Origin of the sequence: Acinetobacter sp. AND/436 (assembly GCF_049546925.1) — a bacterium.
GTDB lineage: Bacteria > Pseudomonadota > Gammaproteobacteria > Pseudomonadales > Moraxellaceae > Acinetobacter > Acinetobacter indicus.
Map to the genome: position 1 here is coordinate 1 of NZ_JBMXBO010000005.1, position 57671 is coordinate 57671.

Here is a 57671-nt window from a genome sequence, read left to right on the forward strand (position 1 = left end):
GGCTCAGGCCTCTTTTTTATGAAATACAGGAAAGCTTAATAATAAGTCTTGGAATTCGAAGCATGTAAAAAGGCTGGAATCAAACCGGTTAAGGCCGCACGAATATCCGGGCGTTCATTAATCAGTTGATGTGACCCTTCTTCCAGCATCAGCAAGGTTTGCAGGCGGAATTTACGCCGGATAAACTCGATGTTATAGCGCCAGTCCACAGTCTGATCCTGCGCGCCCTGGGCCAGCCACACCGGAATCCGGCACGCTGGTCGCTGCTCCATTTCCAGCATCCATTTGGACATGGCCAGAATCCAGTCCATGCCCATCATCCGTGGTTGTAACGGATCTTTTAAGCGCACAAAACGCAAAAATTCCGGGTTATGGTTATTGCGTCTGAAATGGCGTGGCACTTCGCGTTTAATCCGGCGGATAATCCCAAGGCCCACTGAATTATGCCACCAGGCACTTTTGGCCGGACGGATGAGAGGTGATAATAACAACACCCGCTCGACAAACGGATTTTCCCGGCGCTCAGCAAATTCCAGTAAATGATGCATCCAGATCGCACCACCGGTACTTTGCCCTACCCCTAGCCAAGGCTTAGGCAATTGATCGGCATTGCGCACATATTGGTAAATGGCGTGTAGCACCTGCTGGTAATGATCAAAATTCTGGATACTGGCGGGCGAGCCATTACTTAAACCATGGCCGGGCAAATCATAAGTCAAGACACTAAAGCCCTGCTCCAGAATTTCTTTGACAATCGGCTGATAAATGCCGCTGTGCTCCAGATAGCCATGCAGTAAAAACACCGTACCTTTGCTTTTTTCCAGCTTGCCCGCTTCAAGTTTAGGCTGAAACACCTGCACATGCAGTTTAAACAGCGGCATTTGCACATAACCCTGCCAATGCTCGCACTCTAAGCTGTCAAAACCGTAAAGCTGGCGATAGGCCTGAATATCCACCGTGGGCGCATAAGGCCGGTTCAGGTTTAAAGGCTCCAGCACCTGCGGCGTGGTATCGCGGCTAGGAACCGGTAAATCCAGCTGTTTCAGCACACTCGGATTTAAAAACGGGATATTCGGCATTATGGCACCTCCCGGCAGTCGCTCGAACCAAACAGCATATCGCGGATGGTGGCCAGCATTTCATAATTGGCACGGCGGCTATGATCATAGTTCTGCTCACTAGGCTGCCATTGGGTCAACTCGGTTGGAATTGGCGCGACCACCGGCACGGTTTCAATGCCGTTTAAGGCAAACAAACGGCGTGTGCGCGGCATGTGATATTGATCGGTGATTAAAATCACCGTTGGTGCGCCGCCTTTTTTCTGTAGCAGCAAGGAACTAAAACGCGAGTTTTCACAGGTGTTCATACTGCGATCTTCCAGCAAGTTGGCTTCAACCCCGCGTTCTGCCAGCCATTTCTGCATATAAGGTGCTTCAACACCGCTCAGCACAATGGGTAATTTATACTGTTTTTCAATTTCTAAGGTTTTTTCTAAACGTAGTCGTGTGTAGTTATTCACAATAATATCTTTTTGATTTTCATGTAAGGTCAGACCGCCGCCCAGAACCACAATTGCATACGGCTGGGAAGTTATTTGCGGCTTCTGGCTATTTTGTTGTTGAATCAGTGCGATATCCTGAAAAATTTCTTCATCAACCGGTACGGTTTCAACCGCTGCCACTTCATGGGTTCTTAAAAATTTCAGATACTGTTCCATTAGGGCCTGATTTTCAGAGCTGTCTAACTCCAATAAATCCTGTAACTGCTGTGAAGGCTGTGCAAGTTGCGCCTCAGATGCGGAAACATCGGCCAGCAATGGAATTTGCGGTGTGCTGTCCTGCTCTTGTTCCTGCTGACTGCGCTGCTCATCCTGAATTAAAGCCTGCAAGGCTTTATAGCGTGCCTGAATGGTGGTGAGATTCTGTGAATTTTTAGCCTGAATCTCTTCTTCCATCACTTTTAAATAAGCTTGCCGGGCAATCCACAAATTCGAGCCAGGTTCCAGATTTTCCTGATCGGTCAGTGCCCCCATCTGCTGGCTTTGTGCAGCCACTTCATTGACCTCCACCGGCACAATGGTATTCAGCACTTTTATCACAAACTTGGAATAAAACGGCGAATAGATAAAAACCACCAGACAGCCCATCAGCACAAATAGCACAGCCGCCATTTGTACGATACGCACCATCCAGTGAGTTCTATTCATAAATGCCTAACCTGATTAAAAGGTATTGTGGGGAATAATCAGCCCGGCGTCATTAAACAGCACCGGTTCTGGTTCTAAGTGTATCCCAAATTTTTGGTACACGTCCTGCTGTACTGCCTGATATGTTGCCTGAACATCGGCCAGGGTCGCATTGGCATAATTGACAAGCACCAGCGCCTGCTTGTGAAACATACCAACCATGCCCAGCTGTTTCCCTTTCCAGCCGGCCTGATCAATAAGCCAGCCAGCCGCAATTTTGACCTGGCCTTCGGGCTGCGGATAATGCGGCATGTTCGGGAATTGAGTCGCCAGCTGTTCATAGACCGCGGCAGTCACCACCGGATTTTTAAAGAAGCTGCCGACATTTGGAAATTGCTGCGGATCTGGCAGTTTACTTTGACGGATCTGGATCACTTGGCGTTGCAGGTTTTCAGCGGTTTGCTCATCACCCACAGCGGTTTTTAAATCGCCATAATTCAGTTTCAAGTCCGGCTGTTTCCGCAGCTTGAACGTGACATGGGTGATGATATAGCGGTTTGGATTTTCTTTGAAAATACTGTGACGGTAGGCAAAATGGCAGTCACTGGCCAGAATCGAATTAAACTGACCGTTATAGCGGTCATAAACCTGTACCGATTCAATAAATTCACCGACCTCAACCCCATAGGCACCAATATTCTGTACCGGTGATGCACCGACCAGACCGGGAATTAAGGCCAGATTTTGCAGGCCAAATAACTGCTGCGTGGTGGTCCAGAGCACAAAATCATGCCAGACCTGACCCGCACCGACGCGAATGGTGCTGAAATTGTCATCTTCATTCAGGAATTCAATGCCCTGAATATCCATATGTAATACCAGTGCCTGAATCTGCTCTGGCAGCAGCATATTACTGCCGCCCGATAAAATCAGCACATTCAGCTGCTGCAACTTGGCATAATTTAAGGCCGCAATTAAATCATCGGTGGAATGTACCTTAATATAATGAGACGCATTTGCAGCCAGATTTAAGGTATTAAAAGGCTTAAGCTGGACCTGATGTTGAATGTTCATATTCTTAAACCTGATTTAAGCCAATTCTGTTTTTAAAATATTGATCCAGGCCTGTGCACTGGATTCACACTGATCCAGCACGCGTTCAAAGCCATCGGCTTCGCCATAATAAGGATCAGGCACTTCATGACGTGGATATTGTGGATCATGTTCGCTCATTAGCGCCACTTTGGCACGTAGCAACTCTGCGCCATATTCTTCGGCTGCATGACGTTTTAGATGCTGAATATTTTGCAGGTTTTCCTGATCCATCGCCAGAATCAGATCAAAATCCAGAAAATCGCGCGTGGTTAACTGACGGGCACGCAAGGCAGATAAATCATAGCCACGCTGCAAAGCATGTTGCTGGCTGCGCGCATCGGGTGCTTTGCCCGGATGATAATTACTGGTGCCGGCAGAATCGACCCAGATATTCAGTTGCTGTGCATCACAATAATGTCTGAACACCACTTCCGCGGTAGGTGAACGGCAGATATTGCCCAAACAGACACATAACACCTTGTATGGCGTTCTGGATGACATAACAACCTCAAAACTGCTTTCTTTTAAAGTGTCTTATGTTAAGTTATTTGCAGGATGAATCCTATATTGTCACTATAGATAAATGTTGATTTAAGTATAAAAATTAAGGATAAAGCGTATGAGCCCATTTCAATTCCAGACTGTGCCCAACATTATTGCCGGACTGGGCAGCATCCAACAGCTCATAGCCCTCCTGACTGAACAGAACAATCAACGTGTGCTGCTGGTGACCGATCCGGGGATGGTGCAATTACAATTGCATGCGCCTGTTTTGGAAATTCTCGAAGCTGCCGAATGTGATTACCGCATTTATGCCAGCGTACAGGCCGATCCACCGGAACATATTGTGCTGGAAGCCGCCGAATTCGCCCGGCAAAACCAGATAGATACAGTCATTGGTTTTGGGGGTGGCAGCTCGCTGGATGTGGCCAAAATTATTGCCCTGCTGGCCCATCCTGAACAAAAACAGCAACTGCATGACATGTATGGCGTCAATCAGGCGCAAAAACCGCGTTTGCCTCTTATTCTGATTCCAACCACGGCCGGCACCGGCTCGGAAGTCACGCCCATTTCCATTGTCACCACCGGCGAAACCACCAAAACCGGCATTGTATCTGCTGCCCTATATGCCGATGTCACCATTTTAGATGCCAACTTTACCCAAAACCTGCCGGCGCACATTACGGCCGCCACCGGTATTGATGCAATGGTACATGCCATTGAAGCCTATACCTCCAAACACAAAAAGAACTTTTATGCCGATATGCTGGCGATTCAGGCACTTAAACTGCTGAACCAGAATCTGCATCTGGTGCTAAAAGATGGTAACAACATGGAAGCCCGTCAGAATATGCTGGTCGGCTCGATGCTGGCCGGACAGGCCTTTGCCAATGCACCGGTGGCAGCAGTCCATGCACTGGCCTATCCGCTGGGTGGACATTTTCATCTGTCGCATGGACACAGCAATGCGCTGGTCTTAACCGAAGTGCTGAAATTTAATGCACCAGCCGCCAAGCAGCAGTATGCCGAACTGATGACCCTGCTCGACCCATCCAGCAAAGGCTGTGTAGATGGCTTGTGTGATCTGTTTATTGACCACATGCAAAACTATCTGGACCGCAGTGGTCTGACCTTAAAACTGAATGCCCTGAATGTACCTGAAAACATGCTGGAACAGCTGGCCGAGGATGCCATGTTACAAACCCGCCTGCTGCAAAATAATCCACGCGACATGGAAAAACAGGATGCGCTGGCCATCTATCAGGCGATTTATCAATAAGGCTGAAGCTATTTAAAGTTGTGGTAAATCAAAAATATAAATTTTCGATCTATTCAGGGATGACGTCTTTTTATGAAACCGGTAGCCAAAACCCGCGATCAATATACCTTCTTTTTACCGATTCAAACCCGCTGGTCAGACAACGACATGTATGGTCATGTCAATAATGTCATGTATTACAGCTACTTCGATACCGCTGCCAATGCGCTGCTGATTGAGAAAGCCGGACTGAATATTCATCAGGCCGAGATTATGGGGCTGGTGGTAGACTCTGGCTGCAGCTTTTTAGCCGAGCTGAGTTATCCGGAAGTGATTGAGGTCGGTGTGGCGATTGCAGCGCTGGGCAACAGTTCACTAAAATATGATCTGGCGATTTTCAAGCAGCATCAGCAGCAGGCTTCAGCTCAAGGACATATGGTGCATGTTTTTGTCGATGCGCAGCAACGTAAAAGCACCCCGATTCCAAGCGAAATGCGGGATGCCCTGTTACCTTATCTGCGTTCTCAGTAAACGGTTGAAATGGTCTGACGGTGGTTATTTCAGCTGGATATTCTGCAATTCGCCATCAAAACTTTCGAGCAGCGATTTAACCTGCGGCTCCTGATGCAGCAGCTCACTGGCGCGTTGATAAGCACGTACTTTACGTTCCTGCTGCAAGCTATACGGCGTCACCTCTGTGACCTGTCCATATTGCACTTTCAGGAAGCTGTTTGGCCACTGCTGTTTCAGCGCTGCTTCTAAATGCTGTAACTGCGAATTTAACAATTGCTGATACTGCTCCGGAATATGGAAAACCGACTCAGCTTCAATCTGTCCGGTCATCAGGCCGTGTTGGGCCAGTTCCTGAACCGCCGGTGATAAATCACTATTACGGAACCAGTATTCCCATTTTTCCACACTCCATTCGCCCTCTAAGGACTGCACCGGCAGTTGCAGAATATCTTGCGGCATCAGGCGTTGATCAGCACGTGGAATAGCGGTATTGTCTACAGCAGCAACGACAGGCTGATTGGTGGATGGCATCGGCGCTGGCTCCGCAAATAAACTGTCTTGCGGACTGGAGTCCTGCGGATGCGTCAGCTCAGGCTGTGCGACAGACGAAACCGGTGCTGCAAGTTCAGCAGGCTGTTGAGTTGGCTGCGCAGGAGTGGTTTCTGGTAAAGGGGCAATTTCATCAAACAGGAAATCATCACTGCTGGCCTCATCCTGCGTTTCCGGCTGATCAGCACGATCATCTTCATCTAAATCAAACAGCACTTCATCTGCCGCCGGATCAAAAATCATCTGCGCAGATGCCGCTTCTGCCGGTGTAGTCACCGGATGGTCTGGTTCGGATGGAGATGCAACTTCAGCAACCTCTAACGCTTCATCCTGCAGAAAATCATCTGATGATGGTTCAGCAACGGGTGGGTTTATAGCAGCAGTTTCAGCTTCTAATTCATCCTCAGCTGAAACAACGGGATGCACCGGTTCAGGCTGCGCGGTAGCTGACTCAGCGGCCGGTGCTACAGCAACTGCGTTGCTTTGTGCGCTGACCTGCGTCAAGGGCACTTCATTTGGCTGTAAGGGACGGAAAGCCAGCAGACGCAGCACGCACATCTCAAAGCCCTGCTCCTGGGTAACCGCCAGCTGTAAATCTGCGCGACCTTTGCTGGCAATCTGGTAATACAGCTGTAAATCCTGAGCCGAAATGCGCTGCGACAGCTGGGTAATTTTCTGGTTAATTTCGGCGCTATATTTCAGGCTTAAATCCGGCAGATATTGCAATAAGGCCAGCTCATGCAAAGTCGAAATCAGCTGATCCAGCACCAGTGATACATCCAGTGCCTGCTGACGGAACTGCATTAACAGTGCGCTCACGCGCGCAGTCTGGTTCTGATGAATCGCCAGAATCAGGTCATAAATAATGGTGCGGTCAATCAGCCCCAGCATGTCTTTGACATCCTGATGATGAATTTCACCCTGACCATAGGCAATGGCCTGATCGGTTAAGGACAAGGCATCCCGTAATGAACCTTGTGCCGATTCAGCAATTTGCCAGATTGCATCCTGCTCGGCCTGAATCTGCTCTTTGCTGAGAATTGAAGATAGGTGCTCGGTAATTTCATCTACTGCCAAAGGACGCAAGGTAAATTGCAGGCAGCGTGAAATGACCGTAATCGGAAGCTTCTGCGGATCGGTGGTGGCAAACAGGAATTTAACATGCTCTGGCGGTTCTTCCAGCGTTTTTAGCAAGGCATTGAAAGAGTGCGTCGAGAGCATATGCACTTCGTCAATCAAGTAGACTTTAAAGCGGCCTTGTGTCGGTGCATACGGTACGTTATCGAGCAGTTCGCGGGTATCTTCCACTTTGGTACGTGATGCCGCATCAATCTCGATTAAATCAATAAAACGGCCTTCATTGACCGCTTTACAGGTCGGACAAACTTCACACGGTGTGGAGGTCACCCCTGTTTCACAGTTCAGGCATTTGGCCAAAATACGCGCAATGGTGGTTTTCCCGACCCCACGAGTCCCGGTAAACAGATAGGCATGGTGTAAACGGCCACGCTCTAAGGCACTGGTCAGTGCACGAGAAACATGATTTTGTCCCACCAGCTCATTAAAATTACGTGGACGATATTTACGCGCAAGTACCTGATACATGTATGCTCCTTTTTACAGGTCTAAGCATACTGTTTTTTTAGTAAATAGTGAAATAAATGACGGGCGCATCCAAAGAAAAATCCCTTGTTCGCGCCAGCAAAAAAGGGATTAAAAATCAGTATATTTAGCAGATGATTAGCCAGTATTTAAACAGACTTGGCCAGAATAAAATCACTTTGCATTTGATAGCGTTTGCCTGTTTGATCTACACGAATCTCGAGCAATTGTTTTTCAAGATCGATATACAGCAAATTTCGGGTGTTGACTTGCAGCAGTTCAAGCTGCTGACGCGATGCATCTGCAAAGCGAATCCGCCCTTGAATCACTTCCGGTGCATTGTGCCGGCTCATACTTTCACGCACCAAGGTATAGGTTTCATCCTGATGAAGTTCTAAAGATACTGCCATTCCCGGACAATCATCACAACGCGATAAACAGCCCATACAAGGCGTGGTGCCTTTGAACTCACCGACCCACGCAGGAATTGCGGTCTTAGATTCCACCACGGTTTGGGATTAAGTTGAATTTTGATCCTGACATCCGAGTAAAACTGAACTGGCGACCAGCGGAATCAAAATGACTTTTTTCATCTTTGCACAACATCAAATTGACTAGTGCCAGAACATAGCACAAGCTACAGCTAAAAATCATCTCAAACTGTTTAAAACCAGCCCTTTCGGCCTTTTAAAACACCATCGGCACAGCGTAAGGTTTCCTGGGTTAATCCCCACAAGCGATAATCGCCGGTGATGGAACCGGTCGGAAAATTATGGGTATAAGCAAAACTTAAATTCCGCTCTGGATCACACCAGGCACCTGAGCCATTAAAACCAATATGACCAAAGCCTGACGATGCCGACTTGCCCAGGCTCAGAATGCGGTGATAGCCCAAACGCCAATGCATCGGCAGCGGCATCACCCGGTCACGGGCGGTATATTGCACCTGACTTAAGGCCTGAAACACCTGTGGTGAAATCAGTCGTTGCCCCTGCCATTGGCCACCCTGCGCTAGCATGGCATAGATTTTGGCCAGACTTTGCGCGGTAAATACCCCGGAGGCTGCCGGCACAATCGCCTGTAAACCGGCATCACTAAAGAATGAAAATTTCTTCATGCCTTTGGGAATCATGGCATCCTGAAAATCTTGCGGATGTTGCCCACTGAAGGCCAGCAGCTTTTCTAAAGGCGATGCGGTACGTGCAGGTTTAGCAGCAGCCTGTTTTTTGGGAGGCTGGGCAGATTGGGCGGGCTGAGATGTGGCAAACGGTCGCGCCACCCGCGCTAATTCCTCTACCGGCACGCCAAAATAAGCTCCGTTTAATTCCAATGGCTCGCTTAAATGACGCTGCATCAATACAGCCAAGCTTTCATTACAGGCTTTTTCCAAGACACCACCGACCTGCCAGCCAAAGGTCAGGGGCTGATAGGCTGCATCACTGTTCGGCAGAAAACGCGGTTTGGCCGCGGCAATGACCTCCAGCATATGCGACCAGTCGGCCATTTCCGAGGCATCGGCAATCAGGTTACGGATATCGTATAAACCACTGCGATGGCACAGCATCTCTCTTAAAGTCAGCTGCTGTTTGCCCTGCGCTGCAAATTCTGGCCAATATTCAGCCACCGGCACATCATAATCCAGCCGCCCCTGACTCACCAGAATATGTGCCAGCGTGGCCAGCACGCCTTTTCCGGTAGAATAGCAGACCGACAGACTATCCGGCTGCCAGGCCTCATTGGCAGATTTTTGACCGGTATAAATATCAACGACTTTATGACCCTGAAAATAAACCACCAGCGCAGCGCCGCCTTGCGTTGAGCGGGCATCCTGAAAACGGCTAAATAGATGGGCCAAATCTTTAAATGGTTCTTCCACTGAACCACGATAATTCTGAATATCTGCACGCAGATAATCTTTTATGCTGTTCATGCATCCTTTCCAGCAACAAGGTGAACAATTAAAAAGCTCAAATCCGGTTTGGACCTAGGCTCGATGACTTAAAGCGCGCGAATGCTACCGCTGACATGCGGTTTCTGGTTCTTCTTGCTACGAATCAGGAAGTCGGTATTTTGCGCCTGCTGCGCCGTCAAGAATTCCACCTGAGATGGCAGATACATTGGCAATTTAAACCAGACATCAGCTTCATACGCATCTGGCAACTGGATATTGGCCAGCGCTTTGGCTTTACTCCACATGCCGTGTGCAATGGCCTGTTTAAAACCAAAGGCTTTGGCGGTTAACGCATGAATATGGATCAGGTTAAAATCTCCCGATGTCAGCGCATAACGGCGACCGGTATTTTCCGACACATCCCATTGTCCTGCCGGTACATAATCCGGTACGGCACTTTCTGCTGCTTTGGCCGCGGGCTTGTTGCCACTTTTCTGACGTGACAAATAGGTGGTTAAACCTTCCATCACCACTTCATTACCAACTTTAGCAGTGGTGATAAAATCAAACTGTACGCCTTTGTCATGTGGCTGCAATTCACCAAACTTGCAGGATAAAGTCAGCTGCTCATTCACGCCAACTTTACGGTATTGCTTGAGCTGATTGCGGATATGCACCAGACCTAAAATCGGAAATGGGAAAGCTTCCGCAGTCATCATGTGCATTTGCAGGCTTTGCGATAACACCGCCAGATAAATGGCCGGAATATAGCCGTTATTTTTAAAACCACAGACTTCGTTATAGGCTTTCAGATGTTTCTGGTCGACCTTGAATGAATCCACCACATATTCAACTTGCGGCAGAACTTTTTCACCCTTCGGCTTTTTAAAAATTAAGCCCTGAATCACTTTTGGATAGGCTAAATACGGCTTGGGAAGTTGACTAAAATGGCGAGTATTCATACTGAACCTTTGGAATATTTATCTTTTAAATCACCCTTTCTTTAATAAGAATTGGGTTTTCTATTTTAATTCCCTCAAATCCCTCCCGACCTCCCTTCAAAAAGGGAGGAGAAGTCCCCCTTTATTAAAGAGGGATTTTAGGGGGGATTCCGAGTGAGGGATATATTAAGCCCCTAACAGACTCTGACCACAAACACGCACCACGTTACCATTTAAACCGGTAGATGCAGTTGAGGCAAAGAAGGCAATGGTTTCTGCGACATCAACCGGTAAACCGCCCTGACTCATCGAGTTCATACGGCGGCCCGCTTCACGAATGGCAAACGGAATGGCCGCAGTCATTTGGGTTTCAATAAAGCCCGGAGCCACAGCGTTAATAGTCACACCATTTTTCAGCACCGGTGCCGTATATTTCACCACTCCAATCACGCCTGCTTTTGATGCTGCATAGTTGGTTTGGCCCAGGTTACCGGCAATCCCTGAAATCGAGGATACGCAGATGATACGGCCATTGGCATTCAGACCGTCATTTTCCAGCAGATAGTCGTTCACGCGTTCAATAGCAGCCAGGTTAATGTTAATCACCAGATCCCACAGTTCAGGCTTCATATTGGCCAGTGTCTTGTCACGGGTAATACCGGCATTGTGCACGATAATATCCAGACCGCCCTGTGCAGCAGCTGCCGCTTTAATCTGCTCGCCCGCATCAGCGGCGGTAATATCAATTGCCAAGGTTGAACCCCCAATTTCAGAGGCAACACGGTCCAAGTCAGCTTGTTGCTGTGGTACGTCCAGACAAATCACATGCGCGCCATCACGTGCCAATACATGCGCAATCGCTTCACCAATACCACGGCTGGCACCAGTCACAACCGCGGTTTTACCTGCCAGTGGTTTAGCCCAATCCACATCGACCGTGTCTGCTTTAGAAACACGAATCACCTGACCCGATACATAAGCCGAACGCGGTGACAAGGCAAAACGTAAGCTCGATTCCAGGTTCGCTTCAGCGCCGTCATCAACATAAATCAGATTGGCGGCAATGCCTTTTTTAAACTCCTTCCCGACCGATTTAACAAAGCCTTCCAGCGCACGCTGTGCAATTGCATGTTTTACCGTTTTGGCGGTTTCTGGCGTGGTGCCAATGACCACTACACGGCCAGAGGCCTGAATCTGGCGCGCCACCGGATTAAAAAAGTTATAGAGCACATTTAACTGCTCAGAGTTCTGAATACCTGAGGCATCAAAGACCACCGCTTTAAATTTAGATTCTTTATCGCCCGCGTTAAAAGCACACAGGTTTAAACCGGCTTGTGCAGCAGCCTGCTGTAATTCTGCATTATTGCCGGCATAGCTGTTGGCATGGATATTGGCCAGGACCTGGGCAATTGCACCCGATAATGTGCTTTCCGGCGCTGCGCCCAGCAATACTGCACCCTTGACCACAGGCGTGGCGCTGTCAAAACGCTCAAGGAAAGTTGGGGATGGCAGGCCTAAATTTTTAATGACAAATTTACCAATTGGAGATTTTGCAAAAGCTTGGTATTGGTCAGTCATGATTATTATCTCTCAGACAAAATGAATTTGTGATTAATCTAAAGTTATCCTTTAGCTTCAATATGATGTCAGATACTTTGTATTTCAATAGATCGATCAGTTTGTTATGAATAATACTTGAGATCATATACAGATGACTTGACCTGAAAGCATTCTGCAATGTCATTGTAGTCAATTCAGGCTATTCTAGATTATGCTAATGTAACCCCTAAGAAGATCATCAACATGCTTGGAAAAGCCTTATGAGCAAAACAACTCAAGAAAATCCGGCGGTCGAAAATTCTGCTACAGAAACTGTGTCAAATACATCAAAAAGTACAACGCGTACAACCAAAAGTTCTGGCACGGCAAATTCGTCAGCAAACCCTGCGGCTAAACCTGCACGCACCCGTGCGGCATCTACCCGTAAAAAAAGTACAACCCCTCCTCCTTCTGAAACTACAACTGAAACATCTGGTCAACAGGATAATACCATGAGCCAAAACACTGTCCGTCGCGTTGCGATTATCGGTGGTAACCGCATTCCATTTGCACGTTCAAATGGCGCTTACTTCACTGCCTCAAACATCGATATGTTCACCGCCGCTTTAAATGGTCTGGTAGAACGTTATCGTTTAGAAGGCCAACGCCTCGGTGAAGTCGTTGCCGGTGCCGTACTCAAACACAGCCGTGATTTTAACATGACTCGTGAGTGTGTACTGAACACTCAATTGGCTCCTGAAACACCTGCTTACGATATTCAGCAAGCGTGTGGAACCGGTTTGCAGGCAGCTTTTTTAGTGGCCAATAAAATTGCTCTGGGCCAAATTGAAGTCGGTATTGCTGGTGGTGTCGATACCACTTCCGATGCCCCGATTGCTTTTGGTGACGGTTTACGTAAAGCCCTGCTGGAGCTGAATATTGCCAAAACCGGTAAAGACCGCTTAAAAGCGCTGACCAAAATCAATATCAAAGACCTGATGGATGCACCGAAAAATGGTGAACCACGTACCGGTCTGTCAATGGGTGACCATCAGGCGATTACTGCGCTGGAATGGGGCATCTCGCGTGAAGCGCAGGATGAACTTGCTGCATCTTCACACCAGAAAATGGCAGCCGCCTATGAAGCAGGTTTCTTTGATGACCTGATCACACCATTCTTAGGTTTAGAGCGTGACAACAACTTGCGCCCGGATTCTTCAGTAGAGAAACTGGCTAAACTGAAACCAGCCTTTGGTAAAGGTGATGCGCGTACCATGACCGCAGGCAACTCAACCCCACTGACCGATGGTGCATCTTGTGTTCTGCTTGCTTCTGAAGAATGGGCCAAAGCCAATGGTCATGACGTACTGGCTTACTTAACCTTCCAGGAAACGGCTGCAGTTGATTTTGTCGAGAAGAAAGAAGGCCTGCTTATGGCGCCAGCCTATGCCGTACCACGGATGCTGGAACGTGCCGGTCTGACTCTACAAGACTTTGACTACTATGAAATTCACGAAGCTTTTGCTTCACAAGTGCTGTCGACCTTAAAAGCCTGGGAAGATCCAAAATTCTGTAAAGATCGCTTAGGTCTAGAAGCACCATTGGGTTCAATTGATCGTAACAAGCTGAACGTAAAAGGTTCTTCTCTGGCTGCTGGTCACCCATTTGCTGCAACCGGCGGACGTATTCTGGCGACTGCTGCCAAACTGCTGAATGAAAAAGGTTCAGGTCGTGTGCTGATTTCAATCTGTGCTGCAGGCGGTCAAGGTGTAACAGCGATTGTCGAGAAGTAATTTCCCCTGCCTTCACTGAAAAAGCCACTGCCTGGTGCAGTGGCTTTTTTTATGGACGTTTTATTACCTTTTTATTGTCTGCTCTTAAATTCATCAGACGTATTTTAAACAGACTCACGATAGGCCGGTGCATAGCCCAAACGTACCTCAATCGCGTCATAACCCCACTGGAAGATAAAGGTATAGACCAAAATACATAAGGTCAGGCTTAAATCCAGCAAAAAGGCCTCGGGCAGACTCATCTGCATGGCATAGGCCACCATTGGAATGGTGGCTAACATTAAGCCCCCTTCAAAACCAATGGCATGTAAAATCCGTACTTTCACCGTACGCTGGAGCTGTCTGTGTGCTTCAAATTTTTCAAAAAAATAATTAAACAGCATATTCCACAAGACCGAGGTTACTGCCATGGCCACACCCAGGCTACCGGTCACTTCCAGCGGCATCTTGAAAATCAGGCATAAAGCCAGGGCAATAATCACCAGTAAAATCAGTTCATAACTCAAGGCATGAATTAATCTTCTTTTCGACAGCAACATGTTAAACCGTATCTATTTCATCAATTGCTGCCATCTTATTTTTAAATTATCGACAAATTGAGTTAGAATCTTTCAATATTATTGACAGGTTGCTGCCCATGAATGTGAACCAGGAACAGCTGATCATCTTTAAAACCGTGATTGAATGCGGTTCTTTTTCCGCAGCGGCGCGGCAACTGGGAAAAGTGCCATCTGCAGTAAGTATGTCAATTGCCAATCTGGAAATTGACCTGAACTTGAATCTATTTCAACGCATCGGGCGTGAACCGGTGCCGACCGCACAGGCATTAACCCTGTATGAAAAGACCGAGCAACTGCTGGTTGAAATGAACCAGTGGAAACAGCATGCCGCAGCGTTAAGTGAAGGGCTGGAATCAGAACTGAATATTGTGGTGGTTTCCGAGCTGATTCATAGCGACTGGACCCAGTACATTGCCCTGCTGCAGCAGGAATTTCCAACGCTACAGATCAATATATTTTCAGCGCCACAGGAAGATGCCATGCACATGCTGGTCGAACAGTCGGCGCAACTGGCAGTGATGTTTGAACGTGAACAGCTCGACAGTGGCGAGCAGTTTGTAGAACTGAAACGCGAAGCCTTGGTGCCGGTGGCGGCCCGAGATTTTGCCTTAGCTCAACAGGCACCGGTCAGCTTTGAAGCTATTTTGCACAGCCGGCAAATTGTGGTGGCCAGCCGTGACCGTCGTATTCAGCCGGAACTGTTATTTTCCAAACAGTACTGGCGCACTGATAATCATCATACTGCCTGCTCGTTAATTTTACAGGGTCTGGGCTGGGGTGTGTTGCCGCTGCAAATGCTGAATGAAAACCCGAACTTAAAGCAGCAACTACAGGTTTTGGACTTTCTGGATTTCTCGCCCAAGTTTGAATATTTTGTCGATCTGGTCTGGAGCCGTGAAAGCAAACTGGGGCTGGCTGCTCGTTTTTTGATTAATCACTTGCGCAATCAACGAAAAAGCACAAATTAGACACTGATCTGTAACGCTTTTCACTTGGGTTAAATCCAGTTTGTGTTATAAATAATTGCATAAGCAATAACCGAACAACTAGAGAAGCGGATTCAATGACACAGAACGCCTTAAACCAATTAAAACGCTTAACAACTATTGTGGCCGACAGCAGTGACTTAACTGCCATTGAAAAGTTTCGTCCTTTAGATGCAACAACCAACCCGTCTTTAATTACCGCGGCGGCTGAACAGGCCGACAGTAAACCGCTTTTAACCGAAGCCTTTGATCAGGCCAAAGTAGAAGGTTATCAGCAAGACGAACTGATTGAACGCACCATTGATATTTTAACCGTCAAGTTCGGGGTAGAAATTCTTAAACTGATTGATGGCCGTGTATCGACTGAGGTAGATGCCTCGCTGTCTTATGATACAGATGCCACTATTGCCAAAGCCAAAGAACTGCTGGCGCTATATAAAGAATATGGTATTGATCAGAAACGCATCCTGATTAAAATTGCTTCAACTTGGGAAGGCATTCAGGCCGCAAAACAGCTGGAAGCAGAAGGCATTCATACCAATTTAACCTTGCTATTCGGTCTGCATCAGGCACATGCCTGCGCTGATGCCAACGTCACGCTGATTTCCCCTTTTGTCGGGCGTATTCTGGACTGGTACAAAAAAGCCGAAAATGTCATGTACTACCCAATTGAAAAAGATCCGGGTGTGCTGTCCGTGAAAAAGATTTACCAGTTCTACAAACAGCATGCGGTGAAGACTGAAATCATGGGTGCCAGCTTCCGCAGTATTGATCAGGTCTTGGCGCTGGCCGGTTGTGACCTGTTAACCGTTTCACCCAACCTGCTGGCCGAACTGGAACAGGATGAGCGTGAAGTCACAGCACAACTCTCAAGTGACACGATTGAAGCTCAAGGCGAGCTGGAGCCGATCACAAAAGAGAAATTTAAACAGCAGCTGGAACATGACTTAATGGCCTTCCAGTTACTGCAAAGCGGTATTGATGGCTTTATTAAAGCGCGTGAACAGTTAAGCCAGTTATTGCGCCAAGGCTTTGGTATTGATGCCGAAATTAAAGCTTAATTTTTCTGTTTAGCCGCGCCGCTGTGCGCGTATTCCAGGCCGATGTTGCTATATAATGCTGCATCGGCCTTTTTAGTTCTCTGGATTTCCTGTGTTTGGTATCACTGACGTAATGACGTTCATTATTGGAACCATTTTAATTGTGATCCTGCCCGGCCCCAACTCTTTATATGTGATGTCAATTGCCTCACGCTTTGGCATTAAAGCCGGCTATCTGGGCGCTTTAGGCGTTTATACCGGTGACCTGATTTTAATCCTGTGTACCGCCTTTGGCGCAGCCTCCGTGCTACACAGTTTTCCATGGCTGTTTATAGCGCTGAAAATGATTGGCGCGCTGTATTTAAGTTATTTGGGCATACGTCTGATGATTGCCGCCTATCGCACCTGGCAGCCCGAGAAAAGCCGCTCGACTCAAACCAAGAATAGCAGCAGTACGCCAGAACAGGTTCATCCTTTTCGCACCGCATTAACCATTAGTATTTTAAATCCGAAAGCGATTCTGTTTTATCTGTCTTTTTTTGTGCAATTTGTTGATCCGGCCTATCCTTATCCGGCGCTGACCTTTACCCTGCTGGCCATTATTCTGCAAATCATCAGCATGAGTTATCTGTCAATTCTGATTTTTTCCGGAATGAAACTGGCAACCTATTTCAACCGGAATTACCGCCTTACCGCGACCGGTGTGGCCGCAGTTGGCCTGCTGTTTTGTGGTTTTGGCTTAAAACTGGCCAGCTCGACCCTATAAAAATCAAGCAAAATTTTTAACTTCTGATAAAGATTTGAGCGTTTAGATGGCCATTGAAAGGCGTATGATTTATCGGCTTTCTCTCCCATTTTTATTGTGCAACGGATTATGCAAAAGCTTATACATGATTTTTCTATTCCGGCTGTTTTTGCTGGATTTATCACTTTTTTAATTGGTATTAGTGTTTCTGCCGTACTGGTGATTCAGGCGGCGCAAACTTTAGGGGCCACAGCCGAACAGATTACCTCCTGGTTCTGGGCTTTGGGTCTGGGCATTGGCCTGTCGGGCTTGCTGCTCTCATGGAAATTCAAATATCCGGTGTCGACGTCCTGGTCAACCGCCGGGCTGGCCCTGATTATTGCCACGGGCAGTGGTTATAGTCTGAATCAGGCTATTGGGGCTTTTCTGGTGTGTGGCGTGCTGACTGCACTGTTGGGCTTTTTCGGTATTTTTGAACGTCTGTTTCGTTATATTCCACAAAGCCTGACCAGCGCCATGCTGGCCGGCGTGCTGCTGAAATTTGGTATTGCCTTGTTCGCCAGTATTCAACATGAATGGGCATTTATTCTGTCTTTACTGGCAGCCTATGTACTGTCAAAACGCTTCTGGCCACGCTATAGCATTGTACTGACCGTAATCGCGGCGATGCTGCTGTGCCCACTGGTACTGGATTTCCATTTTCCTGTGGTGAGCTGGTCATTGGCACAACCAGTGTGGATCAGTCCGGAATTTAGCCTGCCCGCGATTTTGGGTCTGGCTTTACCGTTGCTGGTGATTAATCTGGCCTCTCAATATTTGCCCGGCATCGCCATTATTAAAAGCTACGGCTATTAGCCGCATGTTAATCAGTTGCTCGGCTGGACCGGTACCGCGCAGGCCGTGTTATCGCCTTTTGGCTGTTATAGCGTGAATATTGCAGCGATTAGTGCCGCCGTTAGTCTGGATCATCAGGTGCATCCGGACCCATCAAAACGCTATATTGCCGGCATGAGCTGTGGCCTGTTTTATATCCTGATGGGCTTGTTTGCCGCCACCTTAACCAGCCTGCTGATGTCTTTTCCGGCAGTGCTGATTACTGCATTGGCCGGTATCGCCCTGTTTGGCACCATTGGCCATAACGCCTTTATTGCCTTTAAAGAGGTCGATGACCGGGAAGCCGCATTAATGACCTTTTTACTAAGCGCTTCAGGCATCCAGTTCTGGGGCATTGGCTCGGCCTTCTGGGGACTGGTTTGCGGTGTGGTGGTGTTACTGGTGATGAAATTTCCCTGGAAAGCCAAATCCTAAAGACTAACATGATGACCAGCAGATTTTAGGGCGCGGATCTATCTGTCTGATCCGCTTTACTATAATCGGCCAGAAATGACAGGGTCTGCTCAAAAGTCTGCTGGCTTTCGGGCAGATGCATTAAGAACTGATATTCATGAATCAGCCAGCGTTTAGAGTCGGGATAAAATACTGCTTTTACTGGCACCTGCTGCTGCTTTAACACCTCTAACAGCGGTAAAGATTGAGTATCAGTCAGAAAATCCTTATTGCCGCCACTTAAAAATACCGGTGGAAACGCGGGAGTAATATGCTGAATCGGTGAAATCTGCTGCAGAAATTCCGCATCCTGTTTGCGGTCGCCGGTATAGGCCTGCACCATGTTATAAATGCCCCACTCGACAATTTTGATTTCATCCGGCGCGGTTTTAATAAAATACGGTAAATCATAAATCCCGCAGTGCAAAATCACCCCTTTCAGCTGTGTTAAGGCCAGAACCGGCACAAATTCCGAATGCGCGGCAAATTCCGGATTACTCAACAAAGCTGCATAATGGCTGGCCAGATTGGCACCGGCAGAATCTCCAGCCAGAAATAGTTGCTCGGCATCAACACCAAACAGCGCGCCATGTTCCTGAATATAGGCCAGTGCCTGATTAATCTGGTGTAACTGGGTGGGATAAGTCGCCGCTGGCGCCAGTTGATATTGCAGTGAAAACACCGGATAACCGGCATCTGCCAGCCGTTTAAAATAACCGCGCGCATGGGCTTTGGAACCGGAAATCCAGCCACCGCCATGAATCCAGACCACGGCCGGGCGTAATCCGGTATCATCAGGTGTCTGTGCTGGCAAATAGACATCCAGGCTTAAATCCGGATCTTGCTGATACTGGATATTTTCCAGCACCCGCACCTGCTGCGGTGCATCCCGATCCATCAGTTTCTGTTGCAATTGGGTGGTCAGATTAAATGCGCCGGCAATAATACGGCTATTACCGGCTGTGCTTTGGCAGCCACTCAGCACCAGCAGCAAGCTCATGCACAGACTTAACATCAGATACTTCATTTCACCCATCTTCCTGTTTATACAGCTGTTTTATTTTTCTTCACTATAAAGCAGCCGCCGCGCAGATGGAACCCGGTTTTTCACGACAATGCGATCTGACAATGTAGAGTATTCCAGTCAGAATTATTTGTTAAATCAAAGACCTACTTAAGTGGTATTGTGATTGAAAATCTGTATCTTTTTTGCAGGCAGAACACCGGAATAAATTGAATGCCCCCCGGTGATGTGCTATCTATAGAGTATAGCTAAACATTAAGTTCATTATATCAATAAGGAGTTTCTCCATGGCGTATCAGCATATTCTCGTTCCGGTCGATGGTTCTCAAATTTCCTATTCTGCGGTGCAACATGCAGCTGAAATTGCCCGTGCCTTTAACAGTCAGCTGAGTCTGGTGAGTCTGGTGGCGGAAGACCCGTTCACTGATGCCGATTTCTATTATTCCTCTGCCATCATGAAAGAATATTTTGTGCAGGCACACGGTAATGCACAAAAAGCCCTGAAAGAAGGCCAGCAAATTGCCGAAGCTGCAGGCGTTACTGTAAGTACTAAAATTGTGGAAGGTGAAGTATCGGCCAAGCATGTGGTTGAAGCTGCACAAGAAATGGGCGTTGACCTGATTGTGATGGGTTCACACGGTCGTAAAGGCTTCCAGAAATTCCTGCTCGGTAGTTTTGCTCAGGATGTACTGCGCAGTTCTGAATTGCCGGTGCTGGTCATTAAGGCCTAATTGCCCTACTACAGTTCAGAATCCTGAATGCTTTTGATGTACTTTCATTCACTGTCAGTTTCAATAAAGCCCGCGATATTCATATGTAAAAATAAGGAAAACTGTCATGACCAGCTATAAACATATTCTTGTTCCAGTGGATGAATCCCCGATTTCTTATGCTGCTGTAGAACAGGCTTTAAGTCTGGCCAAAGATTTAGGCTGCCAGGTCACGGTAATGAGCGTGATTGCGGTTGACCCATTTGTCGGCGTCGATTTTTATAAAGTTGCTCCGGCCATTACCGACTATTTCATGCAGGCCGAAAAAAATGCCAAACTGCGCTTGCAGGAAATTCTTGATTCTTTCCAGCGTGAAGGCGTGCAGGTCGATCAGAAACTGGCGCACGGCGTTTCACCCTCAGATGGCATTATGCAGATTGCCGATGAAGTCGGTGCCGATCTGATTATTATGGGCTCACATGGCCGGACCGGTTTCAAGAAAATGATGCTGGGTAGCGTAGCGCAAAACGTGCTGACCCAATCGCCTATTCCGGTGCTAATTGTAAAAGTCTAAAGTAAATCTAAAGCTGCCATAAAAAAACTCCTCAACGTGAGGAGTTTTTTTTAAATCTGCTGAACAGCGGTCAGGGTTTGGAAATTTCCTGATGCAATGCCTGTAAAAACAGTTCTGCTTCAATTTTATTCGGAAAGATGCGCTGATACAGCCCCTTGTCCTGCATCGAGTGTGGTGTATATTCAATAGACACCATAAAACGCTCTTCATTCAATATTCTGTTCACTCTTAACGCAATAATATGTCGTGAATTCAAGTAAAAACCATCTTCAATTTTAACCAGCATCACTCAACCTCTTGTTCACGCCAGAACCCGGCTTTTTCACCTGAACCTTTCCAGGCTAAAAATAAAAAAGCCCACCACAATGATGAGCTTTTTTATTTAAATTATCTAAACACGTTTCAGCCTTAATTTAGCATACTCCCCGCGAATATGCGGGAAAGTTCACATAAAGTTACAGCTAAATACCGAGAAAATAAAATAAATCTTCATTATTCTATTTTTTCGAGCGAAAGCTGCACCGGTTTAGACATTCAGCATACTGTTTAAAGTTTCAACCACGTTTTTCGATTTCACCAAGGGCTTCAAGGTTTCCAGGGCCACCTGTACCTGACTGCGCTGTGGTTCATCCAGCGTATACCAGCGTGACAGCACCTGCAGCAAACGTGAACCTAAAATCGGGTTCTTTTCATCGAGGTATTTGGCCAGATGGATATAATGCTGCACCCCAAAACTCCAGGTATTTACCGGATTCATATTCAGACCACCACTGACCGAACGAATGCGGTTTGGCGTACCCAGATCATAGTCCGGATGCTGGGTTAAGGTATGAATGGTTTCAGCTGTTGCATTTGGATGGGAGGCCTGTACAGTAAACCACTGGTCTAAAGACAGCGCTTCATCTTTAAAGCGGTCATAGAAATCCTGCAGGCAGGATTCGGCTTGCGGTGCATCATTCCAGACCAGTACACGTAGCGCGCCTAAACGTTCTGACATATTGCCAGTATTCTGATACTGCTGATGCGCCAGATCAAAGGCTTCGGTATCGCCCTGACGTGCCATCAGACTGAGCATAATATTCTTCAGCGCACGCACGCCCATGGCCTGTGAAAACTCTTTTTGCAGGTCCGGGTCCAGACTTAAGTAAGTTTCCTTACAGAAAGCACCCAATTCACGCGCCAGCGTATTTAACAAGGCTTCACGTTTTTCCTGAATGTCCACCGGACTATAGTGCTGATCAATCCGGCTGCCCAAATAACCTTCACTTGGTACATCAAAAATTCGTGAGGCCAGTAACGGGTCCTGATTGACCAGTGCCGGCACCGTGTTTTTCATGGCCTGAAGATAACTTTCTACCGCATGACCATTTAGCAAAATGCGCTCCAGCAAGGTCTGGGTCGCCTGCCACTGGTTAAAGCCGTTGGTTTCATACTGCATCAGGAAGGCCAACTCGGCATCACTGGCATCAAATTCCAGATTTACCGGCGCCGAGAAATTACGTAACAGCGACACCACCGGTTTGGCATTAATGCCGCTAAATTCGATGGTTGCCTCATCCTGATCAAACAGATACACGCCATCTTTTACGCCATTTTCAAACAGGGCCTCAGATTGCAGCGCATATTGCTCGCCGGTTTCAGCATTAAACAGCGCCAAAGCCACCGGAATTGGCACGGCTTTCAGGTCTGGATATTTCGGATGCGCTTTCAGGCTCTGTTTAAAGCTTAAACGATAGGTTTGAGTCGAAGCATCATACTCGCCATGTGCCTGCAGTTTTGGAGTACCCGGCTGGTTATACCAAGTTAAAAATGCCGATAAATCAACGCCTGAACCCGCAGTCAGTGCCGCAACCCAGTCTTCGACCGTCACCGCCTGACCATCATGACGGCGGAAATACTCATCGGTACCCGCGCGGAATTTTTCCTTGCCGAGCAAGGTCGACATCATGCGGTTAATTTCCGCCCCTTTTTCATACACCGTGGCGGTATAAAAGTTATTAATTTCAACAAAATGATCTGGACGTGGCGGATGCGACAATGGGCCAGAATCTTCCGGGAACTGATGCGCTTTTAATACAGCGACATCATCAATCCGTTGTACTGCGGCCGATTGTAAATCTTCTGAAAACGACTGGTCACGGAAAACGGTCAAGCCTTCTTTTAGACACAGCTGGAACCAGTCACGACAGGTAATCCGGTTACCGGTCCAGTTATGGAAATATTCGTGTGCGATGACCGACTGAACCCGCATAATTGCCGCATCGGTGGTGTATTCTTCATCGGCCAGCACGCAAGAGGTGTTAAAGATGTTCAGGCCCTTGTTTTCCATCGCGCCCATATTGAACTGGCTAACCGCCACAATCATATAGTTGTCGAGGTCATACGGCAGACCATAATGTTCTTCATCCCAGCGCATGGAATGTTTTAACGCTTCCATGGCGATGTGACATTTAGGAATATCTTTTTCTACCGCATAAATTTCCAGTGCCACATTACGGCCTTCAGAAGTCACATAGCTGTCTTTCAGCACCGCTAAATCGCCAACCACACAGGCAAACAGATAACTTGGCTTTTTGGTCGGGTCCTGCCAGATCGCATAATGACGCTGGGCATCGACCTCGCCTTTTTCAATCAGGTTACCATTGGCCAGCAGCACCGGATATTTTTTATCGGCTTCCACCCGGGTAGTAAATACCGACAGCACATCCGGACGGTCCGGATAGAAGGTAATTTTACGGAAACCTTCCGGCTCATTCTGGGTCACAAACAGATCACCAGCCTGATACAGACCTTCCAGCATGGTATTGCTTTCCGGATGAATCACCACCTGGGTTTCAATACGTGCACGATCTGGCGCATTCTGAATTACCAGCTGTTCAGCATCAAGCTGATAGTCATTTTCGGTCAGTTGCTGACTGTTCAGATGAATAGATTTCAGCTCCAGGTCACGGCCCAACAGCACCAGGTCGCCTTCGGTCTGGCGCTGCATCTCCAAAATAGCATTGACGATGGTGTGGTCTGCATACACCTGAATATCCAGATTAATTGAATCCACCAGAAATGCAGGTTTTTGATAATCTTTTAAATAAATAGTTTGGTCTGCTTCAACCACTGGATTTGCTGCGATATTCATATCATGTCCTAATTGTTTATACGCCGGGGCATTATGCGGATGATGTCTTGATCATACGCCAACTTTTTCAGTCTGTCTGCTGAATGCGCTTCTGTTCTAATATGGGCATCCGGCCACAACTTTTCAATTCATCATTCAACTAAATCTGTTTAAAAATACAGAGATGCTGAATTATGCAGCGAATCCAACAGCTTAATCTGCCCGCTAAAATCTTCTCGCGCTGGTGTTGCGCCATGCTGGTGCTGTTCTGCCCATCTGACCTGAAATTCTGCGCTATTGAGATACAAGTTCCTACATAAACCTGCCACTTGACTACATTCTGTAATCAAAGACCTGTGATCTGTGCAGCTAAAAATATACTGCGAGATAAAACCGGATAATTTCCCAAGTCTAAACAGAGGCTTATTTAGACTTCGTCAAGATAAATCCGGTGACAATTCGCCAGCATTTGCGAAGGGAGATTTATTCAAATTTAGCTTTTCAATTTCGCTTCTAGAGTCAAACAGTTATCGGCTAAATGACGCTTTCAGTTGGATGGATCGCCATTTCAGCGTAGGTCATTACATTATTTTCAAATCGGCTACATTTTGTGCACGCTTCTTGCTTGTATTTAAAGGCGCCGAGCGCATGATAACAATGATGAAAAAACGAGAAGAGGTGTGAGATGTATTTAAAAGAGCATATCGTCCGTGTAGAAAATATTAAAACCCTGCAAACCCTCGATCAGGCCAACATCGACCATAAAGTGATTGCCCTCTTTATGAGCTGTGAAGGCATTCCCATGCAGACCAATGAAGTTACCTCTATTTTGAATACCTATGATGCCCTGGGCAGCAAGAAAATCCCAAGCAAAAAAGTACAGGCGCTGATTCAGGCCAAGCAACTTGGTGAGGAGGATGATTCGCTACCGTGTCCGGTATAATCTTCTCTCCTCTAACTTCCATTTAAAATACGGCGTCCTGCCGTATTTTTTATGAAAAAGAGCTGTTCAAGTCAGGGCGTTTAAATTCAGCATAGTGTCCAAGTTTTCTGCTTTATGTTTTTTTGAGCAAACCAATGCGGCCCAGCCATGTATAATCCAGACATCCTATTTCTAAAATGATGACCGCACCTGAATATGCTCCAGATTCTGCAAAAACAGTTAGATGAAAGCACCTCGTGTCCGCTGTGCCGCGCTGCCATGTATTGGGTGGAAGCCGAACAGTACGATCAGGAGCTGAGCTATCACGAGTGCAGTTACTGCGAACATAAAGTGTATCCGGGCAATTTGCACAGTTGTCATTGCCCGGCCTGTGAAAAAAAACGCAAACAGCTGATTAAAGAAGCGCTGGTACAGGAAAACCGCAAGCTCAAAAATAAAGGCAAAGATAAAGACATGATTGAGCACAAGCTGAATCAGTTAAGCTTTATCCAGAAACTGTTTTTATTGTCGATGCTGGACGATCAGGTACATGAAAATACCCAGCATGATGAATATATTTACTGGGAGCGAATTAAATTCCAGCCTTTTTCACCCAACTATTTATATCAGAAACAGCTGATCAAACAGCTGCTTGACCAGCAGATTCTGGTGGCCAAGGAATTTGCCGATGAAGCCGGCCAGTATTATGTGAATGTGCGGCTGGACGGTTATTCGGAGCCGAGCCTGTTCAGTATTACCCATCAGCTTCGACAATGGTTTTACCAGAATTTGAGTCAGGGCGTGCCCTTTCACAGTTCAGATGAAGTCAAAGATGCCATCTATGAACTGATGTATGAAAAAGTGGTGCAGTTCATGCAGTTTTATTGCCGCATCTGGCAGGTGCAAATTTCTGGCAATAACAGTTTTAAAAGCCTGTGTTTTCGCCTGCTGGACAGCCTGGCAGCGGGTCAGATTTTTTATCTGGTACAAACCGCGCTGGATTATCTGCATGGCCAGAAATTATTACAGCCGCGCAATGAAAAATTCATTAATACCAATCTGCTGAAAAAAACCGTAGAACAGTACCGTGAACGTGGCCTGCAAGAAAAATGGATGACCACCACGCTGCCACATCCACCACAACTACCGATGAGCAAAATGGTGGAAATTCTATTTTTCCGTTTTCTCAATTATGATGAAATGATCTTTGTACAACCGATCTGGAAAATCTGGGAAAAGATTGAACCGCGCTTAAAATTTTATGCCTTAAAACGCTGTATGCACTGCGGCTCGGATGAACTGGATGTCGATTATGATGCCCAGCATTATGTGTCCTTGTTCTGCCGTCGCTGTAAACAGCAAGACCACTACTTTACCCAATAAAGGGGTAACTGATGAATTATCCAGAACAGCTTTCCACTCTTGACAGCAGCCTGCCCGATGAAACCGCGGCAATGATTGAAAAAATTATTGAAGCCTGGAGCCTGCTTAAAACCCGGCAACCACTGGTGCAATGTATCACCAACAGTGTCGCCACCAATTACACCGCCAATATTCTGCTGGCTGCCGGTGCATCACCGGCCATGATTGATAATCCTTTTGAAGCAGAAAGCTTTAGCAGTATTTGCAGCGCCTTAAGTATTAATTTGGGCACACCGACCAGCGAACAGATGCAGGCCATGCAGATTTCGGCAGAAACGGCCCAGCGTCTTGCCAAACCGTGGGTGCTGGACCCGGTCGGTTATGGGCCCGTCTTAAAATGGCGCTCAGATATGGTTGATGCGCTATTGGCCTTTCAACCGAGTGTGATTCGCGGCAATGCGTCGGAAATTGGCGGCTTGGCCGGCGCACAGGTAGAATCCAAAGGTGTTGATTCGACCCTGGACAGCACCGCGGTATATGCACAGGCCAAAAGCCTCTTGGCGCATGCCGAATGTATTGCCATTTCCGGTGAATCCGATTTTATTCTGTCCAGACAGCTGGAACAGGTGGTGCAGGTGAATGGTGGCTCGGAATTACAGCCCAAAGTCACCGCAACCGGCTGTGCCCTAGGCGCTTTAATTGCGGCGTATGCCGCGGTCAGTCCGGTGACCATTGCCACCATTGCCGCGCATGTCCATTTTGCCATTGCCGGAAAACTGGCCCACGCGCAAAGTTCACAGGTTGGCAGTTTTAATGTGGCGTTTATAGATGCAATTTTCAGTCTGGATGCGGACACCATCCGTGAACATGCCGATTTAAAATTTCTGGCGCCTTAAGACACCTTCCGGTCCAAAGCAAAGTTGAGTGCCGTTTCGGTCAGGGTTTTACTGTCTAAACGGCAAATACACATCAGGCCGATGCCATCAAAATAGTCCGGTGCGTGTTGCAGAAAAAAATCGCAATGCGGATTGGCATGCACTCTTAACTGTTGCAGCTCCTCTTCACTGCGCAGCGGCACACAGGTCTGATGCACATAAATATCTTCATCACGCTTCTGGATGTCGTGTTGCCGGCTGGCCATCACCTGCAACACGCTTAAATAATCCTCCGGCATCCGGATATCACTGCGTGGATAAAAGCCCCGAACACGTGATACAAAATGTGCATAAAGCTTCGGCTGGTTGATGGTGGCAATAAACCACATGGGCGTTAAAGGATATTTAAAGCGCTGGTTCAGCATGGCTTTGAGCGCACTGTTGATGATTTTATGGTTGTATTGATGACGATAGCTTTTTAAAAAACTGGCGCGTGAGTTGACCACCAGAATTGGCTGATGTAGCAGGGTTAAGGCCAACAGTGGAATAATGGTCTGCCCAACCAGTTTGCCACGATGATGATATTGAATAATGGTGACCGAAATTGCCTGCGGGTCATACAGATATTTCTTTAGCTCCTTTTCACAGGTTAACGTAAACACCTGCTGATCAAACTCGGCAATTTTTTCAAAAAAATAATCTTGTTGTTGTGTGGATAAGGCTTTGAAGTCAAACACCGTCTCAGTGATATCCATAATCCTTCACCCTATGATTGTTTTAATTTTTCCGACTCATTTTAGTGTCACAATCCGGAATCAGTTATCACTATTTTCCTGGATTTGTCCATTTTGTGATAAATCATTGTAATTATATGAAATAATTCATATTAATCAAAATAATTGTGAGTAAATTTAATCTAATGATTTTACAACGCTTATCTGGGCTTTCTCGCTAAAAAACCTGATAATTCAGCGAATTAATGAGATCTGGTTAACATTTTAATTCGACCAAAGGTTATCTGCCTGCCATCTACACAACGGCGAAATAACCGTCGTTATATTACTGAATTTTCAACTAAAAATCAAAATGAATCATAAAAAAACCAGTGAAAAATCACTGGTTTTTGTGAAACAAAAAATGTGTGAAGAATTAAAACAACTGGAAAGCTTTAGATGCCCAGCCGCGTGCAGCCGATGAACTGACCGCAGGCAAAGGTTGTCCTCCATAAACTACGCTGCCCTGCCGATCCTGATAACTCATCCAGCCAATGGTGTCAGCAAAGCCAACTGGGGCTTGGCTATAGTCACACACGCCTTGCGGGAAAACCCGATGCAATCGCTGGAGCTGTTCATTGCTAAAGCGGACCGTATTGCCATAATCCGACACATTTAAAGGTTTCAGCTGACACTTGTTGGCATAGGTGGTCAGGCTGTCCCCGGCCACCATACGCGGTGTGCCATATACCGGTAATCTGAGCGTGCTGCACAGATTCTCGCGGTTAATGATGCCGGCAGTAATACAGGCATCTTTTACATCTGCCGGTTTGTTTTGGGTCAGTTTGGTGGCAATAGGCAAATCACTTAAGTCTTTTTCGACATTGCTTAACCAGCGGTCCATATCATTAAAGCTGATTTCCAGACATTTGGCATCGGCAATCATGACCAGATCACCGCCATAAATCACATGGTTATTATAATTGCCATGCGCTTTTTCCAGTCGTGCCCGAATGGCAAAGGCACGATAGGAATCATGGAACAGCGCCGGGTCCGGACCTCGACAGTCAATAATCGCCACTTTATTCAGGTTGTTCCCAACATTAATTAAGCCACTGCGATAGGCATTATTCAGCGCCGTATAATTGGCTTCTAGACGTTCAGGCACCGCCTGAATATCAATATCCACACCGCCTATTTTTTCGTTTAACTGTACAAACTGTTCTGGGGTGATGATATTTTTCATCAAGCTGTCTAGGCCATATTGTACCCCGACATTATCCATCGGCAGGCCGGCAAAACCGCGACCAATCCGTTTTTCAGTTTCGGTCCACAGCTCCGTTGGACGTGGGGCCAGCAAATTAATTGCAGCATCCTGAATCGAGCAACGAATGCCTTGAGGATTATTGGTGGCATGATATAACTGCGCCGATGAAATTCCCTTGCAGATGGTATTTGGCCGCGCCACATCAAACTGGGCCAGCTCACTGACATAGCCATTAATTTCAGAAATATGTCCCTGAACATGCGCAATCTGATGCGGCAAGAAGCTTAAACGGCCTTCTGGAGTCTGGAAATAATTAATCATCAGGTGATAATCGGCGAACTGTGAAGCGGTACTCCAGGCATCAGGGAATGAGCAGGTTGGTAAAATCCCCTGATAAATTCCCGGATAGGCATTGGCCACCCATTGTGCTGCCAGCGCACCACCTGAACAGCCCTGCCCGATGGTATAGCGCAAGGTGCCATACTGCTCAATAAAACGTTCTTTGGCCATAATCAGCGATTCGGCCTGAATTGCCAGATTACAGTTATGACCACTATGAGACAGTGCAGTCGACATCACCCCAAAGCCGCGGCCTAAAGCCAAAATGGTGACATCAGGCAAAATGGAACTTGAAGTGGCAATGACCGTTGGCGCAGAGGCAGACTGGTAATCATTACCACAGCTTTGGCCATGCGTGACCACCAGTTTATGGTTAAATTGCGCTTGTGGCTTTAAGGCGGTCCACGGCTGGTTCGGATCATACAACACCGCAAAACGGTATTCATCGCGGTTCTGATAGCCCACTTCCTCACGCACAATAAATGGCACCGTTAGTCCTTCATCGGTAGTGGTGGTGGCAATATTCTGACTGGCCGGCGGTTGTGCCGGGTCATAACTTTTAATGAGTCCCAAGCGATCTTTATAGTAATAGTTATATTGCACAGCCTTTTGACAGAACTGATCGGTCGACGCATTAGTACAGGTCCAGGGCTTTAACTGCGGGCCAGACAGTAATGGTCCACTCGAAGGATGATTGATCAGGCTTAAATTCTGATAATAACGCCCTGCTTCAACCTTGAGTTGATTATCGCCCAGTTTAAGTCCTTCAACTAAGGCTTGGCGCTGCTCATTGGCAAATGCATCACTAATATTTTGTCCATTCAGGGACACTTTCAACGCCGTAGTTTGAATATCATCGGGCAGATCCAGTTTCAGCAATACATCCGAGTCTGTAATTAAATCTGGCCGGGTGGATAACACCTCCACCATTTCCCGTTCTACTTTTGAAGATGTTCCTGAACCGGAAGAATCTCCACCTCCGCCACCACAGCCATACAATATGACACTACACACCGCAATATTGAGGCTATTGAATACCAGTTTTCCTTTCATACGCTCATCCATAAATTATTATTTTTCTGAAGTTTTTATGTGTATAACTTCATTCATGAGCATAAAGATAATTTGACAACAACCATTGTCATTATTGTTATTTATTGTTTTATGGGCTGTTTTAAAAAATCACCAAAATCAGGGATAAAAACCAAATTCTGCTTCTGAATATCTGATTTAATTTCAAGCTATTTTGCATGACTAAAAAGATGAATAGTTATATAACTTTTACTTTAATTAACTTGGTAAATGATTAAATTCTTTTATTCCCGTGTAATATTTTCCGTCTTATTGGAAAATTTTTGTAACCATTTAACGATGAAATGAGAAATTCAAAACATCCAAGTTCCAGATAAAAAATGCTTATTTTTGAGCAATAAAACTTTCTCCTCCCCACTTTTAACTGTGATCTTCTCCTTATGATCAGAAGATCAGAAAAAATTTTCGTAGGTTGAAGTAAAAGAGTGTGCTTTAATACGCTAAGTATGAGATGAGCCTCTTACAGTATGTGCCTCAGATGTGCATACGACTAGCCCCTAACCATGGGGCTTTTTAATGGCTATATGATTTTGAAGTCGTATTAAAATTTAACCGAAAAATGCAATGATACTCTGAATCACCACAGCATTCACAATATCAATAAAAAATGCACCACACAGCGGTACGATTAAAAAGGCTTTATGTGATGGACCATAGCTATTGGTGACCGCCTGAATATTGGCAATCGCAGTCGGGGTTGCTCCCATACCAAAACCACAATGCCCTGCTACCAATACGGCTGCATCGTAATTTTTTCCCATGATTCTAAAGGTCACAATTGCGGTAAATAAAATCAGTACCGCTGTCTGCGCAAACAAAATGGTAATGAGCGGGCCTGCCAAATCGGCCAGCAACCAGAGTTGCAGTGACAGTAAAGCCATAGATAAATACAGGGACAATGACGCGTTGCCAAATACATCAATGGCACGGTCGAAAATATCGACTTTCAGTACATGCTCCAGAAAGTTACGTACAATTACTCCTGTACCTAAAGCCCAGACAAAGGTCGGCAGTTCAAACCATCTTCCCTGACTGATCTCTGTCATTTCATTCGCAACAAAAATACATAGCGCAAACATCCCCAAAGTCGACACTGCATTACTGGCTGTAATCAACCGGGTTTTCTTTGGATATTCGAAGGGTGCGGTGTTGATGCTAGTATCGAGTTGTTGTTCATTGGTCTCTTGCGCTACTGTCTCTGCCAACTGATTTCGTTTAATCAAAAATTTGGCAACCGGACCACCCACAAGCCCACCAATAATCAAACCAAAAGTAGCACTTGCCATTCCGAGGACAATTGCCCCCTGTATTCCATATTGAGTTTCAAGCACTTCACCCCAAGCACCGGCAGTACCATGTCCACCCGTTAAGGTAACAGAACCGACAATCAGACCAATCAATGGATCAAGCCCAAGTGCTGTGGCTAAACTCATGCCAACCGCATTTTGTACAACTACAAATAGAATGACACAGACCAGAAAGATCAGCAGTGATTTCCCACCTTCTTTGAGCTTGGTAAAGTCTGCACTTAAACCAACAGAGGTAAAGAACATCAGCATCAGAATGGTTTGAGTTTCTGAGTCAAATGTGGCACTGATATTAAAAAATTTATAGAGAATAAAAGCTGTAATCGCTGCGATTAGACCGCCGATTACAGGTTCAGGTAAGTTATAGTTTCTAAAGAAGCCAATTTTACTAACAAGATACCGCCCAATAAAAAGAAAAAATACTGCAATCACCAAGGTGCCAAAGGCATCGATTTCATAATTCATAACATTCCCTATTAGCTTTATTTTCATACAGTTTTAGGAAAATAGTATGAAAAATCAATTTTAGAAATGTTATGCAAGTTATTGTTTCTAGTAATTGTTTAATTTATGTCCTAAATAGATTCAATTAATACGATGGAATATCATAAACCCAATTGTGTGCTTGCTGGTCTGTCGTACTTTCACAAACATAATAATCATGATCCCAAGCTTCCTGATGAAAAATGACCTGTTTGCGGTAGACAATCTGTTTGCCATTTTCGACGCAGACAAAGCTGCCGCCTTGGTCTTTGACTTGGGTTCCGTTGAGGAAGCCACCAATACAGAGGAATCGGGATTGTTTGGGCACTGATCTATGCTACTGTAAAATAATATTAGTTGTGATTAAACGTTGTATTCTTAGAACTGTAAATAACATTTATAAATAAAAGCCTCCAATTAAGAGGCGATTATTTCTATTTTTGACAGTTATTCAAACTATTTTCTATATAGCTTTTTTCTAATTGTCCTTGTTTAAAAGATTTTAATAACCGTTCCAACCTCACTCTATTCCCAGGATAAGAACAATACAGATTTTTAATATCATTAATTTTACTTAATGAAGCAAGTTTACTTAAAGAATCAACAGCACCTTGTTCTACTCTATTCCAATCCACATTAAGATTCTTCAAATTATAGTTATTATTATTTGCGGTATATAAAATATGATAATAATTAAAATCTTTTTCTGTAGGATTTAATTCCTGTATATCATTAACAATCATTTTAATTGCATCATAATTTTCTCCAAACCACTTTGGCTCAAAACTCCCCATAAATGTATTATAAATAACTCGCTGTTTTGGATATTTTACAATTCCATCTTGATAAGCTTTTAAGTAGTTTTCTTCAGCCCCCAGATCGCGTAGGGTCATTAACAGTATGTAGTAATAAAAAGGATCTTTAGATGCAACATCATAATTTTCTAATAAAAAATTTAAATTTTTAATTGATTGATCACCAAAATATTGCATATTTTTTTTCGATACTTGTGAAGTATAACTTCCCCCTCTAATGCTCCAAGCATGTTTTCTAACCCAAAGCGTATAGTAAATATAACCTAATGGTGACTCTGGTTCAGCCTTAATCCATTTCTGTGCGATTGCTATATTTTCTTTATAATAATTTGGAGAAGTTACTCGATGTTTATTTACAATCCCAAGAAAAGAATCTAAATAACTAGTATGTTTAAACTTACCATCAAAATTATATTCTTCACTATTTAAAAGCTGTTGTGCTTTGTTTGAAATATCTTTGAACTTTTTCTCTCTAATCAAATTTTCCACTTCAGACTGAATGTCATATCCTGTGGGATATATACTTTCATCAACCAATTTTATGTTTGCTAACTTCGTATACGACACTTCTGCAAAAATTTGTGTAGAACAAAATGTTAATAATATAAAAGATAAATTCTTTAGTTTCATAAGGCCAATTTCTAAATTACAGTTTTATTAGACTTCTTGCGTTAGTCAAATTTTAAGCAGCCGAAAGCTATATTTTATGCGGTTTTAGCCAATTCAAAAATTAGATAAAACCATACTTTCGCAAGAAGTCTATTATTAGTAAGATTCTATTAAATAAAGAAAATCCCACATGACGTGGGATTTTCTTATTAACTACTTAATCAATTAAGACAATTGAGCAGCAGCAATTTTCTTCGTATCTACCTTTTCAGCAGCATCTGTATATTCAGACATTTGATCGAAGTTCAAGTACTTGTAAATGTCAGCAGACATGCTGTCGATTTGAGAAGCGTATTGTTGATACTCTTCTGGAGTTGGTAATTTACCAAGAACCGCAGCAACAGATGCAAGCTCAGCAGAAGCCAAGTATACATTCGCGCCTTGACCTAAACGGTTCGGGAAGTTACGTGTAGATGTAGATACTACAGTCGTGTTCGGTGCAACACGTGCTTGGTTACCCATACATAATGAACAACCTGGCATTTCAGTACGCGCACCAGCTTTACCATAAATGTTGAAGAAGCCTTCTTCCATTAACTGGTGTTCGTCCATACGCGTTGGAGGAGCCAACCATAGACGAGTAGATAAAGAACCACCAGGAACTTTATCTAGAAGTTTACCAGCTGCACGGAAGTGACCGATGTTCGTCATACAAGAACCGATGAATACTTCATCAATCTTGTCGCCTTGAACGTCAGAAAGCAGTTTCGCATCATCTGGATCGTTCGGGCAGCACAGGATAGGTTCGTTGATGTCAGCAAGGTCAATTTCATACACTTTAGTGTATTCAGCATCAGCATCAGCTTTAAGCAGTGATGGGTTCGCTAACCATTTTTCCATGTTCTCAACACGGCGCGCCATAGTACGAGCATCGCCATAACCTTGTGAAATCATCCACTTCAGCATGGTGATGTTAGAACGTAGGTATTCAGCAACTTTCTCTTCAGAAAGCGTGATCGCACAGCCTGCAGCAGAACGTTCAGCAGAAGCATCAGACAATTCGAATGCTTGCTCAACAGTTAAGTCAGTTTCCATTTCTGTTAAGTCGATCTCTAAGATACGACCAGAGAAGATATTTTTCTTACCTTTCTTCTCTACAGTCAGGTCACCTTCTTTAATTGCGTAGTAAGGAATCGCGTGTACCAGGTCACGTAGAGTGATACCAGGCTGCATTTTACCTTTGAACTTCACAAGTACAGATTCAGGCATATCCAGTGGCATAACACCAGTCGCAGCAGCGAACGCTACCAGACCAGAACCCGCCGGGAATGAAATACCAATTGGGAAACGAGTATGCGAGTCACCACCAGTACCAACTGTATCTGGAAGAAGCATACGGTTTAACCAAGAGTGGATAATACCGTCGCCTGGACGTAAAGATACACCACCACGGTTCATGATGAAGTCAGGTAGTGTGTGTTGCATTTGCACGTCAACTGGTTTTGGATACGCAGCTGTGTGACAGAAAGATTGCATTACCAGGTCAGCAGAGAAGCCCAAGCAAGCCAGGTCTTTTAACTCGTCACGAGTCATAGGACCAGTTGTATCTTGAGAACCAACAGTGGTCATCTTCGGTTCGCAGTAAGTACCAGGGCGAACGCCTTGACCTTCTGGAAGACCACATGCACGACCAACCATCTTCTGCGCTAAAGTGAAGCCTTTGCCAGAGTCAGCAGGTTGTACTGGAGTACGGAATAAAGAAGATGGCTCAAGACCTAAAGCTTCACGTGCTTTACCAGTTAAACCACGACCAATGATCAGGTTAATACGGCCACCGGCACGTACTTCGTCTAGAAGTACTGGAGTTTTCAGTTCAGATTCAGCAATTTGTTCGCCGTTTTTGAACGCAGTTACTTTTGCAGCAGCGTGATCGATTTTCAGTGTGATTTCATCACCCATGTTCATGTTAGAAACATCGATCTCAACTGGTAATGCACCCGCATCTTCCATGGTGTTGAAGAAAATCGGAGCAATCTTACCACCTAAGCAGTAACCGCCATCTTTTTTGTTTGGAATGTGTGGAAGTTCGTCACCGAAGAACCAAAGCACAGAGTTCGTTGCAGATTTACGAGAAGAACCGGTACCAACAACGTCACCAACGTAAGCAACCTGGTTACCTTTCGCGATCAGTTCTTTAATTTGGTTTAATGGACCAACTTCACCAGGAACTTCTGGGTTGATACCATCACGAACGTTTTTCAGCATTGCATTTGCGTGCAATGGAATGTCTGGACGGCTCCACGCGTCTTGTGCAGGTGACAAGTCGTCAGTATTCGTTTCGCCTGTTACTTTGAAAACAGTCAGTTTGATTTCTTCTGGAACGTCTGGACGGCTAGTGAACCATTCAGCTTCAGCCCATGATTGAAGTACTGCTTTCGCATTATCATTGCCCGCTTTTGCTTTTTCAGCAACGTCGTGGAATGCATCAAATACAAGCAGGGTTTTCTTCAGAGCGTCAGCCGCTAAACCACCAAGTTCAGCATTTTCCAGAAGTTCAACTAAAGGCGCTACGTTATAACCACCAAGCATAGTACCTAGTAAGTAAACCGCACGTTCTTTAGAAACTAATGGAGAAGTCGCTTCGCCTTTTGCAACAGCAGACAGGAAAGCAGCTTTTACATAAGCAGCTTGGTCTACACCCGCTGGAACACGGTTTTCAAGCAAATCAACCAAGAAAGCTTCTTCACCAGCTGGCGGGTTTTTTAATAATTCAACTAATGCAGCGGTTTGAGCATCATCAAGTGGCTTCGGTGGGACTCCGAGTGCGGCACGTTCTTCAACGTGTTGGCGGTAAGCTTCTAGCACGGTGTTATTCCTCTTTTTTAAAAAATTACCTGTGAATTCCAGCTTGTTCAAAGCTTCACAAGTAATATGGACTGCAAAATTTTACTAAAATTCCAGTTAAAAGTTAATGCAAGGAAGGTGTTTCTTTGTGATGCTCATTATTTTATAACTAAATGATGTTCATATTGTTTATACAATAATCAAGCGGAGCACGTTTAGACCCGTCATTGCTGCTTTTAATCCACTTTAACCGAATTCTAAATAGAAAAAAGGCAACACTATGCTGCCTTTTCCGGGTTCCAATTACTATTCAACCTTAGTGTACCGTTGTACTGTTTAAATATTGCTGCAGATGTTCGCGGCTACCCTCAAATTTGACCTGAATTTGATCTTCATGCAGGGTACTATGCCCGGCACTGGCAAAGGAGATATTGACCTGATAACGCTTGCTGTCAGCATCAATAAGTTGTTGAAAATAGACTTTATCTCCAATACTGAGCACATAGTTGCTATTGCCAATAATGGTCACGCCCTGTTCATCTTCCAAGAGCAAATCTGCATGATGCAGATAACCAATCACGTCCATGATGTGCTCCTTTCTTCTGGCTATTGTTAATCCATTATTCATTAAAAAGATAAGCTTTTCTATATTGATGCTAAAGAAAAGTGTCACAATATATATTTATATTGCTTAGGCTATTTAGAAATAAGTAGAGGAAGGAAAATTAGGTTAAATATCCGCTTAAAAAAATAGATCATCGCAGCGAATTTTGATTATTGTTATCTATATGCAGAAATAGTGAGCACAAAAAAATGCCAGATTACAAATATGTCATCTGGCATTTTGGGTTCATGACTTAAAAACGTCGATAATCCGGCATTTCGTCATACGGCGTAGCCAGACATTTTTCTGTATATTGCGTTTTAATTTTCTCACGCGCGGCATCTACATCACCCTTCACTTCCTGTTCAGGCATGGCATAGACCGTTTCAATAATCTCAAAAATAAATTTGCGTGTGGTTTCATCTTCTACTTTTTCCGCATGGGCCAGTGCCTGATCTTTTTCAATGGCATTTTGACGATCCAGCATGATGGTTCGTGCTGCATTGCCAACACTGGTACAGTAACCTTTCCATTGCTCTTCTGGGGTTAAGGGCTTTTTCTCTGCACAGCCGGCCAATGCAATTACGGCAGCCAAAGCGAATAGTTTGTTCATGCATACTCTCCTATTTCCGCTATGATAATCAAAGTTATCGTGAATGAGAAATCGGCCAGAAAAAATGCGCCCGTGTTGAGCACATTTTCAAGTTAAGGTCATACAGCTTAGAAACGCCAGTTATAGAAAATATCCACGGCACGTTCCAGCGACTGACTGGCTTCCAGATACAGACGTTTGTTCATCTGATAACGCAAAGTCAGCTTGTTCACCGGGGTAAACACGCCCACGCCATAACGGATAAACAGATCCGGAGTGATATAACCGGTCAGGCTGACCTGGGTATCATCCCCCGTACCCTGTGCATCTAAAGCCAACCCACTTAAACCAAAGGTACGCCCAATCTGGTTGGTCAGGGCACGCGTGCCGCCTAAACCAAGACTGATACCTGCCGCCGCAATGGTATTGTTGACATCGGAACGGAAACTGTCGGTCTGGCTTAAACCGCTGGCACCTTCGTTAATCCGGCCGGTAATCAGGGCATTTAGTGCTTCCTGCTCGGACAAGCCGGCATCGTTATAGACCTGAATATTCGGACCAGAAGCCGTTCCGGTCACCCGCACCCCGACTACGCTACCCTGTACGCTCTTGTTGGCATCAATATCCAGACTCGGATTGGCTAATGGTCCATTAAAACGGGCGATGGCACGGTTTAAATCCAGACTTTGGCCATAGGCTTCAATCTTGACGCGCTGGCTAACCCCAATTGCACCATTGGCGCGCATGGCGGTTTCCAGACCACGCTGACTCAGATACAGACGGCCCACCAGTGGAATACGGCTGTCAAAGCCCTGGAAGATGACCTGATCGCCCAGATTCAGTTCCAGATCGGCACGAATATCCCAAGGACGTGCAGAGCGTAATACCGCCAGCTGGTCTTGCCCTTCATGCACCACACGCACATCTGAAGACAGGTTCACCACCGGATCAGAAGCCTCAGGCATGGAAATTAACGCACGCGGCACATCGACCTTGCCATTTAAGCTTAAACGTTTCTGGGTCGGGAAAACCTCCATGGATAAATCCGGCGTCACAATGGCAGTAATTAGCGGTGCCTGACGCACCAGCAGATTATCCCCTTTTAAGTTCAGCTGAATTTTTGGTACACCTTTCCAGTCAACATGACCGGTTAAATGCCCCACACCCTGACCGCTGTTAAATGCGCCATTAATTGTGGCCGAATCCTGCCGAATCGAGGAATACAGCTGCACATTGGTCAGGTTCACCGGCAGGGAAATCATGCTGATGGCACCATCTTTCAGACGCATTTCACCGGTCAGTAATGGCTGGGTTAACGTACCACCGACCTTACCGGCAAAGGACAATACCCCGGCCATAGAACGCACATCGGCAATAAACGGCTTAAAGACTTTTAACTGCACTTCATTAAAGGCAATTTCACCGCGCATCGGCTTACGCTCGGTATATGGATCAATAATAACATTGGCATAACCGGCACCAATTTCCGGGGTTTTCACATCCAGTCGAATTTGCAGACCTTCGGCAATACTTTTAGCCACCACAGCCACCTGATCATAGCTTAAGGTCGAACCCAGTTCTTGCGGGTCATCACCTGCCAGACCAATAACCCCATTACGGGTTACCAGACGTGCATCAATTTTTGGCCGCTGGCCTTGTGCCCAGGAGGCTTTGGCATGTCCATTGACTTTACCGGTAATCGCCAGACCTTCCGGCATAAAGGCGGCAAAATCGTTCAGGTCGACATTGCGCGTTACAAAGGACACATTGCCTCGGTTTTTATTGACCCGAATTGGCTGGTCAAAACACAACTGGCTTTGCTGGCTCATCCAGCAATGCGCACCCACAAACAGATCACTGGTTTTGGTCTGGAAGATGACCGAGGCATTCTGACGCTGCACCAGACGGGTTCTTAAGGAGTCAAAATCACCTTTCTGGATTTGACCCAGCCAGTTATTTTCAGCATTAAAGCCGCCGGCCAGCTGCACATAGAAGCTACTTAAACGGTTTTCCGCTTTCACTTTCAGCAGATGCGCCTGGCGGGTACCGGCCAGTGAAATCTCGCCTTTTTGAATTTCACGGTTGCCGCTACGTAAATTTTCCAGACTGGCCGTAAGCAAGGTTGGGGTATTTTCCGAGGTCGGCAATTCACCGCGTAAACGCATTTTGCGCACGCTAAACAGGTTATTTAAACCAAAATCATCGACCACCAGATTGGCGGTGGCCTGCAAACGTGGTTGCGACTGCACATTTAAATAGCCATAAGCACGGCCACGCAAACCGGCATACAGTTCATACAGTGCTGGTGCATTCAGTTTGATTCTCAGGTTTTGTGCATTACCAGTAGCCTGAATCTGGTTCTTGGCATAGGCCAGATATAAATTATTGGCCTCAAACTGCTGCGGCAGGAAACCTTGCTGATTGGCATCCATCAACAGGGCCAGATTACCGGTACCACGTACCGGTTTATTGTTGATCATGCCGGCCAAATTGAGCTTTTCAATATTGATGCGTTTAAGCTGATCTGACCAAACCCCTTGGGTACGTACATTGCCCGACAGCTCGCCGCGCACACTCGAGACAAAATAATGCGGTTTAAAGCGGATTAAAGAGGCGTTCAGGTTCCAGCCAATGCCATTTTTCAGGTTCAGCATACCATTGGCCAGAATCTGCCCGGCCACACCGTCATGACGCAGGTCTGAAATCTTGATCAGCTCCGGTGTACCGGACAGTTTCAGCTTTAAACTGCCCTGACTGGCTTGCAGCAGACTGCTGTTGAGTGCGCCATCATAATTGACCGCAAAGCTCTTGAAGCCGCCACCCGCACGCTCATCATGAAACAGCAAGGCCACGGTACTGTTCCCGGTCAGATGCACCGTTTCATCCTGCTCGGCCAGACGACCGCGTAAATCAATATTGTTTAAATGAATAATCTGCTGGTTTGGACGGGCAAAACCATTGGCCTGCAAACGGCCATTCAGCAGATTGACCGGAGCAGCATCAGCAATGATTTTCGGATTAAAATTATCCGCGTTTAAGGTAGCATTCCATTTGAGCTGGCGTTTGTCGGTTGGCAGTTCAATCAGCGCACGGCCCGTCAAGGTGCTGGCGCCGGCGTTATAACTAAAGCTTGGTACATCCAGATTATTGTTCTTCAGATTCAGCTCAGCCTTATACATGCCCGCTGGTAAAGCACCCTGCTCATGCTGCGCCACCTGGGTTGCGACAAAAATCTTTTGCTGGCCTTCGACCAGGGCCATCTGCACATCACCCGATTCACTGGATAACCAGCCAATATAAGGCATCGCGCGGTCAATATTGTTCCAGCGCACATCCAGTACCATGGGGTTTGGCTGGCGGTTTTTCGGCGCATTCTGATCCAGTTTCAGGTTCCAGGTTTCATAGCGGTCGAAATCGACCTGCGCCGTCAGATGAGTTCCATTTTCTAAATGGCCTTTAGAGGCAATTTGAGCATCCAGACTTGGCGGCAGAAAATCCTGCACCACTTGCGGAATGAGTGGGTCTTTCGGATTAATCTTGTCCAGGCGACCGGTAATATCCCAGCTGACGCGCTCGTTCCAGCCGACCACACCAGCCACATTCACGGCGCCCTGCATCAGCTGGCCATTTAAGTTGCTGATGTTCAGCTGATTGACCAGATCGGTATGCATAAGCGCGGTATATTGTCCTTTTGGAAGATCTTTACCCGTCAGATCGGTAGCGACATCTAAATCCAGACGTTTAATATCACCCTTAAACTTGGCTGTGCCGTCTTCTGTATACAGCTCCCAGTCTTGTAACAGCGGCCAGTGGTATTGATTGAACTGCAGCTCGCCAAACATGGGCACATTTTTACGCATCGGATGCAGCACCACCCAACCGGTGAGCAAATCGGGCGTATAGGTCGCCACCCCGGCCTGAACGGTATCTAAAGACCCTTTGGCGACGACTTTAATATCATGAATATTTAGGCTGTTGTTTAACGAAGGTAAATTCACATCGCCAATGGCATTCAGCGGATATTTGCCATAAAAATCCATATCGCCGCTGGCATTTTTGACCGACAGATAATCCATACGCATACTGGAATCTTCAAATTCCAGTTTGGTGCCCGACCACAGCGCATCGTTCAGGATCACATCATAAAAATTGACTTTGCTGCCACCTGAAGTCTGAATCAGCAAACGGTCCAGATCGGCATGATCAAGCCGGAGTACAAAAGGCAGACGGATTTCATTAAACTTGAATGGTCCATCACTTGGCGGTCCTTTGGTGGTAATTTGCAGATTACGCACATCGGCATGGGTAAAATGGATTTCCTTATTCAGCACGGCGCGCCAGCCCAGCATGACATCAGCGCGGTCAATTTTGACATCCACCGATTTCAGTGTGACCAGAATATTGCGCAGGATAATACCGCGCAATAAGTTCCCGCCTTCATATTCATACTGAATGATCTGCTGACGTTCCAGCACCCGGTCAAGCAGGAATTTACTGCCACGGTCGGTCGAGAACATGATTGCCAAAGCCGATACCAGCAACACCACCATAAACAGCAGTGACAACAAGGCACTTCTGACTATTCTGCGCTTTTTGGGTACAGGCGCGGGGGTATTTGGTTGCTGTTCAACTTCAGCCATAGTTCTCTCTAAATCTTAATTTTATAATTGCGAGCCAATAAAGAAATGCAGACGAATTGGATGATTCTCATCCGAAATGCCCGAAGCGACATCAACCCGAATTGGGCCAATTGGTGATGCCCAGCGTACCCCTAAACCGACACTGTATTCGGTCGGATTGCTAAAATCGGCATCATAGGCATTACCAAAATCGCTAAAAATTGCGGCGCGCCAGCCTTCCCTGAATTGATAGTTATATTCCAGCGAGCCCACCCCAAGTGCTTGTCCACCAATTTTAAAGCCATCAATTTGCGGAGACAGGCTCTTAAAGTCAAAACCGCGAATGGTCTGATCCCCACCAGCAAAGTAACGCAGATTATAAGGCACTTTGCTAAAATCTTCGGTCACGATATAACCCAAATCGGCACGACCGACAAACTGATGATCGTTATTTTCACCCAGAGAATAAATAAAACGCCAGCCGGCATTCAAAATTGCCATATCAGCATCGGACAACAGACTTTCACTGCCAAGTTCAACTTTATAAATCTGCTTGAAACCACGGGTCGGATTGACACGCGGGCTGCTGTCGGTGCGCGACAGTTCATAACCGAACAGTAAAGACTGCTGTTCGGTGGAACCATTACCAATAAAGGCGTCAGGAATCTTGTCAATATCGACCACACCGTTCTGGGTTAAACGGTCCAGACGGTAACGCAGACCATAAGCATGTTGCCAGCTGCCACGCGGATTTTTAATAATCCGGTCGGCGCCGGCCACTGCCGATTCAATTAACAGGTCATTGCCGGCAGAAACATCACTACGCTCTTCACGTTCATAACCGGCCACCAAGGTAATATAGTCATTCAGTGGATGATTATAAGGAATGCTATAGCGGCCATCTAAAGACTGGCGGATTTCAGACAGTTCCAGGTTGGCATCGAAGGAGTGACCACGACGGTTAACAATGGCCCGGCGATACTGGCCGCGTACACGCATTCCGGTATCTGTGCCATAACCGGCACCGACTTCTGCACTGTTCAGCTTATCGGCGTTCAAAGTCACAATCACCGGAATTTTCTTTTCCAGACGTGCCTGTTCTTTTAGCCGCTCTTCTTCTGATTGCTGGGTTTCCTGTTCGACCCGCAGCTGACGGATGTTTTCATTCTGCTCGGCTTCCTGAGTGCCGGCAAACTGGTCTTCATCCACCACTGACTGGGTCACTTCTTCAGTCGAGCTTAAATCTTTCTGGTCCTGAACCGGCTGGAAGTCTTCAGCGGAAAGTTTGCGCTGATCAACCAGGGCCTGAATATCCGGTGGCAACTCTGTTGGGCGTTCCAGCGGATCGGGACGCATGGTATCGACCAACGTATAGTTAAAATAACGTGAGTTGGTCAGGTTATTGGCCAGACCGTTGACCCGCCAGAAAGTATAATCGGCGCCATCTTCCCACGGCACCATGCTTTCCAGAATATCCATATCCAGAGGAAATTCTTTGCTCGGATCGCTCATCCGGAACTGGGCCGGCCCCAACGTATAACGCTCGCCGGTTTCATAGCGCAGATTAATATCGGCAGTATTTTGCGGCTGCGCCACTTTCACGTCATGCAGGCGCCAATAGCCATCAAAGAAACCGTTATTGGAGGCAGCATCATTAATCCGGGTTTTGGTCTCTTCATACAGACCGTGGTGAAACACATCGCCCACATCCTGATCGGGCAGGACGCGAATTACCTGGAACTGTGCCAGATTCTCACCTGGGCCGCTAAATTCAATATTCTGCTCCTGCACACGCACCGGTGTATTTGGTGTAACCAGAACCCGCACCCGGCTGTCATTCAGCTTTTCAAACTTGAATTCGGCATGATAAAAGCCGACGGCCTGTGCCGCCTGATTAGATAAAGAACGCAGCTGTGGTAAAGCCGAGGGAAAATCGGCAAAAGATTCCTGGGTAAAACTGGACAGTTTGCCGCGCACATTGGCACGCAGATTTTCCAGTGCCGTGGCATAGGCCTCTGCGGAAACTTCACCACTATTTTCGGCGCCGGTAATCACCACATCGGCACTAATCCGGGGCACCCGTGCAGTATTTAACTCACGCGGTGGACGTACCTTATACAGCAAGCGCCGGAAAAACCCCGGTTTATCGGCATCGGCCACTTCTGTATTCAGGCCCAATTCAGTCAGGGTTCGGCCGGAGGTATTCGCTTCCACCACAATCTGGCTGTCGGCGCGAATACTGTCCATGAGCTGGTCGACATTGACCGGAGACTGGTTAATTTCGGCCAGTTCCTGCTGGGTGGCATCATTAATCAGTACTTCGGTATTCTGCTCGGCGCGATACTGGCGTGCTTCCTGTTTGGCCTGTTCAGCGATCTGGAAAATTTCTGCGGCCATATTGGCATCGACCGGCATTACCGGTAAATCATCCAGATTTTCCAGTTCAATTGGCTGAAAAGCGGCTATCGGTTCACTGCTATTTTGCTGCTGTTGCAACATCTCCAGACTGTCCGGCTCAGTGCTGGGCACCTGAAAATTCTCAATTTTTTCTAATTCTTCAGGGGTATCTTTGCCTTGGCTGAGCGCCAGATCGCGAATTTCCTGTTTCATGTCGGCCGATGCGACCGGATCGCTCGCCGGTTCCGCCACTGCGGGAGGATTTTGACTAAAGCCCTGCTGTGCGACTAAACTTAAAAAGATGCTCAGACAAAGTTGTCTGGAATGCCTCCACTGAATTATGGCATGCATACTGTTAGACAGCGCAGACTTTTTAAAAGTTCGGTTCACAAGCATAGAAAACTCTAAATTTAATCTTTTTAATGGAAAAATCCGCAATGAAATGTTCGCTAACAGACTCTAATTTATTGGATTTTTTCAACAGTGAAAACACTGCAAAATATCATACATGATTTTCGGGCAATTATATCAATTGGTCACATTTCTTAATAAAACTAATGAAGTCCACTTCTTATGGAAAAAAATGAAAATTTGCTAGCCACACGACGCTTCTTGCCCATGTTCTGTACCCAGTTTCTGGGCGCGCTGAATGACAACGTGTTTAAGCAGGCTTTGCTGCTGGTGATTACCTATGGCTGGATCAGTCAGCAATCTGGCAGTATCAGCACCCTGAATAATCTGGCGGCACTGCTGTTCATTTTGCCCTATTTTATTTTCTCGGCCACAGCCGGACAAATTGCCGATAAATATGAACGCTCGCAGCTGGTGCGTTATTTAAAACTGCTGGAAATTGCGGTGATGTTACTGGCCACGGTCGGCTTCCTGATTGGCAACTTATGGTTGCTGATGTTTGCCCTGTTTTTAATGGGTACCCAATCGACCTTTTTTGGTCCCATCAAATATGCGATTTTGCCAGAAATCCTGAAACCGAATGAGTTGATGTCGGGAAATGCGCTGTTCCAGTCCGGCACCTCAATTGCCATTCTGGTCGGGATGATTCTAGGCGGCGCGGTGATTTCCCTCTCCGCTGGTAATTTACTCTGGATCAGCCTGACCGTGCTGGCTATTGCCGTGGTCGGTTATCTTGCCAGCCGTTTTATTTTAAAACAGCCGATTGCTGCACCGCAGTTAGAGGTGGACTGGAACTTTTTCCGTACCAGTATTCAAACCTTAAAATATGCCAAAAACCTGCCGCTGATTTTTCTGATTTTACTCGGTAACTCCTGGTACTGGTTTTATGGCGCGACGTATCTGACCCAAATTCCGCAGCTGACCCAGCAAAACCTGCATGCTTCTGAAAATGTGGTCAGCTTATTGCTAACTTTCTTCTCGGTCGGGATTGGTGTCGGTTCATTACTCTGTCGTAAAATTGGCGGCACCGAGGTAAATATCAAGATGGTACCGATTGGTGCGGTCGGTTTAACCGTATTTGCGTTTTATCTGGCTGCTGCACTGGCCTTTGTACCACCACAAACTGGCGAACTGCTGGGCTTAAGTGAAGTCTTTCAGCAAGGCTGGAGTTATTATCATGTGATGCTAGCCGTGACCTTGCTCGGTATTAGCGGTGGTTTTTATATTGTGCCCCTATATGCCATGATGCAGGCCTATTCACCGCGCTCGCATCGTGCCCGGGTGGTGGCAGCCAATAACATTTTAAATGCGATTTTTATGGTTTCTTCAGCCATCTTCTCGATTATTATTTTAAGCGTGCTGCAAATTGACCTTAAAATTCTGTTTTGTATTACTGCTGTTTTAAGCGCCATATTCACCATCTGGCTCTTGTTTAAACTCAAGTCTATGCTTGATACTGCAGCAGACCCTCTGGAGGATTAAATTCATGCGTCATTACACCGGTCTCGACAAGTTTATTCATTCATTTGATCAGGCCTTACGCAGCCTGGTTCCGGGTGTCACCTCGGCTCAGCGCGATAATCCTGGGCAAAATACTCCAACTCAATTAGCAGTGAGTGAAGCGCGTCATGTGGCGGGATTAATGCGGGTCAATCATAGTGGTGAAGTTTGTGCGCAGGCGCTGTATCATGGTCAGGCACTGACAGCGAAGCTCCCGAATGTACGCCGCGAAATGGAACAGGCCGCCATTGAAGAACAGGATCATTTGGCCTGGTGTGAAGACCGTTTAAAAGAACTGGATAGCCATACCAGCCTGCTCAATCCGGTCTGGTACGGACTATCTTTTGGCATGGGCGCTATTGCCGGAATTGCCGGAGACAAATATAGCTTAGGTTTTGTCGCTGAAACTGAGCGTCAGGTCAGCCTGCATTTAGAAGATCATATTCGTCAATTGCCAGCACATGATGAACGCTCGCGCAAAATTCTGGAACAAATGAACGAGGATGAGCTGCATCATCGTGATACGGCGCTAAATGCAGGCGGGGTTGATCTCCCTGCGCCTGTACGTATTGCTATGACCGGTATTTCAAAACTGATGACCAAGACCAGTTATTATATTTAAGCGTTTTATCTTCATCATGTTTGATGAAAGATTCCAAAAACAGCCTGCATCCTCGCAGGCTGTTTTATCATGCGTGTGCAAGCTTAAGTAAAATCAACACGACCAATTTATCTACTTAATTTAAAAAGCCCGGTATAAAAACCGGGCTTGCTGATAAATCATGTCATCTTCACGCTGAACATTGAATTACAGGAAATGGATGGGGCTGATGAGCAAATGCCGCATTGTGCCACAGCTCGAACATCGGGATTTTTACATCCAGAGCCAGCGGTAATTTTTTCGGATTAAATTGCATTTGCTCCAGGCTTGTCCCCCAAGCAATTAAATCCACATCTAAACTGATTTGATGTGAAGGTCGTACCCGCCCGGAATCTGCTTCTAACTGTTTTAGCAAGGCCAGAATCTGCTCGACACTGTGTTCACTCTTGAGCAGACAGGCGGCATTCCAGTAATCCGCACCAATCCCATCCCGGCACGGAATCAGATAAATCGAGGAACACTGCAAACGCCCCAAACGCGACAGCGCAGCAAATGCCTGTTGAAAATGCTGTTCAGGATGAGAATTACTCGCCAGTGCTAGGGCGAAAATCGTTTCGGTGGCGTTCAAGACGAATTCCTACAGATTGGGCTTGCGGGATAATGGCAGGCTTGCGGATGCTAATCATAATCGATTCAACTGTAGGATAGTGAGCAAAAAGTGCATCCAGCACCAGCTTTGCTGCATGTTCAATCAATTTTGGCTGAGCGGCCTGAATCACTTGCGCAGAAATTTCGCAAATTTCGGCATAGTTCAGGGTATCTTCCAGTTCATCAGAACAGGCAGCCTGCTCCAGACTGCACTGAATGCTTAAGTCCAGCAGCAAAGGCTGGATAATCTGACGCTCCCAGTTAAAACAGCCCACCACTGTTTCGACCTTTAAGCCTTCAATAATAATTGCGTCCATCGGATTACTCGGGCGTGTATAACGTGAATCATCGCCTGCCTGCCACATCAGCATCACGTGTCGCTTTGCGATGTAACAGCAACAGCTTGTTATATAAAAGCTGAGCGATGTCTATAAATTAATGTTTGAGCAGCAGATTTGGGTCCATACTTTGTACCATCTGCAAGCGCTGGTCGGCATAAATATCGGTATACGGCGCCAAGATACGCATGAAACGGTCAAAGTACAACATTTGCTTGAACAGCAGCGCAAAATCACGCGGGAAACGAATGCCATGACGTTCACCAACCGCCACCATATCCATCATGATGTCATTTAAATCGGCCGGATTTGAACTGAGGATTTCCTGGGGATCGGCCAGCAGTACACCACTAAACAGACGTTCCAAATCTTGCGCCAGCACCTGGGTGTTAATCTGGGTATCGGTCATGCCCATTTTCAGCATGTTTTCCGCCATCAGCGTGTAGTCAGTATTCTGCAAGGCATCCATAAAGGCGATACAGGCGGTCCAGACTTCCGGCTTCAGCTGCCCGACAATCCCAAAATCAATAAAACCGACGCGGCCATCTTCCAGCAACATCAGGTTGCCGGCATGCAGGTCGGCATGGAAACTGTTACACATCATCAGGCTGCCAAACCAGGTATTCATGGCGGTAATTAACACCTGCGACGGGTCTTTGGCATACTGTTTTACCACTTCAAAATCGGTTAAAGGCACCCCGAAAAGACGCTGCATGGTCAACACCCGGCGAGTGGAATACTGATGATACACCTTTGGCGCTGTTGCAGCCTGATTCTGGGTCAGGTTCAGATAATTGACAAAATCATCCAGGTTTTTGGCTTCTTCAATAAAGTCGACTTCGCGCACCATACGGACTTTAATTTCTTCGACAATATCGGCCAGAGAGGCGAATTTTACTTTTGGTACGGCTTTTTCCAGCAGCTTGGTGGCCCAGTGCAGCACATTCAGGTCAGTATATAAAATGGTTTCCACACCCGGTTTCTGGACTTTAATCACCACATCTTCGCCCGAGACCAGCTTGGCAGCATGCACCTGGGCAATGGAAGCCGAAGCCAGCGGGGTTTCATCAATCGAGGCAAAAATTTCGCCTAAATCACGCCCGGCGAATTCTGAAGCCAGCACCTGCTGTACATAGCTAAACGGCAATGATGGAGTTTGATCTAAACAGCCCTGAAACTCTTCCACATACTCACGTGGAAACAAAGATGGCGTGCTGGCAATAAACTGCCCCAGCTTGATATAGGTTGAACCGAGCGATTCAAAGGTTTCACGCATCAGTTTGGCATTGCTGGGTTTTTCAGTCGCATATTTCAGGCCGGCTTTGGCCGCCACGACTGCCGTTTCGCCCATACGCGCCACGGAACGAAGGCCATCTAACCAGATATTGTTTTTCATAATGTCTTCGATGAAATTAAATTTGAGTCAGTGTAGCAAAAAATTGGTGTCAGATAGATTTATCTTGCCTGACAGCATGGGCAATTTCGGTCTTTTTCAAACGCCAGCAGGCGCTGTTTTAAACTCAGCCCATCCCAGAGCAGCAGCTTCTGTTTTAACGCAGCAATTCCCAGACCTAAATAGATCAAGGTATGATGCGCCTGTAAACTGGCCATCACATTCGGAGTCGTGGCCAGCACACCGGAATCGGCGCAGCGCAGGCTTTCATTGGCCTGATCTTCTTTTGGAAACAGGCATTCATAACAAGCCGAATCGCCTTCCACCATAAACAGCTGGCCCTGAAAACCAATAGCCGAGGCGCTAATCAGCGCCACCTGATGCTGCACACAAACACGATTGACCAGATAACGGGTACTGAAATTATCACAGCCATCTAAAACCAGATCCTGCTGGGCAATCAGTCCGATAGCATTGCTGTCATCCAGTTTGGCTGTGATGGCATGTACCTGAATATGCGGATTAATCTTTTGCAGACGCTTGGCCAGAATGTCGGCCTTATAGAAGCCTAAATCTTCTGTGCTATAGGCAATTTGACGTTGCAAATTACTGATTTCAATCGTATCGGCATCAATGAGGGTGATTTTTCCGACCCCGGCGCGCGCCAACAGTTCAGCACTGCTACAGCCGATACCGCCACAGCCGACAATCAGCACATTGGCCAGTTTTAATTTTTCCTGCGCTTCGATATCCCAGCCATCCAGCAAAATCTGGCGACTATATAAATGCATTTCTGCATCGCTCAGTTCCTGCCAGTTATCCTCAAGTGTCACCATTTATCTTCCTGTTTTTTGCTGGCTATAGTGTAATTCGATTGATTTTTTTTAACAGCCTTACCCACTGTTTTTTCGGTGTTCGCCGCCCTTCGTTTTATGTATAACCTCTTGGTCTGGATGATATGTAAACAACTGTCTTGCCTGATACGCTTTTGTTGAGCGCAGATATTGTTTTACCCTGAATCTGTATGAGTTAGGTGAGACCGCTACGTGAAGCACAAAAATCGTTTTACTCTGCTTGTGAATGAGTTCTTTTGCGTAAAAGCGCATTTACTGACATCAGGAGCAGAGCACATGAACGATCAACATAACCGCGACAAATTATGGGAACTGATTAAAGATGTACGCTTCACCATGATCAGTCACCACACCGAAACCCAAGAAATTCATGCACAGCCAATGACCATGCTCAATTCTGAAAAGCTGCATGAACGTCAGAATTTGTATTTTATTTTGCGTGACAGCAATGATCTGGTTACAGCAGTGACCAGCGGCCGTAACCAGATTGGTCTGGCGTTCTCCAAACCCTCAGACGGGATTTATGTGTCGATGAGTGCACATGCGCAAATCAGTACAGATCGCGCCCTGATTGATCAGCTCTGGAATCCATGGGCGGAAAACTGGTTTAACGGCAAGGATGATCCTTCGGTGCGTGTTCTGGTGGCAGAAGCGATTAGTGCCGAATACTGGAATGTCACCGACAATAAAGTCACCCAGTTATTTAAAGTACTGAAAGGCAATCTGACCGGTAAAACTGGTGAACCCAATTCTGAACACCAGAAAATGGATTTATAACAGCCACATATACGCCTTGAAATAGCCATAAAAAAAAGTCACGCTTTGACCTGTATTTTGCAGATTCTTGCGTGACTTTTTATAGATAAAAATAAAACTGATAAAAATCAATATCAAGAAACCAAATGTAATGACATACAAATTACATAAATTAAATAATTTTAATTGTCTTCTATCTCCTCTTAACTGACTTTTTCCAACAGTATCTGTTTATCAATTTCCTGCTGCTTAAGGATATTGCGTTGAATCTTGCCGCTGGAGGTTTTGGGTAAAGCCTCGACAAATTCAATCTCTTTCGGATAAGCATGTTTGGATAAACGTGAACGCACATAATGCTGTAGTTTTTGTTCCAGTGCCGGACTTGCAGCAAATTGTGCTTTTAGCACCACAAAGGCTTTAACGATTTCAGTACGCGCCGGGTCCGGTTTACCCACCACGGCTGATTCCAGCACTTCCTCGCATTCCAGCAAGGTGCTTTCGACATCAAACGGTCCGACCCGATAGCCCGAAGTTGTAATGACATCGTCTGCACGCCCAATAAAATCAATTCCGCCCAGCTCATTTAAACGCACCGTATCACCGGTTAAATAGTACTGGCCCACAAAGGATTTACGGTTATGTCCGGCATAGCCTTTAAACCACATTAATGGAGATTGTGATTCATCCAGCGCCAGCGTGCCAATTTCACCCGCGGCAACTTCCTGATGCTGTGCATTTAATACCGCAAAACGATGTCCCGGAATAGCATAACCGGCCGAGCCCACTTTTTTGTGATGTTCCAGCGCATGATGATTGGCAATCACCATGCCCAGTTCAGTTTGTCCGTACTGATCGTAAACATTGACCTCGAGATCCTGTTTAAACCAGTGAATAACTTCTGGGGTTAGTGGCTCACCGGCACTGCTGACCACGCGCAAGGTTTTAGGTACACCGGCAAATTTTTCTTTAAAGCCAAAGAACATACGAAAGGCTGTTGGCGAACCGGCCAAATTGCTGACCTGATATTTTTGAATGACTTCCAGTGCATGATCGACACTAAATGGTCGTTCATCCATGATAATACTATGCCCCAGACTGAGCGGCCCGGTAATGCCATAATACAGCCCATAAGCCCAGCCCGGATCGGCCAGATTCCAGAACGAATCTTCAGCACGTAAATCCACCGCATGCTGCATATAACCTTTAAAGGCCAGCAAGGCTTTTAAAGGCACCGGTACCGATTTTGCCAGACCCGTAGTACCCGAAGTAAACATCATCAGGAAGTCATCATCAAAGCTGCGCAGTACCGGCTCAAAACTGGCAGAATGCTGATTCAGCTGCTGCCAGAAATCGGCATCACTTGTTCCAGCGGCTTCGGCACCGACGGTTAATATACCAATCTGCTGCAACGAACTCAGTTTGGCGCGCTGCTCGGTATGGGTCACAATAAAGCGGGTATTGGCAGCCTCCAGCCGGTGTTCAATCGCTTTCGATTCAAAGGCCGTAAATAGCGGCTGATAGACCGCGCCCATCCGCCAGGTGGCCAATACGGTAATCAGTAATTCCGGAGTACGTGGCAGCAGACCGGCAATACAGTCGCCTGCTTTTAAACCCATGGCCTGAAAATAATTGGCCAGCTTGCCCGAAGCCTCAGCCAGCTGATCAAAGCTCCAACGGGCTGATTCACCCTGCTTACCTTCCCAGATCAAAGCGGTGTGCTGCTGTCCAGAATATCGACCACAGCATTCGGTATAGGCATTCAGCGCCTGTGCCGTTCCCTGTAACTGGGTAGCAATCAGTTGTTCCAAATTAAAATCTTGATAGGCGTCTTGCAACGTTTTCATGGGGGCAACCTCTTATCCTTCGGGGCGATTGATCTGCAAAAACATCCGTATTGCAGGACGTGTTCCTTGTTGTTTTCATGCCATCGGGCTGATGGTCTGCAGTCCATCCGACTGCAGGGTTATTTCTTATACTGCTATTTTTAGGTTGTGCCCATGCAAAGTGGTCTTCACATGGGAGATGGGTTAGATGATGAATAACATCTTATGCTTCAGTTCAGCATAAGGAGGGCACCACTGCAATTTCCATTGGCCTCAATCGTGATGCCGTGTTTGGACATATTGCTGTATCAATGCCGGTTTAAGGCTGGGTCACAGCCCGGGCGATTACCAAACGCTGAATATCCGAAGCACCTTCATAAATCTGGCTAACCCGAACATCGCGGTAAATCCGTTCTACCGGGAAGTCGGACACATAACCATAACCGCCATGAATCTGGATGGCATCGGAGCAGACGCGCTCTGCCATGGTTGAAGCAAACAGTTTGGCCATCGAAGCCTCTTTTAAACACGGTAAACCGGCATCTTTTAAGCTGGCTGCATGCAAAATCAACTGACGCGCCGCTTCAATTTGCGTGGCCATATCGGCCAGACGAAAAGCCACTGCCTGATGTTGCACGATCTCAACCCCAAAGGCTTTACGTTCATTGGCATATTCCACGGCGGCATCTAAAGCAGCACGCGCCATCCCCACCGATTGGGCAGCAATCCCGATCCGGCCTGACTCCAGATTGGACAAAGCAATTTTATAGCCTTCGCCTTCCTGACCGAGCAGATGATCAGCTGGAATACGGCATTGATCCAGCACAATAGTCGCCGTATCGGAACAATGCTGCCCCATTTTGTCTTCTAAACGCGACACGATATATCCCGGGTTATCGGTCGGGACCAAAAAGCAGGAAATGCCTTTTTTGCCAGCAGATTTATCGGTCACAGCAAAGACCAAAGCCAGCTGCGCATGTTTACCGGTGGTAATAAACTGCTTGGTGCCATTTAATATCCAACTGTCACCATCACGTTCAGCCTTGCATTCGATGGCACTAGCATCGGAACCGACTTGCGGTTCGGTCAGGCAAAAACAGCCTAACCATTCACCGGTCGCCAGTTTGGTCAGATAATGCTGTTTTTGCGCTTCAGTGCCATAACGCTGAATGATGCCGCACGGTAAAGAGTTTTGCACACTCACAATCGTCGAAATCGCACCATCTCCTGCGGCAATTTCCTCTAAAGCCAGCACCAGCGAGATATAATCCAGACTGGCACCACCCCACTGTTCCGATACAGTCATACCCAGTGCACCTAAAGCGCCCAGCTCTTTCAGTTCCTGTGCCGGAAACTGTGCGGTTTTATCGCGTTCGGCTGCGGTCGGTTTCAATTTCTCCTGCGCATAGCTACGCATCATGTCCTGAACCATTTTTTGTTGTTCATTTAAAATCATTGCTTTCTCGTTCTCATTACGTTGGATTCGGCTGAAGTACGCTGGCTGATCTAAAAACTTGGGGGATGGTCTAGCTGCAGCATCAGCACGACAACCAGACCAGATGGGTTTATCTTATTTTTATTTACTTAGGCTATTTATTTAACCCAGCAAAGGGCTGCTTTTTTAAGCATTGTACTTATTTAGGCTGCATCCGGATCGCACCATCCAGACGAATCACCTCACCATTCAAATAGCCATTTTCAAAAATCTGTCCTACCAACTGGGCAAATTCATGTGGCTTAGCCAGACGCGGTGGATATGGCACCATCTGCCCCAAAGCATCCTGCACATGCTGTGGAAAGGCTTTCAGCATTGGTGTTTCCATAATCCCCGGTGCAATGGTCATCACGCGGATTGATTCACGGGCCAGTTCACGCGCTAGCGGCAAGGTCATCGCCACAATCGCACCTTTGGACGCAGAATAAGCCGCCTGACCAATCTGTCCTTCATACGCCGCCACTGAAGCGGTATTGACAATTACACCGCGCTCTTCTTCACCAGCTTGCAGTTGATATTTGGCCATCAGCTGCGCAGCAAAACGAATCATGTTAAAGCTGCCACTGACATTAATGTCCAGCACTTTCTGGAACATGCTTAAGCTATGTAAGCCTTCTTTGCCCAGCACTTTGGCTGAAGGTGCGATGCCGGCACAGTTGACCAGACCATTTAACTGGCCATAGTGCTGCTCAATCTCGGCAAAGAATTGCTCTACCGCGGCTTCATCGGTCACATCCAGCGCCTTAAACTGGGCTTTTTCACCCAATTGCTGTGCCATTTGCGTACCCAGCTCCTGATTCATATCGACCAGAATGACATTGGCCCCCTGCTCCACCAGATACTGTGCAGTAGCAGCGCCCAAACCAGATGCACCACCGGTAACCACACATACTTTTCCTTGAATCTTCATTTTATTTTCCCAAATAGTTTTGTTATCAATGACACATACTCGACTTAAGATGCAGAGTAATCAGACTCCAGCTTGAGTACAATTTCCAAATACAGCATCCTGCATGATGCCTTTGAACAATAGCATTTTTAACATAATTTTAAATTGAATAGACACGCGATGACGCCATCCCATTTGCATTATAGTAAAGGCACCATTTCTATTGCACTGGTGCATGAAGCACTGCAAGCCGCCCAGCAGCAAGGGGTGGAAATTCACTCCATTCTGACCCGGGCCGGTATTCCGCTGGAGCTGATGCATTCGGCCAAAGCGCGGGTGTCGGTGCTGCAATATGGGCAGCTGTGGATTGCCCTGGCCGATGCCATGAATGATGAGTTTTTTGGTATGGACAGCCATCCGCTGCGCCGTGGCAGTTATCGTTTATTGTCCAAATGGGTCTACTCTGCCGATACCATTGAAACCGCACTGAAAGAGATTCTAAAGTTTTTCAACCTGATTCTGGATGATCTGCGCGGGGAACTGCAGCTCAACAAAGATGCTGCTGTGCTGACCCTTCATGATCGGGCGCAGCCCAAAGCCATGTTCAGTTATGCGACTTATTTAATGCTGGTGCATAGCCTAATCTGCTGGCTCAGTGGACAGCGCATTGCCATTCAAAAAATCGAACTAAAATGCCCGGCTCCAAGCGATGATGCAGATTATCGGGTGCGCTTTTGTGAAAACATTCGCTATGAACAACCCGACAACCGAATCTATTTTGATGCGCAGGCTTTGGGTCTAAAAATCAAGCAGGATGAGCGCAGCTGGAAACGCTTTTTACAGCAAACCCCGTATAACCTGCTGGTGCGTTTTAAAAATCCGCATGCGTTAAGCACGATGATTCGCAAACAACTGATGCAGCGTCCGCCAAGTGAATGGCTGGAACTGCATGAACTGACCCGACAACTGAATATGTCAGGCGCCACTTTTCAGCGCCGTTTAAAACAGGAAGGTACCAGCTATCAGCTACTGAAAAATGAAATCCGCCGCGATACCGCGATTGAACTGCTCTCGAAAACCGAGCTATCGCTACAAGATATTAGTGAACGGCTGAATTTTCATGATCCAAGTGCCTTTCACCGAGCCTTTAAAAAGTGGACTGGCTTAAATCCGGGGGCCTACCGGCAGAATCAAAGCTAGCCGTTATTTATGCTGATATTTTTAACTCAGAACTTTTAAATATAAGTTGCAATATGAAGCACTTGGCATTTCAAGTGCAGTATTTGAACCGGTCATTCATCGTAACAGCATTGCCAATCACACCAAAATAGATTAATTTTCACTCAATTTATCGCATAGATTCTATGCAATTTTGGCTGTAATCCCTCCTCCTCCTTGTTGTACTCCATCTTTAGAGGTTCCCATGCTTAAGATGATTGATGTGCTTGCACAAAATCTGGTTCAAAATTTTAATCACGCACTTTCTACTCCTTCAGAGCAACTTGATGAATTGCTGAATCAAGGCATTCTCAACACCTCTGAAGATCAGTTACGTAATGCGATGGCGGCATTTTTTGATCGTGAAGATGCGCTAGAAGCGGCACAAGCCTTAGATATTCCTCAGGAAGATCTGCACGCCTTACAAGCAGGCTTAGCACTTAAAGATGAAAACCTGAGCGAAACGGCAAAAATTGTAGCGCTGTGTCTGGCTTTAGAAACCGATAGCCTGGCTCAAGTGGAAGTATCTGACTGTCTGCAAGATTATCCAATGTAAATCTTGAGCAGTTACCCAACGCCTTATTCAAGTGACGCTACGGCGTCACTTTTTTTGACTGGATTATACTGAATCATCCCAACGTATACGGCTTGCATTGCCTTGTCCGGCTATGGAACACTACGGCTGAGCATCCGCGCAGAAGCACTATGATTATTCGGGATAAAAGCAACAGTTTCGTATTACTTTTTGCATGGTCAGGCACCATCTTGCCCAAGGTCATGCCGGCCTTAATGATGGTGGTGTTCATTTCCACCGTGCTGGTCTATCTGTCCTCGCATCATTATGTACAGGCGCCGGCCGTGCCCGCGATTGGCTTTACCATTTTCGGGGTTATCCTGTCGATTTTCCTCAGTTTCAGAAATACTGCCAGTTATGAACGCTGGTGGGAAGGCCGCAAATTAT

The 57671-nt window shown here is 46.4% G+C and carries 46 protein-coding genes and 2 pseudogenes (1 of these 48 running past the window's edge); 18 read left to right on the plus strand and 30 right to left on the minus strand.

The annotated features are described in order from the left end of the window. Nucleotides 1-35: 35 nt before the first annotated feature. Genes ACPEPR_RS05530 through ACPEPR_RS05545 form a run of 4 tightly spaced genes read right to left on the minus strand, consistent with a single transcriptional unit; the run spans nucleotide 36 to nucleotide 3781 of the window. Nucleotides 36-1079 (minus strand): alpha/beta hydrolase, encoded by a 1044-nt coding sequence (locus tag ACPEPR_RS05530; protein WP_005178596.1) that lies wholly within the window; start codon nucleotides 1077-1079, stop codon nucleotides 36-38. Beyond that, nucleotides 1079-2206 carry a YdcF family protein gene (locus ACPEPR_RS05535; RefSeq protein WP_127798850.1) on the minus strand — a complete coding sequence of 376 codons (1128 nt, stop codon included), beginning with the start codon at nucleotides 2204-2206 and terminating at the stop codon, nucleotides 1079-1081. Before ACPEPR_RS05535 ends, ACPEPR_RS05530 begins: the two co-directional genes overlap by 1 nt. A gap of 15 nt (nucleotides 2207-2221) precedes the next feature. Further along, a complete protein-coding gene (gene murB / locus ACPEPR_RS05540) occupies nucleotides 2222-3259 on the minus strand; it encodes a UDP-N-acetylmuramate dehydrogenase (RefSeq protein WP_160232436.1) in 1038 nt (345 codons plus the stop codon). A gap of 15 nt (nucleotides 3260-3274) precedes the next feature. After that, nucleotides 3275-3781 (minus strand): low molecular weight protein-tyrosine-phosphatase, encoded by a 507-nt coding sequence (locus ACPEPR_RS05545; RefSeq protein ID WP_005178601.1) that lies wholly within the window; start codon nucleotides 3779-3781, stop codon nucleotides 3275-3277. Nucleotides 3782-3899: 118 nt separating this feature from the next. On the opposite strand from ACPEPR_RS05545, the gene ACPEPR_RS05550 reads away from it, so the two are divergent. Further along, nucleotides 3900-5060 (plus strand): iron-containing alcohol dehydrogenase, encoded by a 1161-nt coding sequence (locus ACPEPR_RS05550; RefSeq protein WP_423562037.1) that lies wholly within the window; start codon nucleotides 3900-3902, stop codon nucleotides 5058-5060. 72 nt (nucleotides 5061-5132) lie between these two features. Further along, nucleotides 5133-5570, plus strand: a complete 438-nt coding sequence (locus ACPEPR_RS05555; RefSeq protein WP_016659060.1) for an acyl-CoA thioesterase — start codon at nucleotides 5133-5135, stop codon at nucleotides 5568-5570. Nucleotides 5571-5594: 24 nt separating this feature from the next. Here ACPEPR_RS05555 and dnaX read toward each other — a convergent pair whose 3' ends face one another. From dnaX to ACPEPR_RS05580, 5 genes and pseudogenes are all read right to left on the minus strand, one after another. Beyond that, entirely contained in the window at nucleotides 5595-7706 is a 2112-nt protein-coding gene (dnaX, locus tag ACPEPR_RS05560; protein ID WP_423562038.1) for a DNA polymerase III subunit gamma/tau, read from the minus strand. Nucleotides 7707-7852: 146 nt separating this feature from the next. Further along, nucleotides 7853-8296 (minus strand): annotated as a pseudogene (locus ACPEPR_RS05565) (copper resistance protein NlpE N-terminal domain-containing protein). A gap of 71 nt (nucleotides 8297-8367) precedes the next feature. Further along, the gene (locus tag ACPEPR_RS05570; RefSeq protein WP_104494651.1) at nucleotides 8368-9633 is read right to left on the minus strand and encodes a serine hydrolase domain-containing protein; all 1266 of its coding nucleotides are present in this window, start codon (nucleotides 9631-9633) and stop codon (nucleotides 8368-8370) included. A 68-nt stretch (nucleotides 9634-9701) separates the two neighbouring features. After that, nucleotides 9702-10556, minus strand: a complete 855-nt coding sequence (locus ACPEPR_RS05575) for a MaoC family dehydratase (RefSeq protein ID WP_005178615.1) — start codon at nucleotides 10554-10556, stop codon at nucleotides 9702-9704. A 165-nt stretch (nucleotides 10557-10721) separates the two neighbouring features. Then, entirely contained in the window at nucleotides 10722-12113 is a 1392-nt protein-coding gene (locus ACPEPR_RS05580) for a 3-oxoacyl-ACP reductase (protein WP_180069590.1), read from the minus strand. Nucleotides 12114-12355: 242 nt separating this feature from the next. Between ACPEPR_RS05580 and ACPEPR_RS05585 the strand changes: the two genes are divergently transcribed. Next, on the plus strand, nucleotides 12356-13867 hold the full coding sequence (locus ACPEPR_RS05585) for an acetyl-CoA C-acetyltransferase (RefSeq protein ID WP_423562040.1): 1512 nt from the start codon (nucleotides 12356-12358) through the stop codon (nucleotides 13865-13867). Between the two features lie 104 nt (nucleotides 13868-13971). On the opposite strand, the gene aceI is transcribed toward ACPEPR_RS05585, so the two are convergent. Then, nucleotides 13972-14406, minus strand: coding sequence for a chlorhexidine efflux PACE transporter AceI (gene aceI, locus ACPEPR_RS05590; protein WP_423562042.1), 435 nt, complete (start codon nucleotides 14404-14406; stop codon nucleotides 13972-13974). Nucleotides 14407-14504: 98 nt separating this feature from the next. Between aceI and ACPEPR_RS05595 the strand changes: the two genes are divergently transcribed. The 4 genes and pseudogenes from ACPEPR_RS05595 to ACPEPR_RS05610 all read left to right on the plus strand — a co-directional run bounded on the left by ACPEPR_RS05595 (nucleotide 14505) and on the right by ACPEPR_RS05610 (nucleotide 18506). Further along, nucleotides 14505-15395, plus strand: a complete 891-nt coding sequence (locus ACPEPR_RS05595) for a LysR family transcriptional regulator (RefSeq protein WP_005178622.1) — start codon at nucleotides 14505-14507, stop codon at nucleotides 15393-15395. Between the two features lie 95 nt (nucleotides 15396-15490). Next, the gene (gene tal / locus ACPEPR_RS05600) at nucleotides 15491-16474 is read left to right on the plus strand and encodes a transaldolase (RefSeq protein WP_423562044.1); all 984 of its coding nucleotides are present in this window, start codon (nucleotides 15491-15493) and stop codon (nucleotides 16472-16474) included. A 91-nt stretch (nucleotides 16475-16565) separates the two neighbouring features. Further along, on the plus strand, nucleotides 16566-17219 hold the full coding sequence (gene leuE / locus ACPEPR_RS05605; RefSeq protein WP_104489198.1) for a leucine efflux protein LeuE: 654 nt from the start codon (nucleotides 16566-16568) through the stop codon (nucleotides 17217-17219). A gap of 108 nt (nucleotides 17220-17327) precedes the next feature. Beyond that, nucleotides 17328-18506: pseudogene (locus ACPEPR_RS05610) on the plus strand (benzoate/H(+) symporter BenE family transporter). Nucleotides 18507-18531: 25 nt separating this feature from the next. Here ACPEPR_RS05610 and ACPEPR_RS05615 read toward each other — a convergent pair. Beyond that, nucleotides 18532-19551 (minus strand): alpha/beta hydrolase, encoded by a 1020-nt coding sequence (locus ACPEPR_RS05615; RefSeq protein WP_005178627.1) that lies wholly within the window; start codon nucleotides 19549-19551, stop codon nucleotides 18532-18534. A gap of 284 nt (nucleotides 19552-19835) precedes the next feature. On the opposite strand from ACPEPR_RS05615, the gene ACPEPR_RS05620 reads away from it, so the two are divergent. Beyond that, a complete protein-coding gene (locus tag ACPEPR_RS05620; protein ID WP_005178628.1) occupies nucleotides 19836-20279 on the plus strand; it encodes a universal stress protein in 444 nt (147 codons plus the stop codon). Nucleotides 20280-20385: 106 nt separating this feature from the next. Beyond that, complete coding sequence (locus tag ACPEPR_RS05625; RefSeq protein WP_005178630.1) at nucleotides 20386-20832, plus strand: universal stress protein; 447 nt, start codon at nucleotides 20386-20388, stop codon at nucleotides 20830-20832. 70 nt (nucleotides 20833-20902) lie between these two features. Here ACPEPR_RS05625 and ACPEPR_RS05630 read toward each other — a convergent pair whose 3' ends face one another. Then, nucleotides 20903-21118 carry a hypothetical protein gene (locus tag ACPEPR_RS05630; RefSeq protein ID WP_005178631.1) on the minus strand — a complete coding sequence of 72 codons (216 nt, stop codon included), beginning with the start codon at nucleotides 21116-21118 and terminating at the stop codon, nucleotides 20903-20905. A gap of 240 nt (nucleotides 21119-21358) precedes the next feature. Then, nucleotides 21359-23965 carry an aminopeptidase N gene (gene pepN / locus ACPEPR_RS05635; RefSeq protein WP_104505379.1) on the minus strand — a complete coding sequence of 869 codons (2607 nt, stop codon included), beginning with the start codon at nucleotides 23963-23965 and terminating at the stop codon, nucleotides 21359-21361. Nucleotides 23966-24629: 664 nt separating this feature from the next. Between pepN and ACPEPR_RS05640 the strand changes: the two genes are divergently transcribed. The 3 genes from ACPEPR_RS05640 (at nucleotide 24630) to thiM (ending at nucleotide 27124) form a co-directional block, all read left to right on the plus strand. Further along, complete coding sequence (locus ACPEPR_RS05640; RefSeq protein ID WP_005178638.1) at nucleotides 24630-24887, plus strand: hypothetical protein; 258 nt, start codon at nucleotides 24630-24632, stop codon at nucleotides 24885-24887. Nucleotides 24888-25082: 195 nt separating this feature from the next. Next, on the plus strand, nucleotides 25083-26249 hold the full coding sequence (locus tag ACPEPR_RS05645) for a hypothetical protein (RefSeq protein ID WP_005178640.1): 1167 nt from the start codon (nucleotides 25083-25085) through the stop codon (nucleotides 26247-26249). Between the two features lie 11 nt (nucleotides 26250-26260). After that, complete coding sequence (thiM, locus tag ACPEPR_RS05650; protein ID WP_016659073.1) at nucleotides 26261-27124, plus strand: hydroxyethylthiazole kinase; 864 nt, start codon at nucleotides 26261-26263, stop codon at nucleotides 27122-27124. Here thiM and ACPEPR_RS05655 read toward each other — a convergent pair. The 10 genes from ACPEPR_RS05655 to ACPEPR_RS05700 form a co-directional block, all read right to left on the minus strand. Beyond that, on the minus strand, nucleotides 27121-27858 hold the full coding sequence (locus tag ACPEPR_RS05655; RefSeq protein ID WP_045795471.1) for a hypothetical protein: 738 nt from the start codon (nucleotides 27856-27858) through the stop codon (nucleotides 27121-27123). The two genes, thiM and ACPEPR_RS05655, sit on opposite strands and share 4 nt — an antisense overlap. Before the next feature lie 394 nt (nucleotides 27859-28252). Beyond that, complete coding sequence (locus ACPEPR_RS05660; RefSeq protein WP_104489194.1) at nucleotides 28253-30475, minus strand: DUF6351 family protein; 2223 nt, start codon at nucleotides 30473-30475, stop codon at nucleotides 28253-28255. Nucleotides 30476-31062: 587 nt separating this feature from the next. Beyond that, entirely contained in the window at nucleotides 31063-32286 is a 1224-nt protein-coding gene (gene gltS / locus ACPEPR_RS05665) for a sodium/glutamate symporter (RefSeq protein ID WP_005178651.1), read from the minus strand. A gap of 124 nt (nucleotides 32287-32410) precedes the next feature. Beyond that, a complete protein-coding gene (locus ACPEPR_RS05670) occupies nucleotides 32411-32632 on the minus strand; it encodes a hypothetical protein (protein WP_171431781.1) in 222 nt (73 codons plus the stop codon). Nucleotides 32633-32738: 106 nt separating this feature from the next. After that, nucleotides 32739-33749, minus strand: coding sequence for a hypothetical protein (locus ACPEPR_RS05675; RefSeq protein ID WP_168370161.1), 1011 nt, complete (start codon nucleotides 33747-33749; stop codon nucleotides 32739-32741). Nucleotides 33750-33953: 204 nt separating this feature from the next. After that, on the minus strand, nucleotides 33954-36593 hold the full coding sequence (locus ACPEPR_RS05680) for a bifunctional aconitate hydratase 2/2-methylisocitrate dehydratase (protein ID WP_104488916.1): 2640 nt from the start codon (nucleotides 36591-36593) through the stop codon (nucleotides 33954-33956). A 295-nt stretch (nucleotides 36594-36888) separates the two neighbouring features. Further along, a complete protein-coding gene (locus ACPEPR_RS05685) occupies nucleotides 36889-37158 on the minus strand; it encodes a hypothetical protein (RefSeq protein ID WP_075166864.1) in 270 nt (89 codons plus the stop codon). A 271-nt stretch (nucleotides 37159-37429) separates the two neighbouring features. Continuing rightward, on the minus strand, nucleotides 37430-37789 hold the full coding sequence (locus ACPEPR_RS05690; protein ID WP_423562052.1) for a hypothetical protein: 360 nt from the start codon (nucleotides 37787-37789) through the stop codon (nucleotides 37430-37432). 107 nt (nucleotides 37790-37896) lie between these two features. Continuing rightward, nucleotides 37897-42408: a translocation/assembly module TamB domain-containing protein gene (locus tag ACPEPR_RS05695; protein ID WP_180061427.1), complete on the minus strand. Its 4512-nt coding sequence runs from the start codon at nucleotides 42406-42408 to the stop codon at nucleotides 37897-37899. A gap of 21 nt (nucleotides 42409-42429) precedes the next feature. Then, nucleotides 42430-45180 carry an autotransporter assembly complex protein TamA gene (locus ACPEPR_RS05700; RefSeq protein WP_104488918.1) on the minus strand — a complete coding sequence of 917 codons (2751 nt, stop codon included), beginning with the start codon at nucleotides 45178-45180 and terminating at the stop codon, nucleotides 42430-42432. Between the two features lie 177 nt (nucleotides 45181-45357). Between ACPEPR_RS05700 and ACPEPR_RS05705 the strand changes: the two genes are divergently transcribed. Together ACPEPR_RS05705 and coq7 are read left to right on the plus strand one after the other, a co-directional pair. Next, a complete protein-coding gene (locus ACPEPR_RS05705) occupies nucleotides 45358-46677 on the plus strand; it encodes an MFS transporter (RefSeq protein ID WP_104498935.1) in 1320 nt (439 codons plus the stop codon). A 4-nt stretch (nucleotides 46678-46681) separates the two neighbouring features. After that, on the plus strand, nucleotides 46682-47317 hold the full coding sequence (gene coq7 / locus ACPEPR_RS05710; RefSeq protein ID WP_005178679.1) for a 2-polyprenyl-3-methyl-6-methoxy-1,4-benzoquinone monooxygenase: 636 nt from the start codon (nucleotides 46682-46684) through the stop codon (nucleotides 47315-47317). A gap of 169 nt (nucleotides 47318-47486) precedes the next feature. Here the strand turns inward: coq7 and ACPEPR_RS05715 are convergent, their stop codons facing one another. The 4 genes from ACPEPR_RS05715 to ACPEPR_RS05730 form a co-directional block, all read right to left on the minus strand. Next, on the minus strand, nucleotides 47487-47924 hold the full coding sequence (locus tag ACPEPR_RS05715) for a 2-amino-4-hydroxy-6-hydroxymethyldihydropteridine diphosphokinase (RefSeq protein WP_005178682.1): 438 nt from the start codon (nucleotides 47922-47924) through the stop codon (nucleotides 47487-47489). Continuing rightward, on the minus strand, nucleotides 47881-48261 hold the full coding sequence (folB, locus tag ACPEPR_RS05720; protein ID WP_016659086.1) for a dihydroneopterin aldolase: 381 nt from the start codon (nucleotides 48259-48261) through the stop codon (nucleotides 47881-47883). The genes ACPEPR_RS05715 and folB overlap by 44 nt, the downstream gene beginning before the upstream one ends. 118 nt (nucleotides 48262-48379) lie before the next feature. Continuing rightward, complete coding sequence (locus ACPEPR_RS05725) at nucleotides 48380-49678, minus strand: ABC1 kinase family protein (RefSeq protein WP_016659087.1); 1299 nt, start codon at nucleotides 49676-49678, stop codon at nucleotides 48380-48382. A gap of 59 nt (nucleotides 49679-49737) precedes the next feature. After that, entirely contained in the window at nucleotides 49738-50511 is a 774-nt protein-coding gene (locus tag ACPEPR_RS05730; protein WP_168397732.1) for a HesA/MoeB/ThiF family protein, read from the minus strand. Between the two features lie 294 nt (nucleotides 50512-50805). On the opposite strand from ACPEPR_RS05730, the gene ACPEPR_RS05735 reads away from it, so the two are divergent. Further along, nucleotides 50806-51306 carry a pyridoxamine 5'-phosphate oxidase family protein gene (locus ACPEPR_RS05735; RefSeq protein ID WP_005178694.1) on the plus strand — a complete coding sequence of 167 codons (501 nt, stop codon included), beginning with the start codon at nucleotides 50806-50808 and terminating at the stop codon, nucleotides 51304-51306. 182 nt (nucleotides 51307-51488) lie between these two features. Here ACPEPR_RS05735 and ACPEPR_RS05740 read toward each other — a convergent pair whose 3' ends face one another. From ACPEPR_RS05740 to ACPEPR_RS05750, 3 genes are all read right to left on the minus strand, one after another. After that, nucleotides 51489-53129, minus strand: a complete 1641-nt coding sequence (locus tag ACPEPR_RS05740) for an AMP-binding protein (protein ID WP_104488921.1) — start codon at nucleotides 53127-53129, stop codon at nucleotides 51489-51491. A gap of 298 nt (nucleotides 53130-53427) precedes the next feature. Then, nucleotides 53428-54564, minus strand: a complete 1137-nt coding sequence (locus ACPEPR_RS05745; protein WP_423562057.1) for an acyl-CoA dehydrogenase family protein — start codon at nucleotides 54562-54564, stop codon at nucleotides 53428-53430. A 178-nt stretch (nucleotides 54565-54742) separates the two neighbouring features. Then, nucleotides 54743-55513: a 3-hydroxyacyl-CoA dehydrogenase gene (locus tag ACPEPR_RS05750; RefSeq protein WP_005178702.1), complete on the minus strand. Its 771-nt coding sequence runs from the start codon at nucleotides 55511-55513 to the stop codon at nucleotides 54743-54745. A gap of 159 nt (nucleotides 55514-55672) precedes the next feature. Here ACPEPR_RS05750 and ACPEPR_RS05755 point away from each other — a divergent pair, with 159 nt between their 5' ends. From ACPEPR_RS05755 to ACPEPR_RS05765, 3 genes are all read left to right on the plus strand, one after another. Next, the gene (locus ACPEPR_RS05755) at nucleotides 55673-56692 is read left to right on the plus strand and encodes an AraC family transcriptional regulator (protein ID WP_104491604.1); all 1020 of its coding nucleotides are present in this window, start codon (nucleotides 55673-55675) and stop codon (nucleotides 56690-56692) included. A 223-nt stretch (nucleotides 56693-56915) separates the two neighbouring features. Then, nucleotides 56916-57266 carry a hypothetical protein gene (locus ACPEPR_RS05760; protein ID WP_005178707.1) on the plus strand — a complete coding sequence of 117 codons (351 nt, stop codon included), beginning with the start codon at nucleotides 56916-56918 and terminating at the stop codon, nucleotides 57264-57266. A 149-nt stretch (nucleotides 57267-57415) separates the two neighbouring features. Beyond that, nucleotides 57416-57671: the 5' end (the start) of a bestrophin family protein gene (locus ACPEPR_RS05765; RefSeq protein ID WP_423562061.1), read on the plus strand. Its footprint extends 656 nt past the window's final position; 256 of the gene's 912 nt are visible here — the first part of the coding sequence; its start codon is at nucleotides 57416-57418; the stop codon falls past the right edge of the window.

Bases quoted from the DNA above. Each gene is read 5' to 3' on its own strand.
- ACPEPR_RS05740 (WP_104488921.1), bottom strand. From the start codon at position 53,129: ATGAAAACGTTGCAAGACGCCTATCAAGATTTTAATTTGGAACAACTG.
- thiM (WP_016659073.1), top strand. From the start codon at position 26,261: ATGAATTATCCAGAACAGCTTTCCACTCTTGACAGCAGCCTGCCCGAT.
- ACPEPR_RS05750 (WP_005178702.1), bottom strand. From the start codon at position 55,513: ATGAAGATTCAAGGAAAAGTATGTGTGGTTACCGGTGGTGCATCTGGT.
- pepN (WP_104505379.1), bottom strand. From the start codon at position 23,965: ATGAATATCGCAGCAAATCCAGTGGTTGAAGCAGACCAAACTATTTAT.
- ACPEPR_RS05585 (WP_423562040.1), top strand. From the start codon at position 12,356: ATGAGCAAAACAACTCAAGAAAATCCGGCGGTCGAAAATTCTGCTACA.
- ACPEPR_RS05730 (WP_168397732.1), bottom strand. From the start codon at position 50,511: ATGGTGACACTTGAGGATAACTGGCAGGAACTGAGCGATGCAGAAATG.
- ACPEPR_RS05745 (WP_423562057.1), bottom strand. From the start codon at position 54,564: ATGATTTTAAATGAACAACAAAAAATGGTTCAGGACATGATGCGTAGC.
- ACPEPR_RS05625 (WP_005178630.1), top strand. From the start codon at position 20,386: ATGACCAGCTATAAACATATTCTTGTTCCAGTGGATGAATCCCCGATT.
- folB (WP_016659086.1), bottom strand. From the start codon at position 48,261: ATGGACGCAATTATTATTGAAGGCTTAAAGGTCGAAACAGTGGTGGGC.
- ACPEPR_RS05545 (WP_005178601.1), bottom strand. From the start codon at position 3,781: ATGTCATCCAGAACGCCATACAAGGTGTTATGTGTCTGTTTGGGCAAT.
- ACPEPR_RS05570 (WP_104494651.1), bottom strand. From the start codon at position 9,633: ATGAACAGCATAAAAGATTATCTGCGTGCAGATATTCAGAATTATCGT.
- ACPEPR_RS05530 (WP_005178596.1), bottom strand. From the start codon at position 1,079: ATGCCGAATATCCCGTTTTTAAATCCGAGTGTGCTGAAACAGCTGGAT.
- ACPEPR_RS05555 (WP_016659060.1), top strand. From the start codon at position 5,133: ATGAAACCGGTAGCCAAAACCCGCGATCAATATACCTTCTTTTTACCG.
- ACPEPR_RS05695 (WP_180061427.1), bottom strand. From the start codon at position 42,408: ATGGCTGAAGTTGAACAGCAACCAAATACCCCCGCGCCTGTACCCAAA.
- ACPEPR_RS05620 (WP_005178628.1), top strand. From the start codon at position 19,836: ATGGCGTATCAGCATATTCTCGTTCCGGTCGATGGTTCTCAAATTTCC.
- ACPEPR_RS05595 (WP_005178622.1), top strand. From the start codon at position 14,505: ATGAATGTGAACCAGGAACAGCTGATCATCTTTAAAACCGTGATTGAA.
- ACPEPR_RS05705 (WP_104498935.1), top strand. From the start codon at position 45,358: ATGGAAAAAAATGAAAATTTGCTAGCCACACGACGCTTCTTGCCCATG.
- ACPEPR_RS05550 (WP_423562037.1), top strand. From the start codon at position 3,900: ATGAGCCCATTTCAATTCCAGACTGTGCCCAACATTATTGCCGGACTG.
- ACPEPR_RS05660 (WP_104489194.1), bottom strand. From the start codon at position 30,475: ATGAAAGGAAAACTGGTATTCAATAGCCTCAATATTGCGGTGTGTAGT.
- ACPEPR_RS05685 (WP_075166864.1), bottom strand. From the start codon at position 37,158: ATGGACGTGATTGGTTATCTGCATCATGCAGATTTGCTCTTGGAAGAT.
- dnaX (WP_423562038.1), bottom strand. From the start codon at position 7,706: ATGTATCAGGTACTTGCGCGTAAATATCGTCCACGTAATTTTAATGAG.
- ACPEPR_RS05755 (WP_104491604.1), top strand. From the start codon at position 55,673: ATGACGCCATCCCATTTGCATTATAGTAAAGGCACCATTTCTATTGCA.
- ACPEPR_RS05655 (WP_045795471.1), bottom strand. From the start codon at position 27,858: ATGGATATCACTGAGACGGTGTTTGACTTCAAAGCCTTATCCACACAA.
- ACPEPR_RS05735 (WP_005178694.1), top strand. From the start codon at position 50,806: ATGAACGATCAACATAACCGCGACAAATTATGGGAACTGATTAAAGAT.
- ACPEPR_RS05535 (WP_127798850.1), bottom strand. From the start codon at position 2,206: ATGAATAGAACTCACTGGATGGTGCGTATCGTACAAATGGCGGCTGTG.
- tal (WP_423562044.1), top strand. From the start codon at position 15,491: ATGACACAGAACGCCTTAAACCAATTAAAACGCTTAACAACTATTGTG.
- coq7 (WP_005178679.1), top strand. From the start codon at position 46,682: ATGCGTCATTACACCGGTCTCGACAAGTTTATTCATTCATTTGATCAG.
- ACPEPR_RS05690 (WP_423562052.1), bottom strand. From the start codon at position 37,789: ATGAACAAACTATTCGCTTTGGCTGCCGTAATTGCATTGGCCGGCTGT.
- ACPEPR_RS05640 (WP_005178638.1), top strand. From the start codon at position 24,630: ATGTATTTAAAAGAGCATATCGTCCGTGTAGAAAATATTAAAACCCTG.
- ACPEPR_RS05725 (WP_016659087.1), bottom strand. From the start codon at position 49,678: ATGAAAAACAATATCTGGTTAGATGGCCTTCGTTCCGTGGCGCGTATG.
- ACPEPR_RS05700 (WP_104488918.1), bottom strand. From the start codon at position 45,180: ATGCTTGTGAACCGAACTTTTAAAAAGTCTGCGCTGTCTAACAGTATG.
- ACPEPR_RS05760 (WP_005178707.1), top strand. From the start codon at position 56,916: ATGCTTAAGATGATTGATGTGCTTGCACAAAATCTGGTTCAAAATTTT.
- ACPEPR_RS05580 (WP_180069590.1), bottom strand. From the start codon at position 12,113: ATGACTGACCAATACCAAGCTTTTGCAAAATCTCCAATTGGTAAATTT.
- ACPEPR_RS05645 (WP_005178640.1), top strand. From the start codon at position 25,083: ATGCTCCAGATTCTGCAAAAACAGTTAGATGAAAGCACCTCGTGTCCG.
- gltS (WP_005178651.1), bottom strand. From the start codon at position 32,286: ATGAATTATGAAATCGATGCCTTTGGCACCTTGGTGATTGCAGTATTT.
- murB (WP_160232436.1), bottom strand. From the start codon at position 3,259: ATGAACATTCAACATCAGGTCCAGCTTAAGCCTTTTAATACCTTAAAT.
- ACPEPR_RS05675 (WP_168370161.1), bottom strand. From the start codon at position 33,749: ATGAAACTAAAGAATTTATCTTTTATATTATTAACATTTTGTTCTACA.
- ACPEPR_RS05575 (WP_005178615.1), bottom strand. From the start codon at position 10,556: ATGAATACTCGCCATTTTAGTCAACTTCCCAAGCCGTATTTAGCCTAT.
- ACPEPR_RS05615 (WP_005178627.1), bottom strand. From the start codon at position 19,551: ATGAAGTATCTGATGTTAAGTCTGTGCATGAGCTTGCTGCTGGTGCTG.
- aceI (WP_423562042.1), bottom strand. From the start codon at position 14,406: ATGTTGCTGTCGAAAAGAAGATTAATTCATGCCTTGAGTTATGAACTG.
- ACPEPR_RS05630 (WP_005178631.1), bottom strand. From the start codon at position 21,118: ATGCTGGTTAAAATTGAAGATGGTTTTTACTTGAATTCACGACATATT.